General features: G+C 70.8%; 48 protein-coding genes and 2 pseudogenes (1 of these 50 cut by a window edge). 28 read left to right on the forward strand and 22 right to left on the reverse strand.

Annotated elements, in window-relative coordinates; all coding sequences use genetic code 11:
* Positions 1-396: 396 nt before the first annotated feature.
* Positions 397-1,722 carry a M4 family metallopeptidase gene (locus ACFYW3_RS37255; protein WP_389388784.1) on the reverse strand — a complete coding sequence of 442 codons (1,326 nt, stop codon included), beginning with the start codon at positions 1,720-1,722 and terminating at the stop codon, positions 397-399.
* Positions 1,723-1,800: 78 nt separating this feature from the next.
* Positions 1,801-2,028 carry a hypothetical protein gene (locus tag ACFYW3_RS37260; protein ID WP_389388785.1) on the reverse strand — a complete coding sequence of 76 codons (228 nt, stop codon included), beginning with the start codon at positions 2,026-2,028 and terminating at the stop codon, positions 1,801-1,803.
* Between the two features lie 22 nt (positions 2,029-2,050).
* Here ACFYW3_RS37260 and ACFYW3_RS37265 point away from each other — a divergent pair, with 22 nt between their 5' ends.
* A complete protein-coding gene (locus ACFYW3_RS37265; RefSeq protein ID WP_389388786.1) occupies positions 2,051-5,461 on the forward strand; it encodes a hypothetical protein in 3,411 nt (1,136 codons plus the stop codon).
* Positions 5,462-5,491: 30 nt separating this feature from the next.
* Here the strand turns inward: ACFYW3_RS37265 and ACFYW3_RS37270 are convergent, their stop codons facing one another.
* The gene (locus ACFYW3_RS37270) at positions 5,492-5,935 is read right to left on the reverse strand and encodes an IPT/TIG domain-containing protein (protein ID WP_389388787.1); all 444 of its coding nucleotides are present in this window, start codon (positions 5,933-5,935) and stop codon (positions 5,492-5,494) included.
* Between the two features lie 267 nt (positions 5,936-6,202).
* Between ACFYW3_RS37270 and ACFYW3_RS37275 the strand changes: the two genes are divergently transcribed.
* From ACFYW3_RS37275 to ACFYW3_RS37295, 5 genes are all read left to right on the forward strand, one after another.
* Positions 6,203-6,694 carry a GntR family transcriptional regulator gene (locus ACFYW3_RS37275; RefSeq protein ID WP_351763092.1) on the forward strand — a complete coding sequence of 164 codons (492 nt, stop codon included), beginning with the start codon at positions 6,203-6,205 and terminating at the stop codon, positions 6,692-6,694.
* Positions 6,691-7,560, forward strand: a complete 870-nt coding sequence (locus ACFYW3_RS37280; protein WP_389388788.1) for an ABC transporter ATP-binding protein — start codon at positions 6,691-6,693, stop codon at positions 7,558-7,560. The genes ACFYW3_RS37275 and ACFYW3_RS37280 overlap by 4 nt, the downstream gene beginning before the upstream one ends.
* The gene (locus ACFYW3_RS37285; RefSeq protein WP_389388789.1) at positions 7,557-8,423 is read left to right on the forward strand and encodes a hypothetical protein; all 867 of its coding nucleotides are present in this window, start codon (positions 7,557-7,559) and stop codon (positions 8,421-8,423) included. The genes ACFYW3_RS37280 and ACFYW3_RS37285 overlap by 4 nt, the downstream gene beginning before the upstream one ends.
* Positions 8,424-8,545: 122 nt before the next feature.
* Positions 8,546-10,048, forward strand: a complete 1,503-nt coding sequence (locus ACFYW3_RS37290) for a cryptochrome/photolyase family protein (protein WP_351763084.1) — start codon at positions 8,546-8,548, stop codon at positions 10,046-10,048.
* A gap of 145 nt (positions 10,049-10,193) precedes the next feature.
* Complete coding sequence (locus ACFYW3_RS37295; RefSeq protein WP_351763082.1) at positions 10,194-11,405, forward strand: spore photoproduct lyase family protein; 1,212 nt, start codon at positions 10,194-10,196, stop codon at positions 11,403-11,405.
* A 50-nt stretch (positions 11,406-11,455) separates the two neighbouring features.
* Here ACFYW3_RS37295 and ACFYW3_RS37300 read toward each other — a convergent pair whose 3' ends face one another.
* From ACFYW3_RS37300 to ACFYW3_RS37310, 3 genes are all read right to left on the reverse strand, one after another.
* A complete protein-coding gene (locus tag ACFYW3_RS37300) occupies positions 11,456-12,601 on the reverse strand; it encodes a serine hydrolase domain-containing protein (RefSeq protein ID WP_389388790.1) in 1,146 nt (381 codons plus the stop codon).
* A 359-nt stretch (positions 12,602-12,960) separates the two neighbouring features.
* Positions 12,961-13,965: a MerR family transcriptional regulator gene (locus ACFYW3_RS37305; protein WP_389388791.1), complete on the reverse strand. Its 1,005-nt coding sequence runs from the start codon at positions 13,963-13,965 to the stop codon at positions 12,961-12,963.
* 3 nt (positions 13,966-13,968) lie between these two features.
* Complete coding sequence (locus ACFYW3_RS37310; protein WP_389388792.1) at positions 13,969-14,640, reverse strand: HEAT repeat domain-containing protein; 672 nt, start codon at positions 14,638-14,640, stop codon at positions 13,969-13,971.
* A 395-nt stretch (positions 14,641-15,035) separates the two neighbouring features.
* Between ACFYW3_RS37310 and ACFYW3_RS37315 the strand changes: the two genes are divergently transcribed.
* From ACFYW3_RS37315 to ACFYW3_RS37325, 3 genes are all read left to right on the forward strand, one after another.
* A complete protein-coding gene (locus ACFYW3_RS37315; RefSeq protein WP_351763070.1) occupies positions 15,036-15,533 on the forward strand; it encodes a SigE family RNA polymerase sigma factor in 498 nt (165 codons plus the stop codon).
* Positions 15,526-15,990: a hypothetical protein gene (locus tag ACFYW3_RS37320; RefSeq protein WP_389388793.1), complete on the forward strand. Its 465-nt coding sequence runs from the start codon at positions 15,526-15,528 to the stop codon at positions 15,988-15,990. Before ACFYW3_RS37315 ends, ACFYW3_RS37320 begins: the two co-directional genes overlap by 8 nt.
* Before the next feature lie 133 nt (positions 15,991-16,123).
* The gene (locus ACFYW3_RS37325; protein WP_389388794.1) at positions 16,124-17,335 is read left to right on the forward strand and encodes a mannosyltransferase family protein; all 1,212 of its coding nucleotides are present in this window, start codon (positions 16,124-16,126) and stop codon (positions 17,333-17,335) included.
* 154 nt (positions 17,336-17,489) lie between these two features.
* Here ACFYW3_RS37325 and ACFYW3_RS37330 read toward each other — a convergent pair whose 3' ends face one another.
* Positions 17,490-18,278 (reverse strand): SDR family NAD(P)-dependent oxidoreductase, encoded by a 789-nt coding sequence (locus tag ACFYW3_RS37330; protein WP_389388795.1) that lies wholly within the window; start codon positions 18,276-18,278, stop codon positions 17,490-17,492.
* A 1,243-nt stretch (positions 18,279-19,521) separates the two neighbouring features.
* Here ACFYW3_RS37330 and ACFYW3_RS37335 point away from each other — a divergent pair.
* Positions 19,522-20,250, forward strand: a complete 729-nt coding sequence (locus ACFYW3_RS37335; protein ID WP_389388796.1) for a DUF1775 domain-containing protein — start codon at positions 19,522-19,524, stop codon at positions 20,248-20,250.
* Positions 20,251-20,413: 163 nt separating this feature from the next.
* On the opposite strand, the gene ACFYW3_RS37340 is transcribed toward ACFYW3_RS37335, so the two are convergent.
* Positions 20,414-22,285, reverse strand: a complete 1,872-nt coding sequence (locus ACFYW3_RS37340; RefSeq protein WP_389388797.1) for a copper resistance CopC/CopD family protein — start codon at positions 22,283-22,285, stop codon at positions 20,414-20,416.
* Positions 22,286-22,656: 371 nt separating this feature from the next.
* Positions 22,657-22,914, reverse strand: coding sequence for a hypothetical protein (locus tag ACFYW3_RS37345; RefSeq protein WP_351763268.1), 258 nt, complete (start codon positions 22,912-22,914; stop codon positions 22,657-22,659).
* A 361-nt stretch (positions 22,915-23,275) separates the two neighbouring features.
* Between ACFYW3_RS37345 and ACFYW3_RS37350 the strand changes: the two genes are divergently transcribed.
* On the forward strand, positions 23,276-24,487 hold the full coding sequence (locus tag ACFYW3_RS37350) for a serine hydrolase domain-containing protein (protein ID WP_389388798.1): 1,212 nt from the start codon (positions 23,276-23,278) through the stop codon (positions 24,485-24,487).
* Between the two features lie 64 nt (positions 24,488-24,551).
* Here ACFYW3_RS37350 and ACFYW3_RS37355 read toward each other — a convergent pair whose 3' ends face one another.
* Positions 24,552-24,767 (reverse strand): 4-oxalocrotonate tautomerase family protein, encoded by a 216-nt coding sequence (locus tag ACFYW3_RS37355; protein WP_351763264.1) that lies wholly within the window; start codon positions 24,765-24,767, stop codon positions 24,552-24,554.
* Positions 24,768-24,934: 167 nt separating this feature from the next.
* Here ACFYW3_RS37355 and ACFYW3_RS37360 point away from each other — a divergent pair, with 167 nt between their 5' ends.
* Positions 24,935-25,822: a helix-turn-helix domain-containing protein gene (locus ACFYW3_RS37360; RefSeq protein WP_389388799.1), complete on the forward strand. Its 888-nt coding sequence runs from the start codon at positions 24,935-24,937 to the stop codon at positions 25,820-25,822.
* A 120-nt stretch (positions 25,823-25,942) separates the two neighbouring features.
* Here the strand turns inward: ACFYW3_RS37360 and ACFYW3_RS37365 are convergent, their stop codons facing one another.
* The 5 genes from ACFYW3_RS37365 to ACFYW3_RS37385 all read right to left on the reverse strand — a co-directional run bounded on the left by ACFYW3_RS37365 (position 25,943) and on the right by ACFYW3_RS37385 (position 31,940).
* On the reverse strand, positions 25,943-26,677 hold the full coding sequence (locus tag ACFYW3_RS37365; RefSeq protein WP_389388800.1) for a VOC family protein: 735 nt from the start codon (positions 26,675-26,677) through the stop codon (positions 25,943-25,945).
* A gap of 384 nt (positions 26,678-27,061) precedes the next feature.
* Positions 27,062-27,340, reverse strand: coding sequence for a hypothetical protein (locus tag ACFYW3_RS37370; protein ID WP_351763259.1), 279 nt, complete (start codon positions 27,338-27,340; stop codon positions 27,062-27,064).
* Between the two features lie 820 nt (positions 27,341-28,160).
* Complete coding sequence (locus ACFYW3_RS37375; protein ID WP_389388801.1) at positions 28,161-28,718, reverse strand: hypothetical protein; 558 nt, start codon at positions 28,716-28,718, stop codon at positions 28,161-28,163.
* Positions 28,719-29,058: 340 nt separating this feature from the next.
* Positions 29,059-29,373 (reverse strand): hypothetical protein, encoded by a 315-nt coding sequence (locus ACFYW3_RS37380; protein WP_351761373.1) that lies wholly within the window; start codon positions 29,371-29,373, stop codon positions 29,059-29,061.
* 2,426 nt (positions 29,374-31,799) lie between these two features.
* The gene (locus tag ACFYW3_RS37385) at positions 31,800-31,940 is read right to left on the reverse strand and encodes a hypothetical protein (protein ID WP_389388802.1); all 141 of its coding nucleotides are present in this window, start codon (positions 31,938-31,940) and stop codon (positions 31,800-31,802) included.
* Between the two features lie 44 nt (positions 31,941-31,984).
* On the opposite strand from ACFYW3_RS37385, the pseudogene ACFYW3_RS37390 reads away from it, so the two are divergent.
* Positions 31,985-32,272: pseudogene (locus ACFYW3_RS37390) on the forward strand (aldehyde dehydrogenase); the annotation flags it as partial.
* A gap of 235 nt (positions 32,273-32,507) precedes the next feature.
* Positions 32,508-33,389: a helix-turn-helix domain-containing protein gene (locus ACFYW3_RS37395; protein ID WP_389388803.1), complete on the forward strand. Its 882-nt coding sequence runs from the start codon at positions 32,508-32,510 to the stop codon at positions 33,387-33,389.
* Positions 33,390-33,474: 85 nt separating this feature from the next.
* Here the strand turns inward: ACFYW3_RS37395 and ACFYW3_RS37400 are convergent, their stop codons facing one another.
* The 3 genes from ACFYW3_RS37400 to ACFYW3_RS37410 form a co-directional block, all read right to left on the reverse strand.
* Positions 33,475-34,674 carry an HTTM domain-containing protein gene (locus ACFYW3_RS37400; protein WP_389388804.1) on the reverse strand — a complete coding sequence of 400 codons (1,200 nt, stop codon included), beginning with the start codon at positions 34,672-34,674 and terminating at the stop codon, positions 33,475-33,477.
* The gene (locus ACFYW3_RS37405; protein ID WP_389388805.1) at positions 34,664-35,356 is read right to left on the reverse strand and encodes a DUF5819 family protein; all 693 of its coding nucleotides are present in this window, start codon (positions 35,354-35,356) and stop codon (positions 34,664-34,666) included. The genes ACFYW3_RS37400 and ACFYW3_RS37405 overlap by 11 nt, the downstream gene beginning before the upstream one ends.
* Positions 35,357-35,536: 180 nt before the next feature.
* Complete coding sequence (locus ACFYW3_RS37410; protein ID WP_351761384.1) at positions 35,537-36,835, reverse strand: ice-binding family protein; 1,299 nt, start codon at positions 36,833-36,835, stop codon at positions 35,537-35,539.
* Positions 36,836-37,623: 788 nt separating this feature from the next.
* Between ACFYW3_RS37410 and zwf the strand changes: the two genes are divergently transcribed.
* Positions 37,624-39,072, forward strand: a complete 1,449-nt coding sequence (zwf, locus tag ACFYW3_RS37415; RefSeq protein WP_389388806.1) for a glucose-6-phosphate dehydrogenase — start codon at positions 37,624-37,626, stop codon at positions 39,070-39,072.
* Positions 39,073-39,157: 85 nt separating this feature from the next.
* Here the strand turns inward: zwf and ACFYW3_RS37420 are convergent, their stop codons facing one another.
* Positions 39,158-39,745, reverse strand: a complete 588-nt coding sequence (locus tag ACFYW3_RS37420; RefSeq protein WP_351761390.1) for a hypothetical protein — start codon at positions 39,743-39,745, stop codon at positions 39,158-39,160.
* 629 nt (positions 39,746-40,374) lie between these two features.
* Between ACFYW3_RS37420 and ACFYW3_RS37425 the strand changes: the two genes are divergently transcribed.
* Both ACFYW3_RS37425 and ACFYW3_RS37430 read left to right on the forward strand, forming a co-directional pair.
* The gene (locus ACFYW3_RS37425) at positions 40,375-40,614 is read left to right on the forward strand and encodes a chaplin (protein ID WP_351761393.1); all 240 of its coding nucleotides are present in this window, start codon (positions 40,375-40,377) and stop codon (positions 40,612-40,614) included.
* Between the two features lie 333 nt (positions 40,615-40,947).
* Complete coding sequence (locus tag ACFYW3_RS37430) at positions 40,948-41,265, forward strand: hypothetical protein (RefSeq protein ID WP_389388807.1); 318 nt, start codon at positions 40,948-40,950, stop codon at positions 41,263-41,265.
* Between the two features lie 527 nt (positions 41,266-41,792).
* On the opposite strand, the gene ACFYW3_RS37435 is transcribed toward ACFYW3_RS37430, so the two are convergent.
* Positions 41,793-42,071, reverse strand: a complete 279-nt coding sequence (locus ACFYW3_RS37435) for a hypothetical protein (protein WP_389388808.1) — start codon at positions 42,069-42,071, stop codon at positions 41,793-41,795.
* A 199-nt stretch (positions 42,072-42,270) separates the two neighbouring features.
* Here ACFYW3_RS37435 and ACFYW3_RS37440 point away from each other — a divergent pair, with 199 nt between their 5' ends.
* From ACFYW3_RS37440 to ACFYW3_RS37465, 6 genes are all read left to right on the forward strand, one after another.
* Positions 42,271-43,356 (forward strand): hypothetical protein, encoded by a 1,086-nt coding sequence (locus tag ACFYW3_RS37440; RefSeq protein WP_389388809.1) that lies wholly within the window; start codon positions 42,271-42,273, stop codon positions 43,354-43,356.
* A 558-nt stretch (positions 43,357-43,914) separates the two neighbouring features.
* Positions 43,915-44,463, forward strand: coding sequence for a TetR/AcrR family transcriptional regulator (locus ACFYW3_RS37445; RefSeq protein WP_351761405.1), 549 nt, complete (start codon positions 43,915-43,917; stop codon positions 44,461-44,463).
* Positions 44,460-44,642, forward strand: a complete 183-nt coding sequence (locus tag ACFYW3_RS37450; protein ID WP_351761408.1) for a hypothetical protein — start codon at positions 44,460-44,462, stop codon at positions 44,640-44,642. The genes ACFYW3_RS37445 and ACFYW3_RS37450 overlap by 4 nt, the downstream gene beginning before the upstream one ends.
* A 222-nt stretch (positions 44,643-44,864) precedes the next feature.
* Positions 44,865-45,770 (forward strand): prolipoprotein diacylglyceryl transferase, encoded by a 906-nt coding sequence (gene lgt, locus ACFYW3_RS37455; RefSeq protein ID WP_389388810.1) that lies wholly within the window; start codon positions 44,865-44,867, stop codon positions 45,768-45,770.
* Between the two features lie 499 nt (positions 45,771-46,269).
* Positions 46,270-49,866: a WGR and DUF4132 domain-containing protein gene (locus ACFYW3_RS37460; RefSeq protein WP_389388811.1), complete on the forward strand. Its 3,597-nt coding sequence runs from the start codon at positions 46,270-46,272 to the stop codon at positions 49,864-49,866.
* On the forward strand, positions 49,863-50,030 hold the full coding sequence (locus ACFYW3_RS37465; RefSeq protein WP_389388812.1) for a hypothetical protein: 168 nt from the start codon (positions 49,863-49,865) through the stop codon (positions 50,028-50,030). The genes ACFYW3_RS37460 and ACFYW3_RS37465 overlap by 4 nt, the downstream gene beginning before the upstream one ends.
* 513 nt (positions 50,031-50,543) lie before the next feature.
* Here ACFYW3_RS37465 and ACFYW3_RS37470 read toward each other — a convergent pair.
* Positions 50,544-51,155, reverse strand: a complete 612-nt coding sequence (locus tag ACFYW3_RS37470; RefSeq protein ID WP_389388813.1) for a TetR/AcrR family transcriptional regulator — start codon at positions 51,153-51,155, stop codon at positions 50,544-50,546.
* 141 nt (positions 51,156-51,296) lie between these two features.
* On the opposite strand from ACFYW3_RS37470, the gene ACFYW3_RS37475 reads away from it, so the two are divergent.
* Complete coding sequence (locus tag ACFYW3_RS37475; protein WP_389388814.1) at positions 51,297-51,944, forward strand: DsbA family oxidoreductase; 648 nt, start codon at positions 51,297-51,299, stop codon at positions 51,942-51,944.
* Positions 51,945-52,040: 96 nt separating this feature from the next.
* Positions 52,041-52,976, forward strand: coding sequence for an NADP-dependent oxidoreductase (locus ACFYW3_RS37480; protein ID WP_389388815.1), 936 nt, complete (start codon positions 52,041-52,043; stop codon positions 52,974-52,976).
* Positions 52,977-53,641: 665 nt separating this feature from the next.
* On the opposite strand, the pseudogene ACFYW3_RS37485 reads toward ACFYW3_RS37480, so the two are convergent.
* Positions 53,642-53,947 (reverse strand): annotated as a pseudogene (locus ACFYW3_RS37485) (TetR family transcriptional regulator); the annotation flags it as partial.
* 713 nt (positions 53,948-54,660) lie between these two features.
* Between ACFYW3_RS37485 and ACFYW3_RS37490 the strand changes: the two are divergent.
* The 3 genes in view from ACFYW3_RS37490 to ACFYW3_RS37500 are tightly spaced (each overlapping or abutting the next) and all read left to right on the forward strand, a layout consistent with a single transcriptional unit that may run on beyond the window.
* Entirely contained in the window at positions 54,661-55,197 is a 537-nt protein-coding gene (locus tag ACFYW3_RS37490) for a hypothetical protein (RefSeq protein WP_351761429.1), read from the forward strand.
* Positions 55,194-56,396, forward strand: a complete 1,203-nt coding sequence (locus ACFYW3_RS37495) for an MAB_1171c family putative transporter (RefSeq protein WP_389388816.1) — start codon at positions 55,194-55,196, stop codon at positions 56,394-56,396. Before ACFYW3_RS37490 ends, ACFYW3_RS37495 begins: the two co-directional genes overlap by 4 nt.
* On the forward strand, positions 56,389-57,151 hold the 5' portion of the coding sequence (locus ACFYW3_RS37500; RefSeq protein WP_389388817.1) for an FAD-dependent oxidoreductase. 668 nt of this gene lie beyond the right edge of the window; only the first 763 of its 1,431 coding nucleotides appear in the window; its start codon is at positions 56,389-56,391; its stop codon lies beyond the right edge, outside the window. The genes ACFYW3_RS37495 and ACFYW3_RS37500 overlap by 8 nt, the downstream gene beginning before the upstream one ends.

Consider the following 57,151-nt stretch of genomic DNA (forward strand, 5'->3'; position numbering starts at 1 on the left):
CGAGTACTGGACGTCCTCGGGTGCCTCGACAACGCGGCGAGGTGCGGTGCCGGGCGGCGCGGGTCAGGCAAGATCCGGAAGAGACGGCCTAGGCGCAGCCTCTGACAGGGTGGACGCCGTGACGGCAGCCGGGCACTCGCCACGGTTGCCCGTGGGGCGTCATCGCGGTGGATCGGACCGGCCGTGGGCGAGCGCCGCCGGCCCCGCGTGGCGCGGGGGCCCCGGCGGGGCAGGGCGTACTCGGCTGGGCCGTCGGCAGCACCGAGCCGGCCCGCGTTCGGACCACGAGGCCAGGGACCCGGAGACGTCCAGCCGGCGCCGCCTGACACCGGCTGGACGCACTCGATCGGAACCATCGCCGACGAACGGGGGCGGTCGTTCACGATCGGAAGGACCTCACCGGGGGACGACCTCCCAGTTCATCTGACGCGTCGAGGCGTTGCCGTCGCAGTCGGTCGCGGTGAACGTGACCTTGAAGCTGCCCGACTGACCGGGCCTTCCGGTGACCACGCCGGTGGACGCATCCAGGGTCAGCCCCGGAGGCAGCCCCGTGGCGGTGAACACGACGCGTTGACGCTGCGGGTCGGGTGCCCGCAGCCGTACCAGGATCTCCGCACCGACCGTGTCGCTCTGGTAGTTGACCCACTTCAGCGACGGGGCCTGGGGCGCCTGGGGCACCGGGTCGCTGCCGTCCACGCCGACCGCCAGCCATGCCGCGGCCACGGACTTGGACGCGGCGCTGTTCGCTCCGTACAAGTCGGCCGCGGCGCGCAAGGTCGCGGCGCGGGCGCCGGAGAAGTTGGAGTTGGGCACCAGGTATCGGGTCAGCGCGCGATACCAGATCTTCCCGGCCTTGTCGTTGCCGATCCCCGAGACCGCCGGCGCTCCACCACAGGTCGGGCTGTCTCCCCACTGCGACTTCCCGCTGCCCACGGCCAACTGGTAGAAGAACTTGTTGCTGATCCCCCCGATCCGGTGATTGGGTTCCTCCCCGTCACCGACGCCCGGCGACCAGCAACCCTTGGACGTGCCGTCCTTGGTGGGATCGTCCATGTAGCGCAAGGGTTTGCCGTTCACGCCCTCGCCGATGGTGTAGTCCGGCCGGTCCTTGCCGTTGTTCGCCGAGAACTCCACGAGGGTGCCGAAGATGTCGCTGGTGGACTCGTTGAGGCCCCCGGCCTCGCCGTGCAGATCCAGGCCCGCGGTCATGCCGGTGATGCCGTGCGTCATCTCGTGCGCCACGACGTCCGTGGTGTTCCACGCGGCATCCCCGCCCACTGCCGGGCCCAGGCTCATGCAGCCGCAGTCCGGGTCGTACTGGGCCAAGAACTCGCCGTCGGGCGGGCCCACGTCGGTGAACACCCGGGGCCCCACCCCGTCGTCGTGAATACCACGCCTCCCGTGCTGCTTCAGGAAGTAGTCCCAGGTCCGCGCGGCCGCGAAATAGGCGTCCACATCGGCGGTCTGTCGGTCGGTCCTGCTCCCGTCGCCCCAGACGTTGTCCGTGTCCGAGGACGGTCTGCCATGGTCCCAGCCGCGGAAGTAGTCGTTGGCCAGGTTGCGCACCTGGAGGCCACCGCGCCCGGGATCCACCAACACGAAGTCACCGTCGGCGTTCCGGCTCGTACTGATCTCCACGTCACCGTGGTGATGGCCGTGCCCGAGGCCGGCGCGCGGACCGTCCGCCCGCGCCACCCCGCTCATGCCCAGGGCAGTCACCACTGCCGCCAACGCGATTGCTCTGATTGTTTTCCTCACGCGGGTAGGACGCGCGAAGCCGGATGAGGTTGCCGCCACGTCTCACGCGGATTCGATCGCCGGAGTATTGCCCATCGGCCCCGGTGTCGTCGGCTGCCGCGGGCGGTCCCGCTCCGGCCGCTCACCGCGCTCGGCCACGGCCCGCTCACCGCGCTCGGCCACGGCCCGCTCACCGCGCTCGGCCACGGCCCGCTCACCGCGCTCGGCCACGGCCCGCTCGGAGCGGGTGGGCCCGTCGGCGAGCATCGAAATTCCGTGCGGCGTGGTCACGCCATCAGACACAATGCCCGCGATGACCTCCGCTGCCGGCGACCTGCTCGCCGTTCTCGAGACCCTGCCCCACTCCGCCCGCCTGCGGACCACCGCGGTCACCGCCCACCGGCTGGCCGCCCGAGGTGAACTACGGCCCCTGCTCGCCGGTCTGGACGCGCTCGGTCCGTACGAGCGCCGCCTCGCCGCGCTGGCGGCACTGACCGGCGAAGACCCGGGGTACTTGGCGGACCGGCTCGGTGACCTCGACCCGGTGGTCCGCCGGTACGCGCTGCGCGGCGCCCGGAGGCTGCCCGTACCGGACGCCGCCGTCGAGGCCGCGTACGACGACGCGCCCGCCGTGGTCCGCGCCGACCTCGCACGACTGCTGCGCGACGGGCGGCGGCCCGAACTCGCCGAGCGACTGGTGCCGCGGGTGCGCACCGAGTACGGCGACCGGGACGCGGCCCGCCTGCTGCCCGGCTGTTCGACGGAGTTCACCGCGCGCCTGCTGCCCGAACTCGCCGGGGCGCTCGCGTTCGAGGACTGGAGCACGCTGACCACCCGCCACCCCGTCGCCGTCCTCGATCACGCGGAACGGGAACTCGGCGACCTCTCCGAGTGGCTGCGCGACAGCTGGTGGACCCGGCACGCGCCCGCGCTCGCCGCCGCCCTGACCGCCGCGCCGGAGCGAGTGCTGGACCTGCTGGAGCGGTACGGCCCCGACAACCTGCCCGGTCCGTTGCACGACCGGCTGGGCGACCTCGTCGCGGTGGACGCCGAGCGCGTCGTGTGTCGGCTCGTCGCCGCCGACCGGGCGGCCGCGCGAAGGGAACGCACAGCCGGTCGGGCGGTCATGAGGCAGTTGGTGGCCGCGGACCCGCCGTCCCTGCCGAAGCTGGGGGCCCGTTGGTTCCACCGCAACGCCTTCGGCGTTCTGCTGCGGTCGGTGCCACCGGCGCGCCGACCCGCGTTCGTGGATGCCGTCGTCGCAGCGGGCGAAACCTCCCCGAACGTCCGCGCGCACGAGGGGGTGCTCGGCCTGCTGCCGCCCGCCGAGCGCTACACACGGGTCCGGGCCGCGCTCGAAGGACTCCGCGCCGAACGCGATTCGAGCTGGGAGATCCGGGGCCACCTCGCCCTGCTGCCGCCCGCCGAGGCCCGCCCCGAACTCCTGGCCGCACTGCGCACGGGTGACGCCGAGGAGCGCGGGACGCTCTGGGACCGGCTGGTCGTCAACGCCGGCCACACCCGTGAGCCGGAGCAGGTCGCGGAGATCCTCGCGCTGGCCGCGGGTCGGCTGTCCAACGAGCGCGACCACGTCCGCTGGGAGGCCCTGTCCGCCCTGACCGCCCTGCCGACACCCCTGATCGTGGCGGCCCTCGGGGTCGACGCGCCCACCGGGGGCGGCACGGGCGCCGACTCGCTGGAACGGCTGTGCCTGGACGCGCTGCGGGCACGGGACTGCTCGCCCGGTACCCGGGACGAGATCCGGACCCTGGCCGTGAACCTGCTCGCCGCCGGCGGTGCCGCACCGGGGACCGCCGTACGCCTCGTGGAGGCACTGACCGCACACACCGGCACGGTGGAACTCGGAAGTCCGGGCACCGAGCCGAGCGGCAGCGGGATCCTCGCCGTCCTGGACGCCCTCGGCCCGTGGCTGGACCGGGCCGGCGTCCGCGGGGACTTCGCACCCCTGCTCGCGCTGATCACGTCCTGGGGACGCCGCGCCCACCGGATCCCGGAACTCCGGGACCGCCTCGAACAGGCCCTGCGCATCTGCCCGGACGAGCACTTCGGCGAGCTCGCCGCGGCCTGGCTGGCCCCACCCGAGACCCGCGGCGACCGCGTGGCCGAACTACTGGCGCGAGAGCCCTCCGCGGTCTTCCTCCCGCCCGTCCTCGCCGTCCTCGCCGCGGAGCGCACCGACCTGCTGGATCTCGCGCTGTCCGACATCCCGCACCCCGGCGGCCGGTTCCCCGCGGCCGGAACTCCCCGCCCACTGCCCCCGTTCCGACACGCCGACCGGTGGCTGCCCCGGCAGCAGCAGGTCGCGGTCCGGCTCGCCGAGACCGCCCTCGCCGATCCCGACCGGGGTCTCGACGAACGCGCGGCACTGCTCCGCGCCGTGGCCCCCGTACCGGAGCACGGGCGGGTCCTGCTCCAGCGGTACGCCGTCCCCGCAGGACATGCCGAGCCCGCCCTGACGGCAGCCGCCCTGGACGCGACCGCCCACACGGACGACCCGGCCTCGGCCCTCGGCGCCATGCTCGAACACGCCGGCGACGACCGGGCCGGGGCCGCCTGGTCCGCGGCCGGCCGGGCCGCCGCCCATGCCCGACCCACCCGGATCGCCGCCCTGCTCCGTGACGTCCTGACCCGCGAGAGCGGGGTGAAGGTCACCGTCCGCAAGGGGGCCGCCCGACTCGCCGCCCTCCACCTGCCCCCCGGGGCCGCCGTCGAGCTGCTGTCCGCCGTGGGCCGTGCCCCGGGCGTCCATCCGGACGTCCACGCCACCGTCGTCGGCCTGGCCGCGACGCTGCTGCCGGCCGAGGAAATGTGGGCGCTGCTGGAGTCGGCGGCCACGGACGGTTCGGACTCGGCCAGGCGGGCGCTCCTGGACCTGAACCCGGCGGATCTGGCCCCCGCCCACCGGCGGCGGTACGGGGAGATCATCGCCGGACTGCCCTTCGTGGTCGAGGAACATCCGGTGAGTCAGGCGCTGTTCGGCCTTCGGGACTGGGCGCGGTACACGCCCGCGGCCGGTACGAGGCTGGCGGACGTCTACACCGACCTCGCCTCGCCACCGGGTCTCTCGGGGGTGGGTCGGGCGCTGACCGAACTGGCCCAGTCCGAACTGCCCCACCCGATCGGTGGTGTGGAGCCCGGCAGTCTGTTGCGCGGTGTCGTGGACCGGCTCCTCGTGCTGATCGCGGCCGGGGAGCCGGAGGGCGGCGGGCGCGATGGGGATCTACCGGCACGCCGTCGCCTGGAGTCCCTCGTCGACTGGTCGATCAGGGACCGCCGGACGTGCGCGGTCCTGGCCCGGTGCCTGGCGGTCGAACCGGCGGCCACCGCCGCCCGCACCGCTCTTCTCGTGCGGGCGATCGACCTGGAGTCACCCGAACCGGAACTGCTGCTCTCACTGGCCGAGTTGACCTCTGTGGTCGAGGGCCGCCCCGTTCTCGCGGTCCGGGTCGCCAAGGAGCTGGAGGACGGACATCGATACGGCGGTCCGCTCGCCGATCCCGCCGCCGCGCTCGCCGCGGTGCGTGTCCTGAGCGGCCGGGGTGGTCTGGTGGAAGGCCTCCTCGCCCTGGGTCTCGCCAGGGCCCTCGGCATCCGGCAGAACTGGCCCGACGCTTGCCGTGCGGCCATCGTCGAACTGCGCCGCCACCCGGAGCGGGAGGTCGGGGAGGCGGCGTACGCCACGGTCCTGGGCGGCGGGAGCTGAGACCACGATCGCGGACGCGTGGGGGAGGCCTCAGTCGACGTAGGCGAAGGGGAGCGCGTTGGTGAGCCGCCCGCAGGGGGTCGCCGCGTAGACGGACACGGTTGCCGCCGCGGGCCACTCGGGGGCGACGGCGATGAGGGCGGTGTCACTGAGCGCCACCACGTCCGTGGCTTCCCGGCCGGTGAAGCAGCCGTCGGGTGTCACGGCGCCGAACAGCACCCGGGTGTAGGGCGTGAGGGCGGCGCCGACAAGGGTGACCTGTGTCCCGCCGGCTCGGGGGCCGGTGTCCGGCCGGAGTGCGACGAGCTGCCCCTGCGCGGTCCCGTTCGGGGAGCCGGGGCGAACGGGGAGCGTGCCGGGCGCGCAGTGCGGGGACCCGGCGGCCTCGGCGCGCGGGGCGGACTGGACCAGCGGCACGGTACACAGGGACAGCGCGGCGAACAGCAGCGCGATGCGGCGGTGGGCGGGAGCCATGACGGAGCCTTCCGGTGGATGAGAGGGGGCCGAGGAGCCCGAGCCCGTTCCCATGATGCGGAGGTCATACCGCGTGAATCCAGAACAAACAGCTGATGTCGGGGTGATTCGGATCGGCCACGTCACGTCGCGGCCGTGAGGTCGTGGTCGTGACGTCACCGCGCCCTGTCACGGCCCTGACGTCGTCGTCGCGAGGCCCTCTCTTGACAGCCTGGATCTCTACGCGCATTCTTTCACTACTTCCTTAGTGAAAGGGTGGTGGCTCGCGTGGTCGACTACCGCATCGACCGGCGTAGTGGTGTCGCCACCTATCTCCAGATCGTGCAGCAGACCAAACAGGCCCTCCGCCTGGGCCTGTTGGAGCCCGGAGATCGGCTGCCCACCGCCCGTCAGGTGGTCGAAGCCCTCGCCATCAACCCCAACACCGTGCTCAAGGCCTACCGGGAACTCGAACGTGAGGGCCTGGTGGAGGGTCGCCGGGGGCTGGGCACTTTCGTACGTCGGACACTGGGCGACGGCGGGGCCGCCGACGGCGCACTGCGCACCGAGCTGGGCCAGTGGCTGGAGCGGGCCCGGCGGGCGGGACTGGAGCGGGACGACATCACCGCACTGTTCACCTCCGTACTCGACGGCGCCGACGGCCAACCGAACGACGGCCAACCGAACGACGGCGAACCCAACCGGCGCGAACCGAATGACAGCCACAACCACAACCACAGCCACAACCACAGTGAAACGAACCAGGGGGACGAGAAATGACGGCAGCCATCGAAGCGCACGGCCTCGGACGGAGGTTCCGCGGAAGCGGCGGCTGGGCGCTGCGGGACTGCTCCTTACGACTCCCCACCGGCCGCATCTGCGCCCTGGTCGGCCCCAACGGGGCCGGCAAGTCCACCCTCCTGTCCCTGGCCGCGGGCGTCCTGAGGCCCACCGAGGGCACCATCCGGACCCCGGCCCGCGAGGAGATCGCGTACGTCGCCCAGGACAAGCCCCTCTACCCTCAGCTGACGATCGCCGAGACCCTGCGCATGGGCGCGCACCTCAATCCCGGCCGTTGGGACGCGGACGCCGCGGGCGCGGTGGTGGAGGCCGGCGGCCTGGACCCGGCCCGGCGTGTCCGCGCTCTGTCCGGGGGCCAGCGTTCCCGGGTCGCCCTGGCCCTGGCCCTCGGCAAGCGCCCCTCCCTGTTGCTCCTGGACGAACCCCTGTCCGACGTGGACCCGCTCGCCCGCCGCGAACTGATGGGCACCCTCCTGGCAGCGGCCGGCGAGCACGGCACAACCGTCGTGATGGCGTCGCACATCCTCTCCGAGCTGGAGGACGCCTGTGATCACCTGTTCCTGATCGATGGCGGACGCGTCCGACTCGGCGGCTCGGTCGACGACCTCCTGGACGCCCACACCCTGGTGACCGGCCCGGTCGGCGACCTGAACCCGCACACCGTGGTCACCACGCGAACCACCGGGCGCCAACTCACCGCCCTGATCAGGCCGCAAGGACCGGTCGGCACCGCAACCGACGGCTGGCAGGCCGTCGCGCCCACCCTGGAGGAACTGCTGCTCGCCCATCTGCGCGCCCCGGAGGCACCGCTCCTGCTCACCTCGTCCGTGGAGGTGGCGGTATGACCCTCCTCGACCTGCGAGGCTCCGTCCGGATCACCGCCGCCCTGCACCGCCGTGTGCTCTGGGTCGCCCTGGCAGTGGTGCTGCTCGCCTCCATCGCCCTTCCCGCAGGCCGCTGGTACGTCCACTCACTGGCCGAGGACCTCGCCGCGACCGGCTGCGAGGTGGAGAACACGGTGCCCGGCTGCGGCATCCAAGTCCGCGGTTTCCTCTCCCGCAGCCTGTACGTCAACAAGATGTTCCTCTTCGTCGCGATTGCCGTGAACGCGCTGCCCCTGCTCCTCGGCGCGTTCGTCGCGGGCCCCCTGATCGGGCGCGAGTTCGAATCCGGAACCTTCCGATTCCAGTGGACCCAGTCGGTCAGTCCCGCCCGCTGGCTCGCCGCCAGGATGGCGGCGCCGATCGCGGCCGTCCTCCTCGTCCTGTCCGCCTTCGTCACGCTCAAGGCTTCGATCTGGCGCGACACGTTGGACACGTGGTACCCGATCCAGTGGTACGACATTCCCGTCTACGGGGCGATCGGCCCGGTGGCGGTGGGCTACGCGCTCCTCGGCATCGCCGTCGGTGCCTTGGCCGGGCTGCTGATCGGGCGCACGCTGCCCGCGATGGCCGCGGCCGCGGTTGTCGTCGGAGCCGTGATGGCGGCCCTCGTCGCGCTGCGTCCATGGTTCTGGCCTGCGGCCTACGGGCCCCCGCACGACGGGTTCAACTGGGTCCTCTCCGGCCAACTCGACAGTCCTCGGCTCCGTTTCCACCCCGAGTCGCACTTCTGGCCGCTGCAACTGGTCGAGACCGGAATCCTGTTGACGCTCGCGGCCGTCGCGACGCTCGCGGCCTTCATGTTCCTGCGCCGACGGCACGGCTGACGGGCCCAAGGGGCATCATCGGCGGGGAACGGCGAAGGCCGTTCCCTCGCAAGGCAGTTCGAGCAGTGGCGGGCGGTCGTGTCAGCCGTCCCGCACTTCTGCCGACTTGGTTGGATGCCTCCATGAGTCCAGTGCACTGGTTGTTCGGCGACCAACTCGGCCCGCACTTCACCGCCACCGCCGCCGGCGGGACGCCGAGGAACACCCGGTGGCTGCTGATCGAATCCAGGGCGGTCTTCCGCCGGCGCCGGTTCCACCGGGCCAAGGCCCATCTGGTCCTCAGTGCCATGCGCCACCGGGCGGCCGAGCTGGGCGGGAGCGCACAGTACGTCGAGGCGCAGACCTATCGCGAAGGCCTGGCACGGGCCGTGGGCGACGCACCGGTCTCCGTGCACCACCCCACCTCCCGCGCCGCACTCGCCCTGGTGGACTCGTTGCCGCAGGTCACGGTCCACCCCGCCCGCGGGTTCCTCGTCGGACACCGGGAGTTCGGCGAGTGGGCCGCACGGCAGAAGGGGCGGCTGCTGCAGGAGAACCTCTACGAACACACCCGGCGCACCCACGACCTCCTCATGGACGGCGACCGGCCGGCGGGCGGCCGGTGGAACCTGGACCACGAGAACCGCGAGCGTCCACCTCGCGGCGAGACCACCCTGGGGGCACCGGCACCGTACCGTCCCCGCGAGGACGAGATCGACGAAGGAGTCCGACGGGACCTGGACCGCTGGGAACGCGAGGGGGACGTCACCTTCGTGGGCCGCGACGGCCCGCGGCTCTTTCCCGCGAGCCGCCGCGAGGCACTGGCCGCACTCGACCACTTCGTCACGCACCGCCTCGCCGGCTTCGGCGCGCACGAGGACGCCATGCTGGCCGCCGACCCCGTGATGAGCCACAGCCTGCTGTCCTCCTCCCTCAACCTCGGGCTCCTCGATCCGTGGGAGTGTGTGAGCCGGGCCGAGGACGCGTGGCGGGCCGGGCATGTCCCGCTCAACAGCGCGGAGGGGTTCGTCCGGCAGGTCTGCGGCTGGCGCGAGTACGTGTGGAACCTGTACTGGCACCTCGGCGAGGACTACCGCCACCGGAACGAACTGCGCCACACCGCGCCGCTCCCCACCTGGTTCACCGAGCTGGACGCGGACGCGCTCGGGGCCCGCTGCCTGTCCACCGTGCTGGCACAGGTCCGGGACACGGGGTGGACGCACCACATCCCCCGACTGATGGTCCTCGGCAGCCACGCCCTGCAACAGGGCTGGGACCCGGCCGAGGTGACGGACTGGTTCCACCGGTGCTTCGTCGACGGCCACGACTGGGTGATGCTGCCCAACGTGGTGGGCATGTCGCAATACGCCGACGGCGGGCTGATGACCACCAAGCCCTACACCTCGGGCGGCGCCTACATCCACCGGATGAGCGACCTGTGCGGGGGCTGCCGGTACCGACCCGCGGACCGTACCGGAGACCGTGCCTGCCCGTACACCGTCGGCTACTGGTCCTTCCTGAACCGGCACCGCGCACGGTTGGAGGGCAACCCGCGCATGGCGCAGGCCGTGCGCGGGCTGGACCGGCTGGGCGACGTGGCGCAGGTCATCCGGGCGCACCGCGACGCGGGGGACACCCCGCCCTGAGGAAGCCCCCGGGTGTGTCCCACCGGAGCACCGGGCCGCCTACAGTGGAATGTCAGGAAGGTCGTCCCGGTGCACGTCGCCAGGTCTTTCCCTCCTCCCCACAGCCCTCACGGGGCCGACCGCGAAGATCCCGCAGGAGACGTACATGGGCGCCCCACCGCACGCGGGCCGACCGGACGAACACGCGGACGAACACGCGGACGACGCGGACGCCCTGTTCGCCCTGGAGGACATCGACACCGGGCAGGAGAGGCGCCGTCCGGCGGACGCCGGCCCGCTGTTCCGTGACTCCCCGGCCGCGCGCCGACTGCTGTCCGTACGGGCCGTCCACGCCGAGCCCGCTGCCGCCGCCTCCCCGCGCGGCAGGCAGATCCTCGCCCGCTTCCCCGACGCCGAGGTCGTTCCCGTCGCCTCGCACTGGGGGATCCCGGAGCTCCACGGCAACGCGGGGAACGTCGACCGCTGGGTCCGGATCAAGAGCGAGACCCTGGTCCTGGGGGAGAAGAAGACGCTCACCACTCGGCCCAACGGCCGCTCCGCGGACTGGATCGCCCCCGGCCCGGCCAACGGCTGCGCCATGGCCTGTGCGTACTGCTACGTCCCGCGTCGCAAGGGCTACGCCAACCCGATCACCGTCTTCACCAACATCGAGCGCATCATCGCCCACCTCTCCCGGCACATGGCGCGCCTCGGCCCCAAGACCGAGGCCAACCAGTGCGACCCGACCGCCTGGGTCTACGACATCGGTGAGAACAGCGACTGCTCCGTCGACGCGCTGATCAGCGACAACGTCGCCGACCTGATCCGAGCCTTCGCGCGCCGGCCCGCCGCCAAGGCCTCCTTCGCCACCAAGTTCGTCAACCCGGATCTTCTCCTGCTGGACCCGCGCGGCCGTACCCGGGTGCGGTTCTCCGTCATGCCGCAGGAGGACTCCAAACTGCTCGACATCCGCACCAGCCCGGTGGGGGACCGGATCGCCGCGGCCGGGGACTTCCTCGAAGCGGGATACGAGGTCCACTTCAACCTCTCGCCCGTCGTCCTGCGCCCGGACTGGGAGCGGGACTGGTCCCTCCTGCTGCGGCACATGGACGACGTCCTGCCCCGTGCGGTGAAGGACCAGGCGGCCGCGGAGGTGATCATGCTGACGCACAACAAGGACCTGCACGAACTCAACCTCGGCTGGCACCCGCGCGCCGAGGAGGCCCTGTGGCGGCCGGACCTCCAGCAGCCCAAGCGCTCCCAGAACGGCAGCCTGAACGTCCGTTACCGGGGCGGCGTCAAGGCCGAGGCCGTCGAGACCATGCGCACGCTCGTCGCCGCCCACGCTCCATGGCTGAGGATCCGGTACGCCTTCTGAAAGGGGCACGTCGTCCGCCGGGCGGCGACCGGAGAAGCGGGCGGCTCGGGTCAGCTCTCCCCGTGCTCCTGGTGGGCGGCAGGGCCGCCGTTCTTTCCTCGGAGCGCGGCTTCGACGGCGTCGGCGAGGTGGGTGACGCGGTCATGAGTGTGCAGACCCCGTGTGACGTAGGCGAGTGCGTAGCCGTGAATGGGGGAGTACCAGGCGCAGCTACCGCCTATACCACCCATGCCCAGGTCGCCGTTGTCGTCGATCCGGAAGCCGAGCGACCAGCGGACGGTGTCGCGCAGGAAGCCGTCAGTGCCGGAGGCGGCGGTCTTGAAGACTTCGGACCGGAGTTCCCCGCCCAGGGCCCGTGCGATGTGGCCGTCGGATCGGCTGAGGTCGTCGTAGAGGCTCGCGAGCGAGGCGGCGTCGGTGATGAGACCGACGGCGCCGAAGCGAGCCCGGTGCCAGGACGGGCTGCGCAGGGTGTCGGGGTCGAGGAGGCCGGCGGGGCGCAGTAGGGCGGCGCGACCGAGTTCGTGTGCGAGGTAGGGGTCCGTCCATGCGGTTCCCAGGGGCTCGGATTCGGCGACCAGCGGGAGTTCGTGGGGGTGGACGCCGAATCTGAGGCGTGCGCCGAGCACGCCGGACAGGGCTTCCGTGTACGCGCGGACCGAGGGGGCGCCGACCGCGGCGAGGAGTCCGTCGACGAGGTGGCCGTAGGTGGAGGCGTGTTCGGCGATGACCTCGCCCGGCACGGTCAACGGTTCCATGGCTTCGAGGTCGTGCACGAGCGCGGCGTGATCCCGGGGGTCGAGCCCGGCGGCGACGGGGGAGAACGTGTGCTTGCCGGACCGGTGGCTGAGGATCATGCGCAGGGTCGTGGGATGTGCCGGTGTGTCGCGGTAGGCGGGCCAGTACGCGCAGACGGGCTCGTCGATGCCGAGGTAGCCGTCGGCGACGGCCTGCAGGGCGGCGAGCGCCACCAGCGGTTTCCCGGTGGAAAAGACCTGGACGAGGGTGTCGGCGCTCCAGGGAACCTCGTGCGCGATGTCGGCGCTGCCGCCGTGCACAACGAGAACGGGAGCCCCGTCGCGCCAGATCGCCAGCGAGCCGCCGGGCTCGCGTCGCGAGTCGACGAGCTCCTGAAAGAGCGAGATGACCGACTCCCAGTCCCCGCTGGAGTGTTGGATGCGAACAGTTGCCGACATCGCGTGCCTTTCAACGGTGATCGGAGATCAATGATCGGTGAAACGGATGAAGGGGAGGGCGGCTCTGAGCGGAGCCGCGAGACCCCGCCGAATGGCTGGTCGCCGAACTTCGGCCCTTCGGCGGGCTGGAGGAGCTCCGTCGCGAGGCGATTCGCTGGTGCGGCATACCGAGAACAGCTTCAACTCCTTCACGGATGGGGGCCGGCGACCCCGCCACGGACTTCGGGGGTCCGGGGCGGTCACGTGCCCGTGACGGGGAACAGGTTCTCGGTGCCGGTGAGTTCCAGCAACTGGAGGATCTGCGGGGAAGGGGCGCGCAGGCTGATGCGCCGGCCGCGCGGCACGTCGTGAAGGGGTTGTCACCGTGCTTCGCGCAGCCTGAGAAGGTACAGCGCGGTCAGCGCCACGGCACGGTCCTCGTCGTCCGACAGTTCCACCAGGGCGCGTGACGCCCTGCTCCCGGGGATGTCCGCCAACGCCTGGGTCAGCCGTCCGCGTGCGGGCGCGCTCATGGTGTCGACGGCGAGGCGCTCGACGAGCCCGGCCGCGATCTGATCCGCCGTCGCGGTGTCGCTCGCCAACACGCTCAGAGCGTCGGCCGCATCGGTGTCGTTCCTTCCCTCCACGACCATGTCGATGAGCGTCGGGGCCGCATCGACCACCCCACGTGCCCCGAGTGCCAGAGCCGCATGGCCACGGACCACCACATCGTCGTGAAGGAGAGCCCGCCGCAGGTGCGCGGTGGCCTCACCGCCGGGAAACGCGGCCAGGGATTGGGCGGCGCGTTCCCGCACCGCCGCCACCGGCGAACCGAGGCCCTCCGCCAGCAACGCCGGCCCGGCGTCGCCCGATCGCGCCAGCGCCCATCGAAGGGCGCCGGCGACGTGTGGATCCGCCTCGCGCAGGACCGCCTCGACCAGGGCCTCCACCGGAGGTGAAACCTCGTTGGCCGAGGACAGGGCCGCGCGTTGGCGCGCGCCGGCGCTCTTCGATCCCAGTGCCTGGAGGAGCGCGACGACCTGGAGGACGTCCTCCCAGCCGGTGGGATCCGCATCATCGATCCGGCGCAGCCGCGTGAGCAGCTCGGTCTCGGCCGCGATGCGCTCGCGCGACTGAGCGATGAGGTCGCGGACGAGCACCGAGGGAGTGAAGCCGGGATCGTCGAGAGCGTGCCCGATCTCACGCAACGACATCCCGAGCGACCGCAGGCTCTCGATGTGGAAGATCCGCCGGACGTCCTCCCCGGAGTACTCCCTGTACCCGGAGCCCGTACGACCCGAAGGACGCACCAGACCGAGCGACTCGTAATGCCGGAGCATGCGGGCACTGACCCCGGACCGCCGCGCCACCTCACCGATCAACACGCCCTATCGTCCCTCCCGGCCGGACCCGCCGAGGGCCACGACGCGTTTCGCCTCCTCGATCGCGAACTCGAACCCGGTGTCCGGGTCGCGCCGAAACCGTTGGGTGGCGAGCGCGTGCACGCGCACGCGCGGGTCGGGGGCCGTCGTCGCGGAAAGCAGAGCCGGCGCGGTGGCTTCACCCAGCGCGACCAGTGCCCGGCTGAGGCTCAACTGCGTCTCCCGCTCACCGCGGCCGAGTTGGGTCGCCAGCATCGCGGCCAAGGCGGGCTCCTCGCCTTCCGGGACGAGCACGACCGCGGTTCGCCAGGCGCTCCGCGCCACTTCGTCGTCGGCGTCGGTCAACAGCGCCCGCGTGATCGCCGGCCACGCCCCCCGATCCCCGATCTTGGACAGCGTGTGCAGCGCCTGGCTCCGCGCCTGCGCCCGCCCCGAGCGCACTTCGCGCACCAGCCCGGGCATCGTCACGGCCACGGGGTGGCGGGTGAGTGCCCAGGTCAACATGTCGCGGACGAAGAAGTCGGGCTCGATCGCGCATCGCTCGATGAGCTTGTCGACGAAGCGCGGGTCGGGCGCCGTGCCGACCGCCAGAGCAGCCCGCAATCGTACGGACGAACGCTCGTCGTCCAGCCCCTGAAGCGCTCGTTTCGCATCCGTGTCCCGCTTCGTGATCGTCATGGTGACCACCTCCTTGGCCAACAGTGAAGGCCTTGTCACCGTGTCAAGGTCAAGCGGGACCCGCGCGCGGAGGGGATCGCTCGCACCGGCCGCCGGGAGGCCGCGCTGAAAGGGTGTCCGAGGCTCGGCGTTCCGCACACGGGGCGGCCGAAGACCGCCGGCGCGCTCGCCGCACGCAGCCTTCCCCGCCTCTTGGCGCGCAGAACGCGGCCGCCCGGCTCCGCCTTGAGATCTGCCGTGCGGGCGAGGCCGGACGTCCGGCCGCGTGTCCCCGAGGGCTCGTGTGACGCCACTCACAAGACTGCTCGACGTCCGGTGTAGACCGGATGCGGTGCGGCGGGCGTATTCCCGGTGGGAGGGATACGTGGACGCGGGAGTGATTGCGGGAGTGATTCTTGACGGTCGAGGAGTTCGAACAGTTCTACGCGGAGGCGGCGGCACGGCTGACAGGACAGCTGTACGTGATGCTCGGCGACCACCACGAGGCGCAGGACGTGGTGCAGGAAGCGTTCGTGAAGGGGTGGGGCCGGCGCGGACAGTTGGACCGTGAGGGGCGTCCCGAAGCCTGGATCCGTACCGTCGCGTGGCGGCTCGCGGTGAGCCGTTGGCGCGGCCGGCGGCGCACCGCCGACGCCTGGGAGCGCACCGCCCCCGCCGGGCACGTGGACGGTCCGGGACCCGAGGCGGTGGCCCTTGTGCAGGCGCTGCGGCACCTGCCGACGAAACAGCGCCGGACGATGGTCCTGCACTACGTGTGCGACCTGACGGTCGAGCAGATCGCCGCCGAGACGTCCCTGTCCGCCAGCACGGTCAAGACCCACTTGACCCGGGGCCGCGCCACCCTCTCCCGCCATCTGCAGGACCCCCGCATTGAGGAGGCTCCCGATGCCTGATTCCAACGATCCACTGCGGTCGCTGTTCCAGGAAGCGGCCTCCGCCGGACAAGAGGGGACCGCCCTCGCCCCCGTCTCGGTCATCACCCGGCGCGGGGAGCGGGCCCGGCGACGCCGGATCGCCGGACTCGCCGTCGCGGCCTGTCTCGTCTTCGCCGGTTCGGGCGCCGCCGTGGCCGGGCTGCTGCCCGACGCGGGACGCGGGAACCTGCCGGCGACCACCCCGTCGCCCCTGCCGTCCCCCTCGTCGGCGCCGCCCCCGTCCTCGACACCCGGCTCGTCGGCGCCGCCCCCGTCCTCGACACCCACCTCCCAACCGAGTTCGTCGACCACCTCGTTCCCGATGTCGAACCCTCCGCCCACCGCCCGCACCACCGGGCCCGCGCTGCCCAACGCGACCTCGCCCCCTCCGACCGGGGGATCGACGGTGGCGCCCTCCTCGACCGCCCCGCGATGACCCCGGCCCCGCCCACCCCGGCCCCGCCCACTCCGTCCCACCCGCCCCGATAGCCCGATGACCCGGCACCCCACCGGCCGCGCACCCTCGGCCGGTGGTCCGGCGCGCCCTCAGCCGATTCAGGAGTACCCGTATGTCCGTTTCCACCCCGCCGCGACCGGTCACCGTCCACGCACCCCCCTTCCGCGCCGAACCGCGGCCGAAGCCCCGCCGGCCGCGGTTCGGCCCCGCCGACCGCGAGGTGCTGTCGCTCTACGTCCTCACCCGCATCGGGATCTGGATCACCTCCGGAGCCGTGAGTTGGCTGTTCCCCGACGACGACAAGTCCCGGCGGGCCCCCTCACTGCTTTCCCCCTGGCAGCAGTGGGACTGGTGGCACTACCTCCACATAGCCCAGGACGGCTACTTCCCGGACGGCGCCGGCCCGTGGACGGCCGGCTGGGACAACCGCGAGGCCTTCTTCCCCGGGTTCCCCCTCACCCTGCGCGCCGTCCACGTGATCGTCCCCCATTGGGCCGCGGCCGGAGCGCTGATCTCCCTCGTCGCGGGAGGCGTCGCCGTCCTCGCGCTCGCACGGATCGCCCGCCGCCAACTGCGCGACCTGGAAGGCGGCCGGCGTGCGGCGGTGTTCTTCCTCCTCTCGCCCTGCGCGGTGTTCCTCGCGGCCGGCTACACGGAGTCCCTGTTCCTGGCGCTGGCCCTGCCCGCGTGGCTCGCGGCGCAGCGCGGGAACTGGCCGGCGGCCGCGACCTTGACCTGTCTGGCCTGCTCGGTACGGGTCACCGGCCTCTTCCTGGCCGCCGCGCTCGTGCTCCACTTCGTGCTGACCGCCCGGGACCGCGCCGCATGGCGCTCGGCTCCCTGGCTGGCCCTGCCCGCCCTCACTCCGGTGCTCTACGGCTGGTTCCTGTCGGCCCGTACCGGCGACTGGATGGCGTGGAAGCACGCGCAGGAACGCGGCTGGTACCGGGACTTCCACGCGCCCTGGGAAGCCTGGTCGAACACCTGGGAGGCCGCGTTCCACCACACGCAGCCCACCGGGTACGCGCTGATGTGGCAGGCGGAACTGCTGGCGTTCCTGGCCGGTGTCGTCCTGCTGGTTCTGCTGGTCCGCCGCCGGCGACTGCCCGAGGCGCTCTACATCGCCCTCACCCTGTGGGCGCTGGGCACCTCGTACTGGTACACCTCGATCCCGCGCTCCACGCTGCTGTGGTGGCCGCTGTGGATCGCCCTGGCCGGGTGGAGCCTTCGACGGCCGCGGGTGCAGGCGGTGTACCTGTATGCGGTGGCCCCGGTCGGCGTGGTGGTGGCCATCACCTTCCTGACGGGTCGCTGGGCCGGCTGACCCCGGCACTCGGATCCCGGACCGCCCCCGCAGGGCGCGTCACGAGAGCGGTCCGCGGCCGTGCAGGCAGACCGGTGACCGGTGACCGGTGCGCGCGTGCCCCCAAGCGCCCGGCCCTGCCCTGCGTGGATCGGCGGTTCCCTGCGTGGTTCGGCTACGGAAGGATCGAATCCACGTAGCCGCCGTCCACGCGCAGCGCCCCGCCGGTGGTCGCCGAGGCGAAGGGGGAGCTCAGGTAGACCACCATGTTCGCGATCTCCTCGGGCTCGATCAGGCGCTGGAGCAGCGATTGGGGGCGGTGCGTGCGCATGAACTCTCGCTGTGCCTCGTCCCAGGGCAGATCGCGGTCCACCAACTCGTAGACGAAGTCCTCCACTCCACCCGTGTGCGTCGGGCCCGCCATCACGGAGTTGACCGTCACCCCCGTTCCGGCGGCCTCCTTGGCGAAGCCCCGCGAGACGGCGAGGAGGGCCGTCTTGGACATCCCGTAGTGGATCATCTCGGCGGGAGTCGCCACCGCCGAGTCGCTGGCGATGTTCTGGATCCGTCCCCACGACCGCTCGATCATGCCCGGCAGGTAGTGCCGGATCATCCGGATCGCCGTCAGGACGTTCACGTCGAAGTAGCGGCGCCACTCGTCGTCCGGGATCTCCAGGGCCGGCAGTGAGCCGAAGATCCCGAGGTTGTTCACCAGGACATCGACCCGCGGGACCGCGTCGAACACCGCCTGCGCGCCCTCGTCCGTCGAGATGTCACCAGGCGCCGCGATCAGCGTGCCGCGTTCCGCGCTCATGCGCCGCATCGACTCGTCGACGGACTTCTCGGTGCGGCCGTTGACGGCCACCCGCGCACCGGCCTGTGCGAGGCCGGACGCGATCGCCGCGCCGATGCCCTGGGTGGATCCGGTGACCAGTGCCGTCTTCCCGGAGAGATCGATGAGCACGGGGGATACCTGCCTGTCTGCCGCTCGGCGGCTGTGTCCGTCCATCCTCCGGGTCGTCCGCCGGTACCCGGTCGTCGGTCCGAACCGGATGATGACCGCTGCTTCGACTTGAAGGCCCCGAATGAGAGGGAGGGAGGGCCTCGGCTCGGCTCTTCCCTCCCGCTGATTCGGTGTCAGGGTAAAGGGTGGCGAGCGACTTGCCCATCGACTGAAGGGGTGAGCATCAATTGTTCCGCCGTGGGGGCCGTGTCCTCCGCGTTGAGGTTTCGAAAGGTTTCCAGCAGGCCGGCCGGCTCGTCCGTTCCGCGCGGACGCCACGACTCCCGGGCAGAGGTCCGCTCACCCGGACGCCCCAAGTCGCCGACCCGGGGACCCCCGACCCCCGCCGTCTCCCGCCTTCTCCTTTCGAGAACCCCGATCCGCGACCGCACCGCACGGGAGGAGCGTGCCTGGCCGGACCCGGAAAACTGCTCCACAATTGACAGTTGCGGCCCGATCGCGGTCACCGCGCCAGATGATGGGCCCGACATGATCGGAGCTCGTACGGGAATGCGTTCCAGTCCACCGCCCGCGTGGCGGAGCGGACGGTGCCTGCGGGCTGCCGTGTTCACCCTGCTCAGCTCGGTTCTGGCCGTCGTGGCCCATCAGCCGGCCTCGGAAGGGTGGGTGCCCTGGCAGCGGATGGCGGCCGGGGCGACGGTCGTCCTCGCGGTCTCGTGGCTTGTGGTCCGCCGGCCCCGGCCTTGGTGGCAGGTGGTGGCGGCCACCGACGCCGCTCAACTGCTGCTGCATCAGGCGCTGTCGGCGCGACCGGCGGTACCCCACGCTCACCCCGAACCTCACGACGGTGTGACGGAGACGGCGCACGCGGCACATCACGGCGGGTGGGGGATGGCTACGGCCCATTGCGCGGCCGCGTGGGTGATTGCCTTGCTCATGTACCACGCGGACCAGGCGCTCAGCCGCCTGCCGGAGACGATGAACAGATGGGCCCACTCGGCTGTCGCGGCTGCCGCCGCGGCCTTCGGCCTCCACCGTCGACCATGGGTACGGCCCTGGCTGCGGACGGTACCCGCACCGCTCGTCGGCCTCGCCCTTCAGCCGACGGTGACGACGATGCTCTGTCACGCGCTGGTACGTCGCGGGCCTCCTGCCGGGTGTGCGGGAAACGTTCCCCCCATCCTGGCGGGCTGTGCACCTGCACGGTGAGGCCCGCTTCGCGCATCGAGAGGGCTCACCCATCGTGAACACATCAGACACCCGCGCTCAGCTCCGCAGACTGGGCCTCGCGACCATCGGCGCGTTGATCGTCGTGGGCGTGGCCGCCGGGCCGGCCGCCGCGCACGCCGAGGTCACGGCCTCCGACCCGCGTGCCCTCGCCGAGAACGTCACGTTGTCCTTCACCTCCGAAGCGGAGTCGGACACCGCGGGCATCGCGGAGTTGCGGGTCGTCCTCCCGAAGGGCATCAGCCCGGACGCCGTGACGCTGAAGGAAGCCCCCAAAGAGTGGAAGCTGACGGCCACTCCCGACGGGTACGCGATCGGCGGAGCGGCCCTGGCCAAGGGCACGGACGCCGAGTACAGCATCACGGTGCGCCAGCTGCCCGACGAGAAGTCCCTCGCGTTCAAAACACTGGAGACCTACGGCGACGGGAAGATCTCCCGTTGGATCGAGGTGCCCACCGACGGTGAGAAGGTCGACAACCCGGCCCCCCTGCTGGAGCTGAAGGCAGCGGCCCCCGGGGCCAAGCCGATCGCCCCCGGGCCGTCGGCCTCGCCGACTCCCAGCGCCGCCCCGTCTCTCAAGCCGTCACCGGAGGCTCCCCCCGCTCCCGTCGCGTCCGCGAGCGCGCAGGCGGCGAGCGAGGAGGACGCGGGCAGCAATGCCGGAGTCGTCATCGGCGGGATCGCCGCCGTCGCACTGCTCGCCGTTGTCGGCACCTTCTGGTGGTTGCGCCGCAGCCGAGCCTGACACGGGCCGCAGGGGTCGGCGCACGGCATGCGCCGTGCGCCGACCCCTGCGGCGAGTCGGTACGACCTGGGTACGGAGCCCGGCCGCGCAGTGCCCTCCCGGGTCGCCCTGAGCCTCGCTCGGGAAGACCGGCCGGGAAGACCGGCCGGGAAGACCGGCGACCCTACCGTGAGGTCGTGATGTCCACGGTCTCGCGCACCGTGACCTGGTCGATGTCGGTGGTGCGGACCGTGAGGTTCAGCGTCCACGCGCCGGGCGAGGGCAGCCGCAGGTCGTAGGCGGCCCAGTACCCCTTCTGGTTCTTCAGTTTCGCGTCGAGCGGCCCGATGTCCAGGTCCTCCTGGGTGAGGGTGAGGCGGAGTTCGGGAACGGTCGCCAAGCCCCCGTCCGCCGTGTACACCACGGCCTCCACCGTGTTCTCCCCCACCCGGCCCGGCGCCAGCGTGACCTGCACCGTGCCGCGGTGGCCTGCCGTCCCCATGTCGAACGGCACCATGAGCACCTTCGCCTGCGGCTCCTGCACGGCGACCGCCGACGCCTTCTCATCGGCGGCGCGGCTCGGCTGCGTGCCGGTGAGCAGAGTCGTGATCACCAGCACCACGACACCGAGTGCGGCCTCGGCGGCGACCGTACGCCGCAGGCCGCGCCGGACTCCGTCGGCCTCGGAGACGGGCGGCTCACCACCGACAGGAGCACCGGGCCCGTCACCGGGACCTGCTGCCTCCGGGACGGCCGGTGCGCCGACCGTCTGGGCGACCTTCACCCGCTCGGGCACCGGCACCGGCAGCGTCTCGGTGGCCGGCGGCGCTTCGTGAACAAGACGTGCGGTCCATCGGCGGGAGAAGGACGCCGCCCACAGCACGAGAATCACGGCGACGATCTTGACGCTGAGGGTCCTGCCGTACGAGGTGGTGGACAGCGCCTCCCAGGAGCCGACCTGCCGCCAGGACTGGTACACCCCCGTGCCGACCAGCGTGGCGACCGAGGCGAAGGCGAGCGTGGAGAAGCGGCCGATCGCGGAAGCCGGGACGTCGAGTGCGTCGGGCGCTCGGCGCCGGAGCACGATCAGCAGCGTGATCAGCCCGCCGAGCCAGACCCCCATGGCCAGCAGGTGCAGTACCGCGACGGGAACGGCCAGCGGCACCTGGATGCCGGCGGAGGCGTGTTCGGCGGCAGCCCAGGTCAGGGCCAGGCCCAGGGCGAACGCGGCCGCGACCAGGCGAACACCGTTACCGAAGTCCTGCGGCTGCTGCGAGTCGTCATCCTGCCGGTCCTGCCGGTCCAGCCGTCCGGAGAACCGCTTCAGCAGCAGGACACCCACCGCGAGGAGCACCAGCCGTGCGATCAGCGCGATTCCGGGTTTCCCGGTCACGGTTCGGCTCAACCGGGAGGGGTCGAACACCGACGTGAGCGAGCCGGCCGTCTCGTACGGGCCGCGCAGCAGCAACAGGGCAACGCCGGACACCACCAGAGACGCCCACCCCGTCACCAACAGTCTGCGCACCGGGCGAACCGCGCCCGCGCCGGGCAGGCACACCAGGACGAACGCCACGGCTCCGACGAGGAGGGCCAGGCCGCTGTAGGCGACATAGCGGAAGAAGCCGTACAGGCGGCCGGCGGCCGTGTCGTCCGGTGAATCGGTCACCACCACGGCGGCCGTCTCGGACGGCTTGCCGATGGAGAAGACGAACGCGCCGGAGATCGGGTGGCCGTCGGCGGAGACGACCCGCCACGCCACCGTGTAGGTGCCCTCGATCAACTTGCCGGAGAGCTCCACCCGGGCGGTGTTCCCTTTGCCGTCCACCGGCTGCGGCGGGCGTGGGTTCACCCGCTCGTTGTCCGGCGACAGCACTCTCACCGCGTCGTCGGAGAGGCTGACCGACTCGGTGAAGGTGAGCGTGACCTGCTTCGGTGCTGCCTTGAGGACGGCCCCGTCGGCGGGATCGGCGCCACTGAGGGCGGCGTGAGCGGAGGCCGGGCCCGCCCCGCCCAGCATCAGGGCGAGTACGGCGGCAACCAGCGCCAGGACGGTCAATGACGCTCTCGTGGGAGGCGATCCAGTGTGCATGAAGAAGCGGTCTCCGGTGTGACGGTCGTCATCGGCGCACCGCCGTCCGCACTCGGTCGTGCAGGGCGGCTCCCGAACGTGGAGCCGACCTCGTGCGACACGACTGGCTCCGGCAGGGCTGGGACTCATGGCGCGATGTGGACCCTAGCGCTGCCGGCCTTGGAAGTGACCTGCTTGAGCAACTTCGGCTAAAGCACGCTACGGAAGGCGTGCCTTGAGCATCTTCCCTGTATCTTGCATCCGCTCTTCCCCGCGTGGTGGCCTGCCGCGCGAGCGCACCGCCGGCCGACCGGAGCGGATGACCGGCTGCCGGCCGGCGCGCTGCGACAGGGGCCGCGTCAGTTGTCGGGAGGGTGGGGGAGGCGACGGAGCTCGAGCAGAGCCACCGCGACCTTCACTCCTGTGGAAATGGTCAGGGCCTGCAGAAACGGCATGCCCATGAGCCACAGAGCCACCGTCATGACGGTGAGTACCAGAAAGGCCGGGAGCAGGTTGGTGTGCCTGATCGCGGCGCGCAGGTGTCCGGCTCTGCTCCGATGCCGATCCGCCGCACCGATCGGGCGCGCGGTGACGCCTTCCTCATCGGCCTGTGGCATCGGCGGCCGCCCTTCACTCGTGTTCGTCCCCGACCAAGAGTGTTGGGCGGGGCTCGGCGGACCGCCACCGCTGCCCATCGCCCCGCCGCCATCCGAGGTACGGGTTCACCACACCGGCGCCGATCCGGCGTGCGCGGGTGTGGTGAGCGCTCGGTGTCGTCCAGCGACGGGGCGTCGATCGTACGGGCGCGGGGTGGTCGGCCGCCCGGTCGACGCTTCCTTCCGCAACCGCCACTTCTCGGCGAACGTGCAGGTCATGATCGTGAGGTGCCGTCGGCCGGCGGCCCGCCGCGCGCCCTCACCGGGTCGGCCCTAGCCTGGGATTGCCGTTCCGGCTCCCCGGACGACAGGAGGCTGTGCGGTGAAACCAACCCTCATACGGCTGCGCCGGGCCTGCGTGGCCGGCACGGCGGTCACCCTCCTCATCATCGCCCCGGTGGGCGCGACCGCCGCCGCCCACGGTGCGGCCACCCCCTCACCGTCCGCGGACGACGCCTTCGTCGCGTTGACCCCGGCCGTCAAGGCGCAACTGGACGCGGCCATCGCGAAGACCCTGCGCGAGACCAAGGTCCCGGGCGCGATCGTGGGCCTGTGGGCCCCCGGCAAGGGCAGCTACGTGAAGACCTTCGGCGTGGCCGACAAGGCCACCGGCGCTCCCATGAAGACCGACATGAACATCCGCATCGGCAGCGAGACGAAGACCTTCACGGTCACCGCCCTGCTCCAGCTCGTCGACCAGGGGAAGATCGGCCTGGACGACCCGATAGGCAAGTACATCGCCGGCGTCCCGAACGGCGACACGATCACGCTCCGTGAGCTGGCGGGGATGCGCAGCGGCCTCTTCAACTACAGCGAGGACCCGGGCTTCGACAAGGCGTTCCTGACGAACCCCAACCGCCCCTTCACTCCGAAGGAGTTGCTCGCCTACTCCTTCAAGCACCCGGTGAACTTCGCGCCGAACGCCACGTTCGAGTACTCCAACACCAACCTGATCCTGCTCGGCCAGGTCGTGGAGAAGATCACCGGTCGCCTGCTGCGCGAGGTCATCAACCAGGACGTGCTCGTGCCGGCCAACCTGGGCGGCACCCTCTTCCCGACCGGCAACCAGTACCCCGACCCGCACCCACAGGGCTACACGAACCAGAGCCTCTCCGGGAAGATCGTGAACTCCACCGACTGGGACCCGTCCTGGGCCTGGGCTGCCGGGGCGATGATCTCCAACCTCCATGACCTGCGCAGTTGGGCGAAGACCGTTGCCACGGGCACCCTGCTGAAGCCCGCGACCCAGGCCGAACGCCTCAAGACCCAGCCCATCGGGATCATCCCGGGGGCCTCCTACGGCCTGGGCATCTTCGACGTCCAGGGCTGGATCGGCCACAACGGTTCGATCCCCGGGTACGAGACGCTGACCGTCTACCTTCCCGAGGCCGACGCCACGATGGTCATCGAGCTGAACACCGACGTCACGGTCGGCGGCCAGGAGCCGAGCACCCTCTTCGGCGAGGCGGTCACCTCCATCGTGGCCCCGGACCACGTCTACCCGGGCCACAAACCGACCGACCCCAAGGGCTGAGGCAACAGCCGAGGTCGTCCCGACCGAGCCGGGCAGCACGGCCGGGCACGTCGGTGCCCAGCCGTCACTCCCGCGGCGCCTGCCGGATCCTGGCAAGCGTCAGGACACCGCCCCCGATGCCCCATCCGGCGTCGGCGACCTCTTCGACCAGTACGAGGGTGGTGGCCCGGGCACGGTCGCCGAAGATCTCGGCGTACAGGTCGGTGGTGCGCGTGATGATCTGCTCCTTCTGCTCCGCGGTGAGGGCGCCGGCAGGGACCTTGAAGTTCGCGAATGGCATGGTGCTCTCTCTTCGTACGGGGGACGCCGGAGCTGCTCACGACGAGCAGGAGGTCGAACCCGATGGGACAACCATCCGTCCGAGTCACCTGCTCCGGCCAGGGCTGAGCCCACCCAGGGGTTGCCGGCCCCTGGCTCGGACCCCGCCGGAGAGGCGACGATGAGCGGGTGAACCTTCCCGAGCTAGCGGCATTCCTCAGGTCCCGGCGTGATCGGATCCGGCCGGCCGATGTCGGCCTGCCCGTCGGGCCCCGGCGCCGGGTACCCGGCCTGCGACGGGAGGAGGTCGCACAACTGGCGGGTCTGTCGGCCGACTACTACACCGAGTTGGAACGCGGACGGGGCGCCCAGCCTTCGTCCCAGACACTGGCCGCCCTCGCCCGGGCGCTGCGGCTGGGTGGAGACCAGCGCGACCACCTGTTCCACCTCGCGGATCGGCCGCTGCCCGCGTCGGCGCACGGCGCGAGCCCGCGGCACGTCCAGCCCGCCCTGCTCGGGCTCCTGGACCGGCTGGCCGCCACGCCCGCCCAGGTCATCACCGACCTGCACGAGACCCTCGTCCAGAACGAGCCGGCCGCGGCACTGCTCGGCCGGGCTCCGGAACCGCGCGGCCCCGCCACCGGCTTCGCATACCGTTGGTTCACCGATCCGGCTTCCCGCGCCGTCTACCCGACCGAGGACCATCCGCACCACTCACGGGTCTTCGTCTCTGACCTGCAGGCAGTCGCCGCCCGCCGGAGCCGCGACACCCAGGTCGCCCGGATGACGGCCGCACTGCGGCGGCGCAGCGCGGAGTTCGCCGCCCTGTGGGACACCCATGACGTCGGCCTGCGCCGCACCGATCACAAGCGCATCGTGCACCCCACGCTGGGCGTCATCGAGTTGGACTGCCACAGTCTGTTCAGCGAGGACGGCCGCCAGCGCCTCCTGTGGTTCACGGCCCCGCCCGGTACGGAGGGCGCCGCTCAGCTCGAGCTGCTCGGCGTCATCGGCACGCAGGACCTGGCGCCGACCAAGAGTGGCTCCCTCACCGAAGGCGGCGTCCACGCGGGCTGAGAGCAGCACCACAGGCCCCCGCTCCCCGCTCCTTCCTGCTTCCCCCACAACGCGGCGCAGGTGGCCGGCTCGTTCCGTGACCGCCGACCGGATCGTGCGCGCCGCCCCCTGGGGGCGGAGTCAATCCCGTCGAGCCAGAACGGTGAAGAGTGCGCCCTCCGGGTCCCGGAGGGTGACCCATCGGCCGGTGGTGGAGGTTTCCACGGGGGAGACGGCCCTGCCTCCCGCGGCGGTGGCGGCTTCCACGGCAGCCTCCAGGTCGGGCACCCGGAAGTGGATGTGCCACCGCGGCCGGACGTTCGGGTCGGGATCCTCGTCCACGGTTCCGCCGCTGATCCGCGCGACGGTGTCGGTGCCGTGCCTCAGGACGACGCGGTCGTGCTCGTGTTCGTACGCCACCACGCAGGACCTGGGAGGTTCACCGACCCAATCCAGCACCTCCCCGTAGAAGATGGCGGACGCGAAGGCGTCGCGCGTACGGAGTTCCAGCCATGCGGGGGCGGTGCCACGACCCACCCCCCAGTTCTTGAGGACCCGGCCTTGCCAGAGTCCGAAGACCGCCCCGCCGGGGTCGGCGGCAAGGACGGCCCGGCCCGTGCCGAAGGACAGCGGGCCCACGGCGACGGTGGCGCCGCGCTCGCGAACGCGGGAGGCGCTCACATCGGCGTCGTCGACGGCGAAGTACGGCGTCCAGGCCGCGGGCAGTGACAGATCCTCGGCGAGGGCCCCGAGACCGGCGACCGGAGCGCCGTCGCGGAACGCCAGCACAAGCCGTTCCCCGAGTCGGGTGCCGCGGAACGTCCAACCCAGCACTGCGCCGTAGAACCGTCGCGCGGATTCGAGATCCCGGGTCATCAGGCTCACCCAGCAGGGCGCACCGAGGACTTCATGGCTTGACGTGGACACAGCTCCGAGCCGCCTCATTCCGCCGCACACCTCTTGTCGGACGCTTCCACCGTAGCTTGGCCGGTGGATGAAATCGGTGAGGTGAAGCGCCCCTCCGGCCAAACGCTCGACTCTTGGGCCCGACCCTCGGTCGTGCCGGCATCCATCAACCCCCCTGTCGACCTCTGGCCGGGGTCCTCGTTGCCACGGCATGGAGGCGGTGCGGCAGCCGACGCCAGAGAGGTTGTGGGGTCTTCCCTCGTGCGATGCCCGAGGTGCCGGTGCGTCCGTGAGGTGGTGGACGTCGGAGGGCCGCCGTGACTTCGACGGAGCATTCTCGGTGCGGGAGAGCGATCAGGCACGGCTGTCGGCTTTTCTCCGCTGGTGTCGCAGGGCGTCGGCGCCTGCGGCGATGACTTCGGCGAGCCGGTTGGCGAAGGTCGCGTTGCATCCTCCGAGTCGGACGAAGCCGTGGCCTGCCACCGGGCCGTCGTTGCTGAGGGAGGGGAGGAACATGTCTGCGAGTGCGAGTGCCGCCTGGAGGTTGGTGACGGCGTCTTCGCCGTCCTGATAGGCGGCGTCCTGGCGCCGCTTGTACTGGACTCGTTCGGCGTGGGTCATCTCGTACGCCATCGTTGCCGACCTCTCGTTCTGGGCGTGGGTGGTGACGCGCAGGAGCGCGTGGTGTACTCGGTTCGTCGGCGGGGCGGGGCCTCTCACCCGGGGGCCGGCACTGCGCGCACGAGTTCCCCGGGCGCTGTGGCGCCGATCTCTCAGTCCCACATACGTCTTGGTCGCCCGCCGATGGCGCCGGCCCCGTTGCCGGGCTTGCCCATGGGGTGGACGCCGCCGGTGCGCGATGCGAGTACCGGGACGTCGATGTCCGAGGGCGTGCGTGTGTGTGGCTGGGAGCCGTGGAGGCGTGAGACAGGCCCAGGTCCGGTTCGCGCCGGGACGAAACAGCTGGTCCGTCGGGCTGAGTCTGTGGACGGCCCGTGACTATCGGTTTCGATCTTCGTTTCAAGGGTGCAGGCGAGCACCCCTCCGACGTGTGGGAAGGACCGGGTTGGCCAGGAAGTTACCGGCTGCTGACGCCTCCGCTCTTCCTGGTGGCCGACCATACGAGGCTCGCCCCTCTTGTGTCGTCGCCCGAGGGGGCCGCTTCCGCCGTGGCGCCCGGCCCGGCATCCCGGACACGCGCTTGGCCATGTCGGCGGGCCGACCCCCCTTGACGGTACGGATTCGAGTCCGGCTCTCCTGCGGGTGTGCGCCGTCCTTCGGCGGGCGGGCGGTTGAGGAATCCGGTGCCTCACACGCCGCCGCCGCGACAGCGATCGCCGGCCCGGTGGCCTGCACCACCTGTCGCAACAACCGGCAAGCGTGGACCGGGCCGACACGCATCGCGTCGAACCGCGCAAGCGGCGTTGCCGCACGTCAACTGCCTTCATTCGTCCTATCCGAACCTGTGACCGTGGGACGTCTGGCGGATGGTCCTGTTGTCCGTCGCGGGGTAGCCGGGAGCCGTCCTGTCCTGGACGCGGCCGGCAGCCGTGGCCGTCTGCTTGAGCTGCGCCGTCGGCGAGAGCGACGGGGTTCGGTGTCGTGGGGCGGCCTGGCGAGGTGGTCGTGTGAGGGTGATCTGACGGACCAACTGTTGGAAGCAGGCCAGCGCCGCGACGGCGGGAAGGGCGGACGCCGCCCCGGCGGCGATCGTTCTGGGCGCCTGGGCCACGCACAGAAGTGTGGCCAGGGTGGAGAACAGCAGGACGATGGACCAGGAGTGGAGCGCGCGGCGCTGGTGCAGAGCGGATCTGAGGATGGACAGGGAGGCGACCATCCAGGGACCGTAGATCAACAAGGGCCACCAGTTGACGACTTCGCGGGCGGTTTGGGGTGCGGCGCTGTGGCGCAGGGCGTCGCAGATGGCCAGTCCACTGAGGATGCTCACCACGGTGGCGATGGCGGCGACCAGCGCGGCGGTGAACAGACTCCCCGTCTGCACCAGGGTCATCACGGGCGACTTCGACTGGTTTCTGCGGTGCCCGCCGGAGGGTGGTGTGGGCGTACGCTCGCCGGGTGTGTGCTGCGGACCCGCGACGAACCCGAGGGCGCCGGCCGTGTCACCGGCCGTGCCGAAGCCGACTCGGGTGAACGACTCCGCCTGCCCGAGACCAGGGTCCGCTCGGAGAAGACCGGCGAACTCCGTTGCCGGGTCCCACGGCGCCTGAGCCTCGTCCGGCCCGCCGGGGAGTCGCCCCGGGGAGGACTGTTGCGCGTGTTCTGGTCGGTCCCAGAACGCGGAGGCTTCCGGCTGGGGTTGGAGACCTTGGACGCCCGGGTATCCGTACGGCTCATACACGGGAGCTGCCACCCGAACACTCGCCGGTGGCCGTGGCGGGTGGTGCCGTCCTTGCCGACCGCCTGCTGAACTCCTCCTGGATCATGCTCATCGTATGGAGGAAGTCCTCGAAGACCAACGAGGAGTAGCGAAGATCGATTTCCTGGCTTTCGTCCCCCAGCGTCGCGTTCCGCGTCTCGCCGCGATCAGTTGAGGGGGGAGTGAACATCCACTTCCCCATCCGGGTGGCCCCGGAGCGAAAGCCGTCTCTCTGCCCTTCTCCCTTCGCGGCCCTGCGGAGGGAGAAGGGGAGCTTTGCTGTTGTCATATTCCTTAAACGCTGCCGGTGTTGGTCTGGGTGTGTGCCATCCGGGTGATAGTGGTTGACGAATCGGCGTTGACGCCGTCTTATCGGTTCTGCAAATCGACCGCAGCCCGACGGACCCGTCACTCATGATCCGCCCGCACCCGCCGGCGCGCGGATGGCGACGCGTGCACTCCGATTCGACGGCCCTGCTGCGTGCCGCGCATTCTCCGTAGCCGGCTCCGTGCACGGCGGACTGTCCACGCATGCCGTCGTCTCGGTGCGGGCCGTCAGCCCGATCTCCCCCTCGAACGGGACCCCCTCGCCGGTTCCTCGACCCTCTTCCCGCCATCGCCGCCATCGCCGGCGACGCCGCCCCGCAGAGGCGCACCGATCCTCGGTTTGCGGCCCCGCCGGGTCACCGGTCGGCCCCTCTGGCCGCCACAGCCTTTGAATGATCATCGGTACACAGGCCGGGATGCGCGGATCGAGAAGTTGCCCCGCATGACTGCAATCGGTGGAGGGGGCGCAACTCTGCATATGCCTATGCGTTATGTCGGAGGAACGTCTGGGGCCCTGGTTCTCGTGCGGCCCCCCCTGAAGCTCAACCTTTGAAAGGATCGATTGTGGGAGACATCTTCCTATGGATCATGCTGATTCTCGTCGCGCTGGCCACAGGACTCACGGCACTCACGTCATCGGGGACGGGCCGACTCTGGGCCGTGGACACCTTGGAGCTGAGGCGCCAACAGCGCTTCGAGCACGTCTTGTCCCTTCATGTGCGTGCGGTCTCGCTCTCTCGTTCGGCAGCCGCGGCACTGGTGCAGTCGGGCGAGCAACCCGTCGGTGTCTTCCCTCACTTGAGCGGAGAGCCGCTGGGACTCGTTCACGAGGCAGGTCAGTCACCCTGCACGCCGGAGCGTCACGACTGGGCGCCTCACCGGCAGTCAACGCCACTCGCCGAGCAGCCGCATCTCTGACCCCGCCTGCCTGGCCCTCGCCGATGCCCTCGCCACCGGTGGTGGCCTGCACCCCGGCTGGTGAGGGCTTCCGGGTCGCGGCGAGCCCGAGAGTCGGACTCGACGAGGGCGGAAGCGGCGAGAGTTCGCCAAGGGGCCGTCCTGCCCGACCTCCCGGTCAAGCGCGCCAACCGAAAGAGGCGTCGCCGGTATAGCTGAAAAACCCCGGCAATTCGTACATTGCCGTGCATGTCAAAACCCTGGCAATCCGGATGCCGGTGGAGGCGAGTAAAAACCCCGACACTCCGCTCATTACTCGTTTTAGGGCGACGAATGGGCATGCTCAAGCGGCGGTGACCTGTCCAATCCATGCTCGGTGAACCCCTGTGCCGGGCGTTGAGGAGGTGTGCAGACATTCCTCAACCGAAAGGAGCATCACCATCCATTACCGTGGAGATCCGGCACGACAGCGGCCGAGGAACCGCCTCCCTTCCGGCGAGTACCCCGGCAGCGGGTTCCCTCTCCCAAGGCGCGCGGCGGAGGGGGAATCCGGCTCATCGCCCGTCCGACTGAAGGGCCTTCCCCTCAGTTGGGGCACGGTGCGCGAGAGGGGGAAGTGTGAGGTTAGCCGCCGGCAGTGATCCAGCCGCTCGTAGTCCGTGGTCGGCGGCGGCGCGAGCCGTGCGTACTGCGCGGGTGGCTTTGATGCAGGTCACACGCCGTCTGGCTGAAGCGGGCATTGCCGGCGGAACCACGCCGCCCCGCACGAACTCGACGTCGATGCAATTGCTTCAGGACGAGTACCGGGCGGGTTTCGCCCTGAGCCCGCCTCCTCCGGAGAGCTCCGCAGCCGACCGCCGGGAATGTCCGTGGTGCCGACTCCTTGGCAATCCCGAGCCTCGTGACCGGTCTGGGCCCGGTGACCCTTGGTCGTGAGAGAACGCAGGGGCCGGCTCGTCCCCTGGGGCGCGGGCTGGTTCTCGTGACCGTCGATCAGGGAAACCGCGTTGGTCGAGCTTCCGCCGCGGTGAAGAGCGGGCGCGGTCGGGTCGTAGGCGATTCCACGGCACGTTCGAGGCCCAGGTCCTGAGGATCTGGCCGGCGCGTTCCCGCCCTGCGGGCTCCGGCACGCTCCTCGGATGTCGACCCCGGAGCCGGGCCTCGCGATCAGGGCCGCCTCGTCGCCCTCTTGCCGCGGCACGCCCAAGTGGCATCGGCGCGGCGCCGGCCCCTGAGTGGTGCATGCCCCGGCCCGAGTGCCCGGGGCTTCGGGGCGGGGTGCCCGGGCCTGACGTCTGACCCGCTCACCCGTGGCGGGTCGGTCAGGCGCGGGGCCGCCTTCACATCGCATCGCGGTGTCGCGGTCAGGCGTCAGGCCCTTCTTGCCGGACCGCGGTGGGGCGTGCCGATCGGCGCCGGGGGTCCCCGCCGCCCCGGGCTCGCCGAGCACGCGTTCACTCCCCGTGTGTTGGGCACATCACTGCCGCGCGACTACCAGGCGAGTCGGGCGCGCAGTGTCTTGCCGCCGAAGGGCCTGGGCGTGACGAGGGTGTCGCGGGCGAGGTCGTTGACCATGTGCCGGCCGAACCCTCCCGTGCCCCCGACGAGGTCGGGGGCACGCGTGCGCGGCATCCTCGGGTTGGAGTCGTCAACGGCGACCTCGATCGTGCCGGGGTGACCGGCTGCGGTTCGCCGAGGCGATCGGCGCGATTCCCATCAACACGGCGGAGCAGGATCCGTCCGAGGCCGTCAAGGAAGCCACACTCGGCCTCGGCGCGGACAACGCCTGCGAGTGCGTGGGCTACCGGGCCCACGACCCGCAGGGCCACGAGGACGCCTCCCTGACCACGAACGGACTGATCGACGCCGTCCGCTTCACCGGCGGTCTCGGCGTCGTCGGCGTGTTCCTGCCCGAGGACCCCGGGGCCGCGCAGACCCAGGGAGAAGCCGAAGCGCAGGGCAAGTTCGTCGGGGGCGACTGAGGGGTGGCGACCGACGGGCCGTCGACACCCCCAACCCCCAGGTGACCTCGTGAGGTCGGCGTCGTTGAGTACCGCGACGATCAGCCGAGATACTGCCCCCGAAGTCAGCCTGTGGCGGTGAAGACGCGTTGATTTCCGGCGCGGCGAATCGATTCGTCACCTCGGCCATGATGTGTTGGGGGACCGGATGACGGTCCGAACGGGAGGTAGAGCGCCAGTGTCGGCCAAGCAGAACCCCACCATCAGGAGAATCACTCTGGGTGCCGAGCTGCGCCGACTTCGCATGGCCTGCGGCCTCACAGGCATGCAGGTCGCCGATCAGTTGCTGATCTCCCAGCCCAAGATCAGCCTCATGGAGACGGGTCGTCGCGCCATCAGTCCCCGCGATGTGCGTGATCTGTGCCGTCTTTACGGAGTCGTGGACCAGCAGGTCGTCGGCGCGTTGATGCGGATGGCCAGTGAATCGAAGCGCCGGGGCTGGTGGGTCGCCTATGGCGACGTCCCCTACGCCGCCTACATCGGCCTGGAGACGGAAGCCTCCTCGATCCGCTCCTACGAGCCCCTGCTGATCCCCGGACTTCTCCAGACCCCCGCCTACGCGGCGGCGGTCGTATCCGAAACGATTCCCCGGCCCACGTCCGAGCAGGCGAGCGCACGGCTGGAGGTACGGATGCGCCGCCAACACCGGGCCCACCATCCCGCCCGCCCCCTGCGCCTGTGGGTCGTACTCGACGAATCGGTACTGCACCGTGTGGTCGGCGGCCCCGACACCATGCGCGAACAGCTCGAGCACCTGAACCAACTCGGCGCACAGCCGCACATCACCGTGCAGGTCCTCCCGCACGACGCCGGAGCGCACCCGGGTGTGTCGGGACAGTTCTCCCTGCTGCACTTCACCGGTGAGCCCGATACGGGGACGGTGTACCTCGAACGGCTCACCAGTGACCTCTATCTGGAGAAGCGAGCCGACGTGCAGCGGTACGGCGTGGTGTACGACCACCTGCGGGCCCAGGCACTCAGCCCGGAGGACACCGCGCACCTCATCACCCGCACCATCAAGGTCCATGCCGGGAGGCGCGACGCACACGCGCCCGTGTGAGGAACGCCCCCGGTCTGTGAACCCGGCCCGTGAGCCCGGCCCGTGAGCCCGGCCCGTGAGCCGGGCCCGCGTACGGCCGACCTCCTCAACCACGCGCGGGCGTGGCCTCGGTGGTGGGGGCAGGCGCCCCTCGTCCGTCCGGCGCGACCTGGTTCCGCGGACCGGCCACGTCAGGGTGTCGGCCCTGTGCGGGCACCGATGAAGTGCCGGCCGTACGATCGACGGACGCCGGTCGCCACATGCCCGTCCGCCGGACCGCACGCCGGCACAGCCCGGGCAATGCGGTGTAGAAGCGATCGGGGAGGAAGACGGCGTCCGCCACGATCATCGCTCCGGAGAAGAGCGGCAGCCCCATGATCACCGCAATGCCGATGTGCATGCTCAACAACATCACCAGGACCGGGTACTTGAGCCTGCCGAAGAGCACGAACGGGAAGGCGACCTGGAGCAGCACCGTCGTATAGGTGGCGATCGCGATCAGGAGCGTGTGCTCGTCCGCGAAGTGGGAGAGCGTGGGCCAAGGTTGGAAGAGTTCGAGGTTCAGGACGTAGTGGAGGGCCGTCCCGCTGCCCCAGGACGCGCCCTGGACCTTGTACAGGCCCGCTGACCCGTACAGGAAACAGACCTCCGCGGCCATGACGAAGAGGGCGCAGTTGTGCACGACCGTCATCGCGGTGCTGCGCGCCTCGCCCAGTCGGAGCAGGACGAGACTCCTCGTACGGCCGGCCGAGCTGTCCGTGCGAGCCGCCTTCAGGCGGATCCTGCGGGCGTCCAGCGACCACCGCCGACCACACGCGGTGAAGGCGAGGTAGACGGCCATCAGCAGGATCAGGTTGTCCCCGCCGTCCGTCATGAAGATCGATCGCGCGTGGAACGACGTCACCACGACGGCGAACAGGACGGACACGGCGCGAGTTCGCCACCCCAGCATGAACAGCGCGGACGTGAAGAGAGCCGTCACGTAGCAGAGTTCGAAGTAGGCGCGACCGTCGGACAGGGCCAGGACGCTGCTCCAGCCCGTCTGGTCGAAGAGTTGACGCGCGAGCGTGGGCGTCCACGGGGAGGCGGGGCCCCAGATCTCGTGACGATGCGGGAACTCCCGCAGAAGGAACAGCAGATAGATCAGACCGTAACCGGCCCGCAAGACCGACGCCGCGTACAGCGACACCGGCCGGTCGGTGACGAGCGTGATGAGGCGCTGCGTCGCTCCCGAGGACTTGCGGTACGTGCTGTCCCGAGAAGGGGCCGACGCCGGAGGGGACTGGGGGACGTGCTCATTTCCCATGGGAGGTCACCTTCCACCAGGGCAGGAGCCGCTCTTCGACGGGCTTCGGCGAGCGGTTGCCGGCCGGTGCGCCCGGCGCGGCGACGGGCAGCGTGAGAACGCGGAGCTGGACGAATTCGAAAGCGCCGGTGCGCCTGTGGGTGGCGACGCGGTCCGCGGCGATGTTCCCGAGATACTCCTGCATCATCACGGCACGATCCGAGTTCGAGGTGTCGTCCCCGCCGTGCGTTTCCACGTAGGAGGTCCAGGCGCGGCGCAGGAGATTCTGTGACGTGTGGCTGGGGAAGACATTGTGCTCGACCGCGGAATTGTCCACGGCGGTCAGGTCGAACCAGGGGCTCACCTGAACAGAACCGCGCGGGGCGGTGTGGGCCGTTCTCACGAGAATCTGTCGGTTCACGGAGTCGGGATCCGGCGCGAACAGCCGCCAATTCTGTTCGAAGAGGGGGTAGATCCAAGCGTTGATCTGTGGGCCGAACCGCTTTGAGACGGCATTGGGGGGAGCCACGTGGAGGAACAACAGAACCACATGGGTAACAGTCGTCACCAGGCACAGGACTACGAACGTACGGAGTACCGCCGCCAGTACACGGGTGTGCCGGGGTGGCCGGCACGGCACGACCGTTTCGTCGTGCTGCTCCTTCGCGGCCGGATCAGATCCGTCCTTCGGGAGTTCCTTCACGGACGCTGACGCGATTCCGCTCGACACCGCCCCACCCTGCCTTTCTCGTATCGGCCGCTCGCATCCGCGTTCGCCGTCGGATCCGGCGGCGGCGCACGGCGGGTCCGATGAGGACTCCGCCGCGCGCCGCTGTCCGGTGAGCGGGCTTCGTACAGTCCGCTGCCTGGCCCAGTCCGCTGCCTAGCCCTCGAAGGACTCGTGGTCGAAGTTCACGGGCGCGTCGCCGTAGCCGTGGTGCTCGCCCGGCTTTCCGCCGTGGTCGTGCTCGCCGGGCCCTTCGCCGTGCTCGTGGTCGGGCTTGCCCGGTCCTTCACCGTGCCAGTGGTCGCCCTTGCCCGGTCCCTCGCCGGGCCCCTGCCCGTGGCCGTGTCCCGGCCTGCCGGGCTTGCCGCCGTTCCCGCCGGTCACGTTGCCACCGGTGATGTTCCCGCCGGTGATGTTCCCGCCCGTGGTGTGCCCACCGGTGGTGTTGCCCGCGGTGGCGGCTCCGGTGGTGTTGCCCGCGGTGTTCCCCGACGTGTTGCCGGAGATGTTCCCCGAGGTGCCTCCGGTCACGACGTTGGCGATGGGTCCGCCGAGCAGGCCGCCGCCCGTCGTCACGCCACCGAGAACGCCGCCGAGGACACCCGACGTCGCGCCGCTCGTGGTGCCGCCCGTGGTGCCGGCCGTCGTGCCCGTCGTCGTCCCGGTCGTCGTGCCCGTGGTCGTCCCGGTCGTCGTCCCCCCGGTGGTGCCGGTCGAGCACTGCCCCAGGAAGATCCGGTTGGTGTCGAGGGTCACCGCGCCGTTGCGGGCCAGTGCCCGGCCCTCGATGTTCGTGCCCGTGGTGACACTGATCGAGGTCAGCGCCATGATGGTGCCCACGAAGGTGGAGTTGGTGCCGAGGGTGGCGGAACTACCGATCTGCCAGTACACGTTGCACGGCGAGGCGCCGTTGGTGAGGAGCACCCGGCTGGAGGAAGCCGTGGTCAGTGCTTCGGGAATCTGGAACACCCAGACGGCGTTCGGGTTTCCTCCGGCGTCCAGGATCAGGTCACCGGTGAGACCGACACCCGACACAGCGGTGTGGACACCGGGAAGCAGGGTGTTGCCCATCCCGATTCCCGCCGCCAGCGCGAAGTCCGTGGCCTGTCCGGCGGCGTTGTTGTACGCCACGACCAGGTCGCTCTTGGCCTGGAGGGCGGCGGCGTCCGCCGAGTGCACGGCACCGAGCACCAGGCCCGGAGGGAATCCGCTGATCGCCGTACCCGGGTGCACCCCGAGATCGTGGCTGATCACCGAGGGGCCCGTGTTCGTGATCTCCTCGCCCGCCAGAACCGAGTAGCTCGCCGCCGTGGCCAGCGGCACGGGGGTGGCGATCGCCAGCGCCGTAGTCGGAGTGACGGCGACCATGACGGCGGCCACCGCTACCGCGATGCCCGACGCCAAGCCGCCGGACACGGCGCGGCGCCGAGCCGCTTGAAGGATTCTCAGTTTCATCGAGAGGCCATTTCCTTGAGGGGCCGTGGCGTGCCGGGCCCGACCGATTGCCCGGGAAGCCTGATGGACGAGACGGCATATTACGCAGAGAGCCGCTTGCGGCGAGGGCAAGGACCAAGTGGGAGGGCGTGCGGCCGGCATGAGGCACCGCAAAGTGCGCCGGTAATAACCGAATTAGCATTGACGGTCATCCGATATTCGACCTCCTTTCGAGGTCGCCATTGCCCTACGTGGGTTATTATTTCCCCTGCGGGAAGATAATCCGACCCGCCGGCGCATGCGAGGATTCCGCCATTCCGGCGATTTCGTAAATCTCGATGCGCTGCGAGTGTGGCGAGGAACCCGCGTGGCCATGGCTTCCTGGCGCCAGGGCGTTCGCCGGTCGTCTTGCCTTCGCCGTTCGTCTTGACTTCACCGTTCGTCTTGACTTCGCCGAAGACGCGGCCGCAGGGGGCTTTGGGCGGCAGGGGGAGCGCACCAGCCCCTGAGCCCGTCCACCCGGCCTCCGCATGCGCCGGGGAGGCGGGGCGACCGCCCCGGGACACGGTCCGAGGCCGGTGGTCACCACGTGCGAGGTCCGGTCATGGCGGTCACACCGGGTTCGCGCGTGGCTGGGGCCCGGGACCGGTGGGGCCCGGGACCGGTTCGGACGGGTCCGGGTGCCGGATCGGCCGGGGGCGCGCAGAGTGGGGCTTGAGGACGCACGGCCGCCGCCACGAAGGCGGAGGCGGCACAGGGCCCGGGCCGTGCCGGCGCAGCGCTCAGGCGCGGACGAGTGAGGATGCCCGATGGTCCAGCCGGCCCAGTCTCCCGAGCCCCCTGAAGACCACGTCATCGTACTGTTCGGTGCCACGGGCGACCTGGCTCGGCGCAAGCTGCTGCCCGGGCTGTTCCACCTGGCGCGAGCCGGGCTGATGCCGCCGCGCTACCGCATCGTCGGGACTGCTCCGGTGGCGGAAGCCCTGACCGATCAGGAATTCCGGACCCACGCCCGGCAGGCCGTGACGGAATTCGGGCGTTCGCGGCCCGAAGGGCCGGAATGGGAGGCGTTCTCGGCCGCCCTGTCCTTCGGCGCGGCCGACACGGGAGCGGCGGACCCCCTGATGACGGCGGTGCACGCGGCCGAGGCGGCTCTCGGGGGCAAACCGCGCCGGCTCTTCCACCTCGCCGTGCCGCCCGTCGCGTTCACCTCGATGATCGACCTGCTCGGCGCGACGGGGCTCGCCGAGGGCGGCCGGGTCATCGTGGAGAAGCCGTTCGGCACCGACCTCGCGCTCAACGCCGCCATCCACCGCGTCTTCGACGAGTCACAGGTGTTCCGGATCGACCACTTCCTCGGGAAGGAGGCCGTCGACAACGTCCTGGCGCTCCGCTTCGCCAATGGCCTCTTCGAACCGCTGTGGAACCGTGAGCACATCAGCCACGTACAGATCGACGTGCCCGAGCACATCGACATTCAGGGCCGTGCCCGCTTCTTCGAAGGCACCGGAACGTTCCGCGACATGGTCGTCACCCACCTGTTCCAGTTGCTCGGGTTCGTCGCCATGGAACCGCCGGTCGCCCTGCAGGCGGACGCGCTCCGCGACGAGCAGGTCAAGGTATTCCACAGCATGCGCGTCCTGGACCCCGCGCACGTCGTTCGCGGCCAATACACCGGCTACCGCGACGAGCAGGGTGTGGATCCGGCATCGGACACGGAGACGTTCGTGGCGCTACGGGTCGAGATCGACAATTGGCGCTGGGCGGGGGTGCCCTTCCACCTGCGTACGGGGAAGGCCCTGGCCGAGGGCCGTCACGTGGTGACGCTCGGCCTGCGCGAGCCTGTCCTGCGGATGTTCCCGCTGGACGCGAGGGCCGCTGCCGACGGCCGGAGCAACGAACTCGTCATCGACTTCGACGATCCGGGCTCCGTCACCGCCCGCCTCCTGATGAAGGAGCCGGGGCCGTCGATGCAGCTGGCCGAGGCCGACATGGTCTTCAACTACGGCACTTCGTTCGCCGCGCAGAACTCGCTGGAGGGGTACGAGCACCTCCTGCTGGAGGCCATGCGCGGCAACCAGTCCTTCTTCACGCGGTCCGACGGCGTCGAGCGGCTCTGGGAGGTGGCCGCCCCACTGCTCGACGCGCCGCCGCCGGTGGAACCGTACGCACCCGGGAGCTGGGGGCCTGCCGGCATCGAGGCCCTCGTCGCCCCGTACCGCTGGCATCTGCCCGACCGGCGGGCCGCGTCCTCGTAGTCCGGATCGCGTGGTGCCGGGCGGGTCGGCCCGCGCCATCGCCCATCTCGCCCGGAGCGTGGCAGCCGTACCGCCCGGTGTTCGTTCAGTATCCGTATCGAAATCCGTATCGAAGGATTCGGCAGTGTGCGGCCTGGGGACTGATGCCGAGTCCATCCGCGATGTCCGCGACCGGTGTCTCGTCCTGCTCCAGGTGGTGGGCCGCGGTCCTGGCGATTCGTTCGACGGTGCGCTCCAGTGCGGCGGCCGCTCGCAGCGCGGCCAACGGTGCCTGGTCGGCGAGATCCTCCAGTTCGGTGTCGATGCGTTCCAGCAAGTCCTGCACGTGCGAGGGCAGGGGCACGGCCCGGGCCCGGATGGTCGCGATGTGGAGTTGCCAGTCGCCGAGGGGTCCGTCCGGATCGAGCAGGAACGGGGTCGGCAGCCCGTCACCGACCTTGGTCCAGTCGATCGGGTACAGGGAGGAGCCACGCCAGCCGCACGAACACCCCGCCTTGACGCTTTCGGCCCTCGGCGCACCCAGGGTGCCGTCGTAGTCCCACCAGTCGGTGCTCGTGTGGACCTCGGACCCGCTGCCGACATCGAAGACCAGCGGCGCCGGCTCATCCCCGCCCGACAGGACGGCCGCGGGCCGGCCCTCGTGTTCGTCTGCGAACTCGCTGATCTGCCACATCGGTGAGCCTCCGGCACGCCGTCGCCATTCGTCGTCGACAACGACCATGGCGTACCCGGGTCGACTTGCGCGGCCGGATCGCGAAACCGGGCCTTGTCGGATCGGCTGGGCGTCCTGGCCTTCGAGGGGCGCGAATCGTTCCTGCGGAATGTCGTCGGCTGTGTGGGGGAACGCGTCCCCGCGGGGTGGGGGATGTCGACGTGGTGGGCATCGCGACCGATCACCGTGTGCGCGCCACCGCTCTGGACGCCGCCGCGGCGGGATTCGGTACCCGGGTACGCCTGGACCACTCGGTCGGAGTCGCCCCGACACCATCGCCTGCACTCCGGACGACTTCCGCCGGGCAGGTGTCGAGATGTCGGGCCAGGCACCGGTGTCGAGTTGGTTCAGCGGGCTTCAGCGGGCTTCTGCGGAGTCCAGTGCGCTTCCGCGTGCTTCTGCGTGCTTCCGCGGGCAGGCCGGCTGCGGCCAATTGGAGCCGTACGCGATTCCTTCGGGCGAATGAGCGGGCCGTGGCCGGGCTTGAGGCGGTGCGGTGGCCGAAGAGAAGAGTGCGGACCCCGTCGGGGTCGTACGACCGTCCAGTGGACGTCGCGTAGTTGATGTAGAACGCATGAAGGAGATCTCGCATGTCTCGTGTCCTGAAGAGTTTCGCGCTCGTCCTGGCCGCTGGTGCCGTGGTCGTGGGCGGGGCGTCGGTGGCCTCGGCTGACGCGAACGCGGATGGCCTCGCTGTCGGTTCGCCGGGCGTCCTGTCCGGCAACGTCGTCCAGATTCCGATCCACGTCCCGATCAACGTGTGCGGCAACTCGATCGGCCTCGTCTCCGTCCTCAACCCCAGCTTCGGCAACACCTGTATCAACAGCTGAAGTCGGCCCGTTACGCGGTACGCGGTACGCGATACGCGGTACATGGGTGCGGGTGGCAGCGATCGACGCTGTCACCCGCACCGGGGGAACCCGCTGTGATCCATGGCCTGGCGCCGGCGCGCTACCTCGCGTCTGTCGGACAGAGAAGGCGAGCGACCCCAGTGGAACTCCCGACGTTGCGGCGCACGGCCTGGCTCACCGCTGCGGCCGCGCTGCCGGCGGTGCTCGCCGCCCCCCAGCCGGTGCGGACGGCGCACGGCAGAAGGTCGGGGCGACGCCCGCAGCGGTGTCAGCGGCCTCGCGCACGAGGGCAGTACCGCAGACGGTGCCGGGGTGCACGTGCCGGCCGTGCACGACAACAAGCGGACCGGACAGCAGCGTTTGTCTCGGATCACCCACCGGGAGGGATCCAACGGCGTTTCCCCGATCACCTGGGACGGACCGGAAACCGTTGACCTGGAGGCCGTCGAGGCCGTCCACGGGACGTCGGGGGAGTACCTGGTGCTCACTGGCCGCGGCATCGCCTACCGCCTGAAGGTCAACGGCTCCACGGGGGTGGAGTGCCTGCCCGGGTCCGCCGATGCAGTCCTGGGCACCGATGACGAGAACCTCGGCGGATACCTGCGAACCATGTCGTACTGCGGCGCGTGACCTGCCCGATTCGAGTCCGGGCACGCCACGCCTCCGCTGATCTCCCCGTGGTCGAGCCACCGGGTGTTGACGCCGCGTTGGCCGCGTGCGCCTCAGGACTTCGGGCGGCCGGGGCCAGGGCCGGTGCCGTGGTGGGCGCCGTGGCCCTGCTCCCGAGAACTTCGACCACCGGCGCGCCGTCCGCGAGCGTGTCGGCGACGGCTGCGTACGAGTACGGCCGTCCCTCGGTGTGGTCCGCGCTCACCGGAACCAACAGGCCGCCGGCCGTTCCGTGACTCCCCAAGGCGGCCGGGCCGGGCGGCCTGCGGGACACGACCGCGCTGGTGAGAACCTCCCGCACCAGCGCTCCCACGACTCCGGTCGGCATCCCCGTGCCACCGACCACCAGCACCGGCCTTCGAACGAACGCCGCGTCGAGTCCGAGGTCCGCCGGGGCGAGTCGGTCCGTCTTGGAAGTCGTTTCATTTGCCGGCGATGGTGCTCACGCCGGGCGAGGGAGCCTGGTCGTGTCGCGTGCGGGGGGTGGTTCAACGTCGGGTGCGCCAGGTGCCGTAGAGGGCGGCGACGGCGCTGATGACGCCGGCGAAGCCGGTGTCTCCGACGGCGAGGTAGGTGCCCGCGCAGGTGGCCAGGAGGGCGATCAGTACGACGCTGTCGCGGTCGCCGTACCGGTTCGCTTCGGGGGGTGCGGACGGCTCCTGTCGTACGGGTACGGGTACGGGTGCCGGTGCCGGTGCCGGTGCCGGTGCCGGTTCGGGGTCGGGGGCGGGTTCGGGCGTCTGGGGTGTCGCTTCTGCGTGCGTCATGTCTCAAGGAGAGCGGTACTCAGGGGGGTTTCCCAGTGATCCGTACGGGCCCGCATGGACCCGGACAACACCGGTCACCGCGCACGGGTTTCCGCGCTGACCTCGGACGCTGCCGAGCGTTCGGCATCGTTCGGCGGATTCCGCGTACGTACGGCGTCCGAGCCTCTAGCGTTGGTTTCCGGACAAGGGGGGTGATCCGGTGACACCTGAAGATGCCGGGGTCGAGCCGCACGACACGGCTGCCATCACTGCGTTCGAGGACGCGTTGCACGAGTTCACGGAGGAGCTGAACCGGCTCCACATCGTCCACGGCGCGCCGACCTACGCGACCGTGGCCGGCGCCTCGGTGAGGCCGAGACTGACCAAGGCCGGCCTCAATGAGCTGCTGGCCGGCAAGCGGTTCACCTCCCTGGAGACCCTCCTCGAATTCGTCCGGGTCGTCACCGCCCCACGGGACCTGGAACCGGCCGCCGCTGCCAGGTTCCGGGCCGACCCGGCAACCGTGGACGACTGGCGACGCCGCTGGCAGGACGTGAAGCTGCTCCAGCGCCAGTCCCAGCCCGCGAGCAAACGCCTGCGCGCCACCGTGCGGCAGACCCTGGACGACGCCTCGCAGGAAGCCGAAACCCTCCGCGGGGATGCCCGCGCCGAAGCCGACCGCATTCGCGCGAACGCGGAAGCAGAAGCCGAACAACTGCGTGCTCGGGCCCGGCACGACGCCGACGAACTTCTGCACCGAGCCCGCCAGGAAGCCGCCCGATCCCACGGAGCACCACACGCGAGCGAGGAAACCTCGAACACCCGGGCAGCCGGCACCGGCTCCAACGGACGGTCGTGGCGGCAGCGCGGAGACCTTGCCCTGCGTCCGGCACTGCGCCCCGCTTTGCGTCCGGTGGCCGCGGCGACCGCAGTGGCCCTTCTGGCTCTGGCCGCGATCCTGGCGGGGGATTCCCTCACCGGCTCCCCGGGCGGCTGCAAGACGGGACAGACCCAAGCCGTCGAGCAGCTCGTCCCCCGAGCCGCACAGGCCGGCGGCACCGTGCGACTGGCGGTATTCGCCAACAAGCCGGAAGCCTTCATCCCCGGCCCGATCGCACCCCGCCGGGGCTTCCCCGGACCCTCCGCCGACAGCTCCCCGGATGCGTCCCCGGACGCGTCACCGGTGCCGGGCCCTTCACCGACTCCGAGCCCCGACCCCACACCATCCCCCTCACCGACACCGACACCGACACTGACAGCCCCCGGCAAGCCCGACCCCTGCGCTCCGAGGCCACGCGGCCGTTAGCCACGACCGACGGCACCCACGGCCGCAACTCCCGTCTGGGCACCCATGGCCGAGGCGGGACGAGTTGTTCGCGGGCAGGGCAGGGTGGGGCAGAGCGGGGCGGGACGCGTAGGTGCGCGGGCTGGGATCAATCAGTTCGCACGAGGCCTGGCACTCTCCACACTTGACGGCTAACGCCGTTAGCCATACCGTGACGACAGGCGGCTAACATCGTTAGCCGCGTCGGTCAGTCGCAACGTGAGAGGGCCGCAGTGAGTCCCGCCACAACCGACAGCACCTCGTGCGGCAGTGTCCTGACCCGGCCCCTCCGGGGTACATGGGAGTCACTCGCGCTTCCCTCCGGGGCATTGGCGATCGCCGGGGAAGTGCACCGACCGCCAGCCGTCGCCACGCTCGTGTTCCTCGCCGGACCGGGCCCGTTTTCACGGAACCCTGCGAAGCGCAACACGGGAGCCCGGTGTCCCAGGCTCGCCGCGTCCCCGGTCCCGCCCACCGCTCGGAGGCCGGCTTCCGGATCAGGACAGCCCACCGACATCGCGATCGCGCGGACGGCCCGCCGTGGCTGACCGTGCGCGGCAGATCATGGCCGCCGCCCGGGAGTTGCTCGACGCCGAAGGGCCGGATGCGCTGTCGATGCGGCGGATCGCCGAGCGTGTCGGCATCCGGGCGCCTTCCTTGTACAAGCACTTTCCTGACAAGGCCGCTGTCGAGGCCGGGCTCCAGGTGCAGGGGATGACCCGGTTGGCGGAGGTGCTGGAGGCCGCCGAAGCCGAGACGGGTGTCGAACCGCCGCTGCTTGTGCTCGCCCGCGCCTACCGACGGCATGCTCTCGCCGGCCCGCACCTCTACCGCATCACCCACGGTCGGCCGCTCGCCCGCACCGCGCTCCCCGACGGGCTCGAAGATCGCGCGGCGACGCCGCTGGCCCACGCGGTACACGGCGACATCGACGTCGCGCGCTCGTTCTGGGCATTCGCGCACGGCATGGTCGTGCTCGAACTCGACGGCCGCTTCCCGCCCGGCGCGAACCTGGACGCCGCATGGCGCACCGGCTGCGAGGCGTTCGCCCAGGCAATCCGAGACAAGACCCGGGGAGGCACCGCATGACCACACTTGCCCGGGAGCCCGCTACCGGCATCAGCGCCCGCGCCGCCGGCACGATCACCGCGTCTGGTTTCGGTTGCCTGCTCCTGTCCACCGCCTTGGCCTCGACGGCGTTCATTTCGCTGCCCTTGCTGCTGATCTGGATCGCCGCACTCGGCGCAGCCCTCGGGCGCCGGCCCTGAGCCCGGAGTCGCGGAACCCTGACCGCCGGGCACCGACACCTCGACAACCCGCTGTCCGGTCCCACTCGGATCTCCACCCGCGAGGCAATGCTCATCTCGCTGCGGACATCTTCACGAATACCGTCGGCATCCACCGGACGCCGGCCGTCGCCTCCCCCTGAGCGCTCACTCAACCAGACAAGCGTTTCGCCGACATCCGACTGAGACTCCAACGGAGCGACCATGGATCTTGCCTACCTTCCCAGTCCTTCCACCGGGGTCCTTCACCTCGGCCCGGTTCCGTTGAGGGCGTACGCCTTCTGCATCATCCTGGGCGTGTTCGTGGCCGTCTGGCTCGGCAACCGGCGCTGGGTCGCACGGGGCGGGGAGCAGGGCGTCATAGCGGACGTCACCCTATGGGCCGTGCCGTTCGGCCTCGCCGGGGGACGGCTGTACCACGTGATCACCAGCCCCGACGCGTACTTCGGCGAACACGGCGAGCCGATCCGAGCCCTGTACGTGTGGGAGGGCGGGCTCGGTATCTGGGGCGCCATCGCCCTGGGCGGGCTCGGCGCGTGGATCGGCTGCCGTCACCACCGCATCCCCTTCCCCGCCTACGCGGACGCGGTCGCCCCCGGCATGGCCCTCGCCCAGGCGATCGGCCGCTGGGGCAACTGGTTCAACCAGGAACTCTACGGCCGCCCCACCACGCTCCCCTGGGGCCTGGAGATCGACCGCGCGCACCGTCCCTCCGCCATGCTCGACATCGCGACGTACCACCCCACCTTCCTCTACGAATCCCTCTGGAACATCGGCGTCGCCGCACTGGTCCTCTGGGCGGCCGGCCGGTTCACGCTCGGTCACGGCAGGACCTTCGCCCTGTACGTCGCCGCCTACACGGTCGGCCGGTTCTGGACCGAGTACCTGCGCATCGACGAGTCCCACACGTTCCTCGGCCTGCGCCTGAACGGCTGGACCTCTGTGGTGGTCTTCCTTGGCGCCATCGCCTGCCTTGTCGTGTCGGCTCGCCGCCACCCGGGCATCGAGCACCTGTCGCGCCCGAGGAAAGAAGGTGACAACGAGAGGGCCGGCGAGCCGCGCCTGGACGTCGCCGTCAAGACAGGAGGTGGCGACGCACCTCGTGCCTGAACCGACGTCCCGGCTGCCTCCCGGTGAGTCACCGGGAGGGACACACTCCGCCGGGCTTTGAGGCCACGGCTCAGGTGTGGCGGGGTTGATCAGTGCTGTTGCGGCCGGCGATGTAGTCGGATCAGTCGCGTCTGGCGTATCCGGTCCATCGCGTGGCGATGCTGACGCTGGTCGCGGTGAAGTCGGCGAGGACGAAGGCCGGCAGGTCGGCGGCCGGGGCAAGGCGGGCGCTGTTGCGGCCGACGCGGGGTGTGATTCCGTGCTGCCGGAGTCTCAGGTTGAGGTAGGTGGCGCCGAGGGGGCGCGCGGGTTCCTGCCCCGGGAAGTGGTGGACGGCGTGGTGGACGGCGTGGTGGAAGGTGAGGGCGAGGCGGGCGGGAAGGGCGAGGCGGGCGGGAAGTGCGGGGCTGGCCGGGCCTCTTGGAGACGACCCTGAACGCGTTGTCAGAGGTGCCCTCTACTGTTCGGTCAACTGTTCAGGCGCGAAAGGGGAGGCAGCGTGCGGCGCTGGGAGTACGTCGACGGCGGCTCGATGAAGTTCTGGGAGGCGGACGCGGAGGGCACCTCGGTGACCGTCCGCTTCGGGCGGACCGGGACGAACGGCCAGACGCGCGTCAAGGAGTTGGATTCCGCCGCCGACGCCCGGTCGTACCTGGCCAAGGCGATAGCCGAGAAGGAGCGCAAGGGTTACACCCAGACCGGGGCAGCCGAGACCCCGACCGCTCCCGCCGGTGTGGGGTCGGGCGCAGAAGAGGTGCCCGCCGCCCCGATCGTGCCCGTGGACGAGGACGCCTTCGCCCTGCCCGAGTCTTGGAAGCGGAACCTGCTTCCCCGGCGTGGCGGCGTCCGCCGAACCGTGGCCCCCGCCGACGCGGGCGCGCAGGAGCAGTTGAACCAGTGGCTCCGCGACGACGCAGTCGCGGTGGAGCGGGCGCTCGCCTCGCCGAAGAGCGATCCCGTACTCGTCGAGGCTGCCCGGGCCCACCAGGGCGGCAGCAGCAGTCCCCTGGGCGCGGCGGTCCTCGCGATGCTCCTGACCTCGCATCCGGGATCGTTCACGGTCTCCGTGGACGCCTGGGTCAGCACGTTCGGGTTGCCGTTCGCGGCGTGCGCCACCGTCGAGTTGCTGGAGACCAGACTCACCTGGGAGACCCGGGGCAGCATCGTCGACGGGGTCACGGTACGCGACGACCCCGATCACACCGGTTGGGCCCGGCACGGCGCCCAGTCGGCTTGCGAACGTGTCAGGGCCCTGCTGACCCTGGCCGACGAGGACACGTACCGGGCCACCGTCGCCGCCCTCGGTCGCCACCGGCACAGCGTCCGCCGGCGCGTCACCGTGTCCTTCATCGTGCCGTCGGAAGGGGAGTGGGTGGACGAGTGCTGCGCCGATCCGGCGACCCGCACCCATTCCGAGACCGCCGTACGGAAGATGCTGCTGTGCTCCCTCGGCTCGCCCGGGCAGCTCTCGCTGTTCGGCGACCGTGTGGACCTCGACTGGCGCGGCTGGGACGCGACCGTCGTCAGCACCCTCGCCGAGGGCGTGGGGCCCGCGATGGCACCGCAACTGGCCGCGGAGCTGAACCAGACGTACATCGACGTGGACGCCGTGAAGGCCATGGCGGGAGCCCTCGCCGAGATGCCCTCCGACGCCGCCTTCGGTTTCCTCCTGGAGCGCCTCGACAACAAGCACGTACGGCCGGAGGTCGCCGCCGCGGCGCGCCGGTTCCCCCTGCGGGCACTGCGCATGCTGGCCCGGACCTCGATCGGCGGGGGCAAGGCGGCCGCGATGGCCGGCCGGCTGCTCGCCGCACACGTCACCGCGCACCGGGACCTGGTGCTCTCCGTGCTGCCGACCCTGAACGAGGAGCTCGCCGCGCTCGTCGCTCCCCTCGTCCATCAGGAGGGACGCGTGGAGGACGCCCCGGCGGACGCGTTGCCGGCGTTGCTGACCAGCCCGCCGTGGACGCACAGGCGGCCCGTGGTCAAGCCGCGCGTGGTCCCCGGGCTGGTCGCGCCCGTTGGATCGCGGGTCGTCTGGCGGCCGGGTGAGCAGCAGGCGTGGGCGGCCACCGAATCGTGGGTCACCGGATGGCGGCCCTACGCCCCGATGGAACAGCTCATCGACGAGATCCGGACGGGCCGGCTGTACGCGTCGCACATGCTCGCGGTGTTCGTGCACGGACCCGTCGACGCCGTGCGACCGCTGCTCCCCGAGTGGCGGGGGCTCAACGACGCCTACGACAGGCTCTCGACGTGCAAGCCGCTGGTCGCCCGCCACGAGCTGTTCGCGCTGCCCGCGATCGTGCACATGGTGACCCGAAACCCGACGGCCGTCGCGCCGATCCTGATGCCGTTCCTCGATGCGGACGTGGCCCGGCTGATGGCCGATTGGCTGGTACGGCTCAAGGTCGCGGGCGAGACGGCCCGGTCCTGGTTCGTGCGGCACGGAGCCGACGCGGCCCGGCTGCTCGTCCCCGACGCGCTGGGCACCCCCGGACCGCCGCGGACCGCCGCCGAGCGGGCGCTGCTCGTGATCGTGACGGCCCACGGGGCCGACACCGTACGGGAGGTGGTGGCGGAGTACGGCCCGGAGGCCTCGGAAGCCATGGAACCGCTGCTGAGCTCCGATCCGCTGGCGGCGGCGCTGCCCGCCCGGATGCCGAAGAGGGCCGTATGGGCCGATCCGCAGGTGCTGCCGCAGATCCTGCTGAAGTCCGGCGGGGCCCTGCCCCCGTCGGCTGCCGCGCACGTGCTGACCATGCTGGCGGTGTCCACACCGGGCGCGGAGTTCCCCGGGCTGGCCCAGCTACGGAACCTGTGCACGGCGGAGTCCCTGACCGCCTTCGTCTGGGCGCTGTTCAGCGAATGGCAGCTCGCCGGCATGCCCCCCAAAGAGGCGTGGGCGCTCCACTCACTCGGCCGGTTCGGTGACGACGGGACCGTGCGCGCCCTGACCCCGGTGATCCGCGCGTGGCCGGGCGAGGGCGCGCACCATCGGGCCGTCGACGGTCTCGACGTCCTGGCATCCATCGGCACCGATGTCGCGCTGCTGCATCTGCACGGCGTGGCGCAGCGAGTGAAGTTCAAGGCCCTCAAGCTCCGCGCGCAGGAGAAGATCTCAGCGGTCGCGGCCGAGCTGGGGCTCACCGGCGAGCAACTGTCCGACCGGCTGGTTCCGGACCTCGGTCTCGACGCGGACGGCAGCACGATCGTCGACTACGGCACGCGCCGCTTCACGGTCGGCTTCGACGAGCAGCTGAAGCCCTACGTCCTGGACGAGGCGGGTCGACGGCTCAAGGACCTGCCCAAGCCGGGGACGCGGGACGACGCGGAACTCGCATCGGCCGAGCGCAAGCGGTTCGCCGCGTTGAAGAAGGACGTCCGGACCATCGGCTCGGACCAGGTGCGGCGGCTGGAGGCCGCGATGGTGGACGGCCGCACGTGGACGGGCGCCGAGTTCCGGCAACTGTTCGTGGAGCATCCGCTGGTGTGGCACTTGGTGCGGCGCCTGGTCTGGCTGGCCGAGGCGGACGGCGAGGTGACCGCGTTCCGGGTGGCCGAGGACCGTACGTACGCCGACATCGAGGACGAGACGACGAAGTTCGCGGACGACGCCTGCATCACGCTGGCCCACCCCCTGCGGCTGGGCGGCGATCTGGCCGCCTGGTCGGAGCTGTTCGCGGACCACGAGATCGTCCAGCCGTTCCCACAGTTGGGCCGACCGGTGCTGGCCGTGACCGAGGAGGAGGCCGCCGGCGCGCGCCTGAGGCGCTTCGAGGGCTTCACGGTTCCGATCGGCAGGCTGCTCGGGCTGCAGAAGCGCGGCTGGGAGCGCGGCGAGCCGCAGGACGCCGGCGTGGAGCGGTGGTTCTCCCGCCGGCTCGGCCCGGAGCGCTACCTGGTGATCGAGCTGGGCGGGGGCATCGCGGTCGGGATGGTCGGCGAGTTCCCGGACCAGAAGCTGGAGACCATCTGGCTCGATACGCAGCCCGGCGATCACTGTTCGTCCCGTACGTACCCGCTGACGTTCGGCGACCTCACCCCGGTGATCGTCTCCGAGGTGTTGGCCGACCTGACGGAGCTGACGTCATGACGACGACCCCTCCCCACCCGAGCGAACAGCCACAGTGGCCGCCCGCCGAGGCCCGGTACACCGATGAGCTCGCGGGGCCGGGCGTCTTCGACACCGATCACCGCCCGTCGGGCCGCCAGTCGCGCCGGCGGACCGCCCGCCGCTTCACCCTCGGCGCCGAGTGAGCGGGCGTCGGCAGGAGGTGCGAGAACAGGGCCAAGGCCCGGCAGGCATCCATGCTTCCGGTTCCGGAACAGATTCGGATTCCCGGAACAGCTTCGGGTTCCCGGAACAGCTTCGGGTTCCCGGAACAGATTCGGGTTCCCGGAACAGATTCGGGTTCCCGCAACAGATGAGGACGCCCCGTCAGATGGCAGTGCCGGACGCTGGGTGATCCTGCCGGACCCCACGTCATCCGACCTCCGAGTCGTGTCCTCGCCCTCCCCCCTCGCCACCAGAAGGCGGCGAGGGGGAGGCCCTCTGCGTCGGCGCTCGTTCCCCCCTCGCCGACCTCCCGGTCGGCCGCTTTCACATGCTCCGCGACGACCTCTCCTCCGCCTGGCCGCCTGGCCGCCCGGCCGAGCGCAACCGTGCCCCCGTCGCCCGTCGCCCGTCGCCCGTCGCCCGTCGCCCGTCGCCCCGTCGCCCTCGACGCGGCGGAACTCGGCCCGCGGTCGATGCGTGCGGGGCCGGCCTGGTTATCGTGCCGCCGGCTCCAGGGGCGCGGAGTTCCTGGCCAGGAGGGCGAAGGCGGAGTCCAGGCAGGCGGTGGCACGTACGGGGTCGGGGTCGACCTTGCGGACGATCTGCACTCCCTGGATCAGAGTGAGCAGTAGCTGTGCGCCGCTCTGCGGGTCGATGGACGCGGAGAGTTCGCCCTCGCGTGCGGCGCGTTCGAGTTGCCGGGTGAACGACTCCTGGGCGTGGCTCAGACTGCGCTGTGCGAGGCGGGCGACATCCTCGTCGTGGGGGAGCAGCTCGGCGATGCTGTTGACGCTGAAGCACCCCGCGGTGCCGCAGACCGCGTCTGTGGTGAGCAGTCGGCCGAGGAGGTCGCGCAGCTGATCGAGGGCGGGGCCGTCCGTGTCGAGGGCGCCGGCGAGCAGGCTGTCCTGGCGGTCCAGGTAGCGGGTCAGGGCGCGGACGAACAGTTGGTGTTTGTCGCCGAAGGCCGCGTAGATGGAGCCGCGCCCGAGGCCGAGCTCCTCCACCAGGTCGCTCATGGCTGTGGCCTCGTAGCCCTTGCGCCAGAACAGGAGGATCGCGCGGTCCAGGATCGCTTCTTCATCGAACGTGCGTGGTCTGGCCATGGCACCACCGTAGCGAACGGAGAGGGCAAAGGCAGCATGTAATGGACCGCTCGTTCCAGAAGTGCTAGGTTATGGAACGAGCGGTCCTGAACTCTCGGAGAGGCAGGGAAGGCAACCCGCGGAATCCCGTCAGGAGCAAAGGTGAAAGTCGAGATCTACTCGGACCTGGTGTGCCCGTGGTGCTACATCGGAAAGCGCCGATTCGAGCAGGCCCTGGCAGCCTTCCCCGGCGCCGACCGGGTCGAGGTCGTCTACCGTCCGTTCCAGCTCAACCCCGATGCCCCCGATACGACGGAACCCTCCGCCCGGGTCTACGAGCGCAAGTTCGGACGCCCGGCGGACACCATCTTCGGCCCCCTCACCAAAGCCGCCGCTGCCGAAGGCGTCACCTTCCGACTGGAGGACGCCCTCGCCACCAACACCTTCGAGGCGCACCGGCTGCTCTGGCTCGCCCGGCACCACGGACGCCAGGCGGAGGTGAAGGAGGTCCTGCTGGCCCACTACTTCACCAATGGCGGCGACCTCGGCGACCGCACGGCCCTCGCGGACGTCGCGGCGACGGCGGGCCTCGACCGCGACGCAGTGCTGTCCTTCCTCGCCTCGCAGGAGGGCGTCGACGAGGTCCGCGCAGAGCTGGCTCAGGCAGCCGAGCTGGGCATCACCGCCGTGCCGACCTTCGTATTCGACGGTGGGGTCGTGCTCCAGGGAGCGCAGAGCCCCGAGCTGATCCTCGAAGTCCTCACCAAGGTCGCCGACGGAACGATCTCGTCCGCCACCGTCTCGCACTAGCACCACCCCGGCCCCCCGACATCGGGTTCCGGGGCGCGGCACCACAGCCATACGGCAATTCGGCACCACGAAAAATCCATGATCAAGGAGTTCACCATGAAGGCAGCGGTCATCAACCAGTACGGCAAGATCGACGACGTCGTGACCGTCACGGAGGCCCCCACGCCCGCCGTCGGCCCGCGCGACGTGCTGATCGAGGCCCGGGCGGCCGGAGTCAACCCGGTGGACCATCTGATCGTCAAGGGCTTCATGCGTGCCGGGGAGCTCACACAGCCCCTGGTCATAGGCAACGAGCTCGCGGGCGTGGTGGTGGAGATCGGCGCGGAGGTGACCGACTTCGCCGTGGGCGACGAGGTCTTCGCCCGGGTCGACCCCCGCTCGGGCGGGGCCTTCGCCGAGTACGTCGCCGTGGACCAGTCGCTGGTCGCCGCCAAGCCGCAGACCCTGTCGTTCGAGGAAGCGGCCTCGCTGCCCCTGGTCGGGCTCACCGCCTGGCAGGCTCTGACCGAGCAGGCACAGGTCCGGGCGGGCACCCGCGTCCTGATCCACGGCGGCGCCGGCGGCGTGGGCTCCGTCGCGGTCCAGCTCGCCAAGCACCTGGGCGCCGAGGTCATCGCCACCGCCGGCGGCGACAGCGTCGAACTCGTCCGCCGGCTGGGCGCCGACCAGGTCATCGACTACCGCACCGAGAAATTCGACGAGATCCTCTCCGACATCGACGTCGTCTTCGACACCATCGGCGGGCCGACCCAGGACCGCTCCTTCCGGGTCCTCAAGCCCGGTGGAACGCTGGTCTCGATCGTCCCCATCACCGACATCGAGGCCAAGAAGGCCGAGTGGAACGTCGACGCCCGCGCCTTCTACATGCGCCCGAACGGCGAGCAACTGGCCCGACTGGCCGATCTGGTGACCTCCGGCGAGCTCCAGCCGCTGCTGGAGACGACCTTCCCGCTCACCGCGACCGCCGACGCCCTGCGGAAGGTGGAGCGCGGCGGAGCCCGGGGCAAGACCGTCATCCGCATACCGGCCTGACCCGGGCACGAACCGCCAACCAGCAGCGCCGGCCCACACCCGGTACGTCCCTGCGAAGGCCCCGGCTCCGGAGAGGTCCGGGTCGGGCTTTCGCACGAGGCGTACCGGCAGGCCCACCTCCACGCAGGCACGAGACGCCGTCACCGCCGGAGTGGGTGCCGAATCCGCTCGCCTTCAGGGCCAGGACCCGTGCCGCCGAGCCTGCGGGCGAAGGTACCCGACGCCGCCCGAGCGATGACCAGGTGTGGGCATTGCCCTCGAGCAAGGCGAGCACGGTCTCGCGCAGGCGCGCAGGCGCGCAGGCGCGCAGGCGCGCAGGCGGGTGTGCGGGTGTGCGGGTGTGCGGTCGGGCGGGCAGGCGCGCGGGCGCCGACGCCGGCCGTGCGGCGGCCGTGCGGCGGCCGGTAGTGCCGGAGCGGAACAGAGCGGAACAGAGCGGGGTCCGCTCCGGCGGGTGGCCGATGGAACTGCCCTTTCGTTCGGCGACAGCCTGAAACCTGACGTAGGGAGAGGGGCAACCGGGGATCTTGCGGCGCTTCGGATCCCACCGGCGGGGGCGGGGGCGGGGTGAGGTGAAGTGAGGTGAGGTGTGAGGAAACCCTCAGGTTCATCCCCGAGCAGCAGGACTCCTCGCCTTGGCGGCCGGCCTCGCAGGTACCGGCCTCGCGGAGCGCAGCGGCGACTTGGCCTTCCATGGCTTCGCGCGGTACTTCGCCGCCATTGACCAATCGATCGCAGATCAGCCCGTAGACGCAGGTCGGCAGGGTGTGAGGGCGACGCGCGGCGTCCGCCAACCCTCGTGCGGCAGGGAACAGTCGGACGGCCTCGCGGCCGGCGTTCTCGCGGGGAACGAGAATCTCTCGCAGCTCTGGGTCACGCACGCTCTCGACGGCGCACGCGTAGCGGGCGAGCGGGCGGCGGCGACCCTCGCCGGTGAGTCGCCGTCGGGCGAGCAGTGACATGCCGTCCACCGCTGAGCAGGGCCAGGGCGTCGACGGCGGGACCGGGGTCGCAGGTGCCGGTCGTGGTCCGGAAGGTCGGCCCAGCGGTGACGGTGGTCTCCGTCAAGCCCGGCGCCTTCGGTGTCGGCCGGACTGTGACGGCAACAGCAGTGGTGCCCAAGTGGCTTGAATGGGGACAGGGTTGGCCGGTGTACCCAAGGTGGGGCAACAATTGTTCATTTGTGCTACCGGTGGCGCCCTGATGGGATCTACGATTCCGACTCATGGCCCCACCTCATCGGACGAAGCGTCCGAATCCCTGGGAGACGCCGGCCTCTTCGGAATCCGACCATCACGCTTGAACGAGCAACGGTACCCAACCGGTGGTCCGCGGTACACAGACGCACAGGTGGCGGCGGGCACCCAGGTCAGCCGGTAGTACGTCAAGAACCTCCGGAGCGGGACGTCCGTTCCGGGTCTGGGGCCCGCGATGCGGATCGCCGGCGTCTTCGGCCTCGATTCGGTCGGCCCTTTCGTCAAGCCGGACAGCCATTCGTCGGTTTCCGTAGTCGAACGGCGGCCCGCGCCGGCCCGGCACTGCCGGAGGACGCGCGCAGGACGGAGCAGGCGCCCCGCCCCTGGGACGGAGGACGAACCGGACGGCGGGGTGAAACGTCGCGGCTCTGCTCCGGCGGCTCATGACCACCCCGGAGGTCCCAAGAGGGACGACCACAAAGGACGACATGGACATCCGAAGAATGCGGCGCACGCGTGATGATCTGTTACACGACATCACCTTGAACGCGCCGGCGGCACCGGGGGAGCTCTTCGCCGCCCTCTGCGACGCCATGAGCCGACGCCACCGAGTACCGATGGAGCACCACCTGGTCTCCTTTCCCGTCAGCACGGTCAGCGGGCTGCTGGTGAAGACGAAGGCACGCAATCTCGTCCTCATCGAAGCCGACACCGATCCGGAGCACCAACTCGGGATACTGGGACACGAGTTCTGGCATGTGGAGGCAGACGACGGCCGAACCGGGATCCTCGGCGAGTCCGACTTCTCAACCCTGTTCAGTCCCGACGTGACGGCCACGGACATCCAGCGCATCGCTGCCCGCACCAACTGCGAAGAGCACGAGGAAGCCGAGTGCGAGCTGTTCGGATCTCTCCTCGCGATGAAGGGCAAGCGCTGGCTGGACACGGACAGCTCCCCGGCCATCACCAGCGCGTTCGGGCGCAAGCTCAGCGTCAGCCTCGGGCCGGGCAGGGGCGTCTGGTGAACCAGAACTCCGGCTACTGGGTACTCTCCGGCCTGATGTGGATCGGATTCGGCATCAAGGCGCCCGCGCTGCGCTACAACAGGGACCCCCTCTACGTCACCGTGTGCGCCGTGCTCTTCCTGGCAGGGCTCACCTTCTGCTGCTCCAACCCCGAAGTGGTCGGCGCTCTCAATCAGATGACGGGGATCCCCAACTTCAGCGCCCCACTCGTCTACAGCCTGCTCACGCTCGAGAGCGCACTGGTGCTCACGCTGCTCGTGTACTGGCGTGAGGGTCCGCCGGCCAAAGCCCGACGCTGGGCGCGCCGGCTCCAGGCCGCCTACGGGCTGGTGATCCTGGGGATCGTCACCCTCTTCGTCGCCGGCGAAGCCCCCGCCGAGCGCCTGGTGGATTTCGAGGTCCACTACGCGAGCACGCCGCTCATCCGCGAGATGGTCCTGCTCTATCTCGCCGCTCACATCGTGGCATCCATCATGGCCACGGTCCTGTGCGCGCGATGGGCCGCGAGCGTCACCCGCCCTCGATGGCTCCGCCGCGGCCTGCGACTGCTGATCATCGGGTTCGGCCTCAACCTGGGGGTGGGCCTCCCGAAGGTCGCCGCGATGATCGGGCGGTGGACCGGGCACAACTGGGACGCGATCAACGCCCAGATATTTCAGCTGTGCGCCTTCGCCTGCACGCTGTTCACTTTCCTCGGCTTCACCCTGCCCATGGTCGGCGGCTTCCTGGAACAGCTCTGGTCACAGATCCGCGCCTTCCGGCACCTCGGCCCGCTCTGGAGGGCGCTGCGGGACGCCATCCCCGGGATGTCGGCGTCTCTGCCGGTCGCCTGGTGGGACTTCGAACTGAAGTGCCAACGGAGGGTCGCGGAGGTCCAGGACGGCCGGCTCGCGCTCCGCCCCTTCCGGTCTCAGGCACTGGCGGTGGCCGCCGCGGCCCAGGCGGAGGCGATGAATTTGCCCGCCGACCTGACGGAGGCCCGCGTCGAAGCGATCGTTCTGGCCGACGCCTTGGCGAGGAAGGCCGCCGGCGACGAACTCCCTCTCCTCGATGACACGAGCACCCCCCTGCCCCGTCTCGACCGGGAGGCCCTGATCCTCGTATCACAGGCCATCCGGGATCCACTCCGGAACCCACCTTTCACCACCGCCGACCAGCACCCACTGGAGCCCCCCGCTCATGGACCCGTCAATGCCTGACATCAGCACAGGACGCCGCCGCCGCGCCGTCGTACTGGGAGCGAGCCTCACCGGCATGCTGGCCGCCACCGCGCTCGCCCCTCACGTCGACGAAGTGATCGTCATCGAACGGGACGAGCTGCCCGACGGACCCGGCCCCCGGCCGGGACTTCCCCAGGCTCACCACGCCCACCTCCTGTGGTCGGCCGGAGAGCAGGCGATCGAGAGACTCTCCCCGGGAATGCGACAGCGGCTGCTCGATGCCGGTGCGCGGTACGTGCACATGCCCAGCGGCCTGGTCTCGCTCACCCCCCACGGATGGGTTCCCCGCAGCGGTGAACCCCTCCAGCATCAGATCGTCTGCTCCCGCGACCTCCTGGACGCCACCGCCCGCCGCTTCCTCCTCCAAGGCATCACCGTCCGGACCCGCAGCTACGCCGTCGGCCTGATGGGCACCCGCACCCGCATCACGGGAGTGCGGGTACGCGACCTGGAAACGAAAGAGACCGCGGCACTTCACGCGGACTTCGTCGTCGACGCGACGGGCCGCAAGTCCCACTCCCCGCAATGGCTCGCAGAGATCGGCCTGACCGCCGTCCCCGAGACGACCGTCGATCCCGGCCTGGTGTACGCCAGCCGCTGGTACCGAGCCCCCAGCGGCGCGGAAACGTTTCCGGTCGTCAGCCTCCAACCCGACCCCGGACTGGGAGTCCCCGGCCGCGGTGCCACCCTCGTACCGGTGGAAGGTGACCGCTGGCTCGTCACGCTCGCCGGCA

This window comes from Streptomyces sp. NPDC002602 (assembly GCF_042889445.1).
Classification (GTDB): Bacteria; Actinomycetota; Actinomycetes; order Streptomycetales; family Streptomycetaceae; genus Streptomyces.

Bases quoted from the DNA above. Each gene is read 5' to 3' on its own strand.
- ACFYW3_RS37265 (WP_389388786.1), top strand. From the start codon at position 2,051: ATGACCTCCGCTGCCGGCGACCTGCTCGCCGTTCTCGAGACCCTGCCC.
- ACFYW3_RS37270 (WP_389388787.1), bottom strand. From the start codon at position 5,935: ATGGCTCCCGCCCACCGCCGCATCGCGCTGCTGTTCGCCGCGCTGTCC.
- ACFYW3_RS37280 (WP_389388788.1), top strand. From the start codon at position 6,691: ATGACGGCAGCCATCGAAGCGCACGGCCTCGGACGGAGGTTCCGCGGA.
- ACFYW3_RS37285 (WP_389388789.1), top strand. From the start codon at position 7,557: ATGACCCTCCTCGACCTGCGAGGCTCCGTCCGGATCACCGCCGCCCTG.
- ACFYW3_RS37290 (WP_351763084.1), top strand. From the start codon at position 8,546: ATGAGTCCAGTGCACTGGTTGTTCGGCGACCAACTCGGCCCGCACTTC.
- ACFYW3_RS37295 (WP_351763082.1), top strand. From the start codon at position 10,194: ATGGGCGCCCCACCGCACGCGGGCCGACCGGACGAACACGCGGACGAA.
- ACFYW3_RS37300 (WP_389388790.1), bottom strand. From the start codon at position 12,601: ATGTCGGCAACTGTTCGCATCCAACACTCCAGCGGGGACTGGGAGTCG.
- ACFYW3_RS37310 (WP_389388792.1), bottom strand. From the start codon at position 14,640: ATGACGATCACGAAGCGGGACACGGATGCGAAACGAGCGCTTCAGGGG.
- ACFYW3_RS37320 (WP_389388793.1), top strand. From the start codon at position 15,526: ATGCCTGATTCCAACGATCCACTGCGGTCGCTGTTCCAGGAAGCGGCC.
- ACFYW3_RS37325 (WP_389388794.1), top strand. From the start codon at position 16,124: ATGTCCGTTTCCACCCCGCCGCGACCGGTCACCGTCCACGCACCCCCC.
- ACFYW3_RS37345 (WP_351763268.1), bottom strand. From the start codon at position 22,914: ATGCCACAGGCCGATGAGGAAGGCGTCACCGCGCGCCCGATCGGTGCG.
- ACFYW3_RS37355 (WP_351763264.1), bottom strand. From the start codon at position 24,767: ATGCCATTCGCGAACTTCAAGGTCCCTGCCGGCGCCCTCACCGCGGAG.
- ACFYW3_RS37365 (WP_389388800.1), bottom strand. From the start codon at position 26,677: ATGACCCGGGATCTCGAATCCGCGCGACGGTTCTACGGCGCAGTGCTG.
- ACFYW3_RS37370 (WP_351763259.1), bottom strand. From the start codon at position 27,340: ATGGCGTACGAGATGACCCACGCCGAACGAGTCCAGTACAAGCGGCGC.
- ACFYW3_RS37375 (WP_389388801.1), bottom strand. From the start codon at position 28,718: ATGACCCTGGTGCAGACGGGGAGTCTGTTCACCGCCGCGCTGGTCGCC.
- ACFYW3_RS37380 (WP_351761373.1), bottom strand. From the start codon at position 29,373: ATGACAACAGCAAAGCTCCCCTTCTCCCTCCGCAGGGCCGCGAAGGGA.
- ACFYW3_RS37385 (WP_389388802.1), bottom strand. From the start codon at position 31,940: ATGCCGCGCACGCGTGCCCCCGACCTCGTCGGGGGCACGGGAGGGTTC.
- ACFYW3_RS37400 (WP_389388804.1), bottom strand. From the start codon at position 34,674: ATGGGAAATGAGCACGTCCCCCAGTCCCCTCCGGCGTCGGCCCCTTCT.
- ACFYW3_RS37410 (WP_351761384.1), bottom strand. From the start codon at position 36,835: ATGAAACTGAGAATCCTTCAAGCGGCTCGGCGCCGCGCCGTGTCCGGC.
- zwf (WP_389388806.1), top strand. From the start codon at position 37,624: ATGGTCCAGCCGGCCCAGTCTCCCGAGCCCCCTGAAGACCACGTCATC.
- ACFYW3_RS37420 (WP_351761390.1), bottom strand. From the start codon at position 39,745: ATGTGGCAGATCAGCGAGTTCGCAGACGAACACGAGGGCCGGCCCGCG.
- ACFYW3_RS37425 (WP_351761393.1), top strand. From the start codon at position 40,375: ATGTCTCGTGTCCTGAAGAGTTTCGCGCTCGTCCTGGCCGCTGGTGCC.
- ACFYW3_RS37435 (WP_389388808.1), bottom strand. From the start codon at position 42,071: ATGACGCACGCAGAAGCGACACCCCAGACGCCCGAACCCGCCCCCGAC.
- ACFYW3_RS37450 (WP_351761408.1), top strand. From the start codon at position 44,460: ATGACCACACTTGCCCGGGAGCCCGCTACCGGCATCAGCGCCCGCGCC.
- lgt (WP_389388810.1), top strand. From the start codon at position 44,865: ATGGATCTTGCCTACCTTCCCAGTCCTTCCACCGGGGTCCTTCACCTC.
- ACFYW3_RS37465 (WP_389388812.1), top strand. From the start codon at position 49,863: ATGACGACGACCCCTCCCCACCCGAGCGAACAGCCACAGTGGCCGCCC.
- ACFYW3_RS37470 (WP_389388813.1), bottom strand. From the start codon at position 51,155: ATGGCCAGACCACGCACGTTCGATGAAGAAGCGATCCTGGACCGCGCG.
- ACFYW3_RS37480 (WP_389388815.1), top strand. From the start codon at position 52,041: ATGAAGGCAGCGGTCATCAACCAGTACGGCAAGATCGACGACGTCGTG.
- ACFYW3_RS37490 (WP_351761429.1), top strand. From the start codon at position 54,661: ATGGACATCCGAAGAATGCGGCGCACGCGTGATGATCTGTTACACGAC.